This window comes from Gulosibacter sp., assembly GCF_052090685.1.
GTDB lineage: Bacteria > Actinomycetota > Actinomycetes > Actinomycetales > Microbacteriaceae > Gulosibacter.
In genome coordinates this window covers 1-56,519 of sequence record NZ_JBQDBE010000017.1, presented here as the reverse complement: position 1 = coordinate 56,519, position 56,519 = coordinate 1, and the positions used below count along the sequence as shown (strand labels likewise).

General features: G+C 62.7%; 55 protein-coding genes (1 of these 55 running past the window's edge). 30 read left to right on the top strand and 25 right to left on the bottom strand.

What is annotated here, in order from left to right:
• On the bottom strand, positions 1-191 hold the 5' portion of the coding sequence (locus ACTHXA_RS11565; RefSeq protein WP_441672507.1) for a globin domain-containing protein. Its footprint begins 1,030 nt before the window's first position; the window shows 191 of its 1,221 coding nt (coding positions 1-191); its start codon is at positions 189-191; its stop codon lies beyond the left edge, outside the window.
• A gap of 230 nt (positions 192-421) precedes the next feature.
• Here ACTHXA_RS11565 and ACTHXA_RS11560 point away from each other — a divergent pair, with 230 nt between their 5' ends.
• Complete coding sequence (locus ACTHXA_RS11560) at positions 422-1,192, top strand: SDR family NAD(P)-dependent oxidoreductase (RefSeq protein WP_441672505.1); 771 nt, start codon at positions 422-424, stop codon at positions 1,190-1,192.
• Here the strand turns inward: ACTHXA_RS11560 and ACTHXA_RS11555 are convergent.
• The 5 genes from ACTHXA_RS11555 to ACTHXA_RS11535 all read right to left on the bottom strand — a co-directional run bounded on the left by ACTHXA_RS11555 (position 1,189) and on the right by ACTHXA_RS11535 (position 5,678).
• Positions 1,189-1,788, bottom strand: coding sequence for a TetR/AcrR family transcriptional regulator (locus tag ACTHXA_RS11555; RefSeq protein ID WP_441672503.1), 600 nt, complete (start codon positions 1,786-1,788; stop codon positions 1,189-1,191). The two genes, ACTHXA_RS11560 and ACTHXA_RS11555, sit on opposite strands and share 4 nt — an antisense overlap.
• 2 nt (positions 1,789-1,790) lie before the next feature.
• Positions 1,791-2,972 (bottom strand): cystathionine gamma-synthase, encoded by a 1,182-nt coding sequence (locus tag ACTHXA_RS11550; RefSeq protein ID WP_441672528.1) that lies wholly within the window; start codon positions 2,970-2,972, stop codon positions 1,791-1,793.
• 16 nt (positions 2,973-2,988) lie between these two features.
• Positions 2,989-3,969, bottom strand: a complete 981-nt coding sequence (locus ACTHXA_RS11545) for a PLP-dependent cysteine synthase family protein (RefSeq protein ID WP_441672501.1) — start codon at positions 3,967-3,969, stop codon at positions 2,989-2,991.
• Between the two features lie 270 nt (positions 3,970-4,239).
• On the bottom strand, positions 4,240-5,091 hold the full coding sequence (locus ACTHXA_RS11540) for a DUF817 domain-containing protein (RefSeq protein WP_441672499.1): 852 nt from the start codon (positions 5,089-5,091) through the stop codon (positions 4,240-4,242).
• Positions 5,088-5,678: a nitroreductase family protein gene (locus ACTHXA_RS11535; protein ID WP_441672497.1), complete on the bottom strand. Its 591-nt coding sequence runs from the start codon at positions 5,676-5,678 to the stop codon at positions 5,088-5,090. Before ACTHXA_RS11535 ends, ACTHXA_RS11540 begins: the two co-directional genes overlap by 4 nt.
• Positions 5,679-5,763: 85 nt before the next feature.
• Between ACTHXA_RS11535 and ACTHXA_RS11530 the strand changes: the two genes are divergently transcribed.
• From ACTHXA_RS11530 to ACTHXA_RS11520, 3 genes are read left to right on the top strand one after another with little or no spacing between them, the layout of a single operon-like run.
• The gene (locus tag ACTHXA_RS11530; RefSeq protein ID WP_441672495.1) at positions 5,764-6,333 is read left to right on the top strand and encodes a DUF6891 domain-containing protein; all 570 of its coding nucleotides are present in this window, start codon (positions 5,764-5,766) and stop codon (positions 6,331-6,333) included.
• A gap of 26 nt (positions 6,334-6,359) precedes the next feature.
• Entirely contained in the window at positions 6,360-7,028 is a 669-nt protein-coding gene (locus ACTHXA_RS11525; protein ID WP_441672493.1) for an AIM24 family protein, read from the top strand.
• A gap of 47 nt (positions 7,029-7,075) precedes the next feature.
• Positions 7,076-7,822, top strand: coding sequence for an asparagine synthase (locus ACTHXA_RS11520; RefSeq protein WP_441672491.1), 747 nt, complete (start codon positions 7,076-7,078; stop codon positions 7,820-7,822).
• Positions 7,823-8,032: 210 nt separating this feature from the next.
• On the opposite strand, the gene ACTHXA_RS11515 is transcribed toward ACTHXA_RS11520, so the two are convergent.
• Complete coding sequence (locus tag ACTHXA_RS11515; RefSeq protein ID WP_441672489.1) at positions 8,033-8,722, bottom strand: hypothetical protein; 690 nt, start codon at positions 8,720-8,722, stop codon at positions 8,033-8,035.
• 296 nt (positions 8,723-9,018) lie between these two features.
• Between ACTHXA_RS11515 and ACTHXA_RS11510 the strand changes: the two genes are divergently transcribed.
• Positions 9,019-9,690, top strand: a complete 672-nt coding sequence (locus ACTHXA_RS11510; protein ID WP_441672487.1) for a hypothetical protein — start codon at positions 9,019-9,021, stop codon at positions 9,688-9,690.
• Here the strand turns inward: ACTHXA_RS11510 and ACTHXA_RS11505 are convergent.
• Together ACTHXA_RS11505 and rarD are read right to left on the bottom strand one after the other, a co-directional pair.
• Positions 9,680-9,871: a hypothetical protein gene (locus ACTHXA_RS11505; protein ID WP_441672485.1), complete on the bottom strand. Its 192-nt coding sequence runs from the start codon at positions 9,869-9,871 to the stop codon at positions 9,680-9,682. The two genes, ACTHXA_RS11510 and ACTHXA_RS11505, sit on opposite strands and share 11 nt — an antisense overlap.
• Positions 9,864-10,880 carry an EamA family transporter RarD gene (gene rarD / locus ACTHXA_RS11500; RefSeq protein WP_441672483.1) on the bottom strand — a complete coding sequence of 339 codons (1,017 nt, stop codon included), beginning with the start codon at positions 10,878-10,880 and terminating at the stop codon, positions 9,864-9,866. The genes ACTHXA_RS11505 and rarD overlap by 8 nt, the downstream gene beginning before the upstream one ends.
• Positions 10,881-10,973: 93 nt before the next feature.
• On the opposite strand from rarD, the gene ACTHXA_RS11495 reads away from it, so the two are divergent.
• The 3 genes from ACTHXA_RS11495 to ACTHXA_RS11485 all read left to right on the top strand — a co-directional run bounded on the left by ACTHXA_RS11495 (position 10,974) and on the right by ACTHXA_RS11485 (position 13,623).
• Entirely contained in the window at positions 10,974-11,858 is an 885-nt protein-coding gene (locus ACTHXA_RS11495; RefSeq protein ID WP_441672481.1) for a LysR family transcriptional regulator, read from the top strand.
• Between the two features lie 100 nt (positions 11,859-11,958).
• Positions 11,959-12,351, top strand: a complete 393-nt coding sequence (locus ACTHXA_RS11490; protein ID WP_441672479.1) for an META domain-containing protein — start codon at positions 11,959-11,961, stop codon at positions 12,349-12,351.
• A gap of 66 nt (positions 12,352-12,417) precedes the next feature.
• Entirely contained in the window at positions 12,418-13,623 is a 1,206-nt protein-coding gene (locus tag ACTHXA_RS11485) for an MFS transporter (protein WP_441672477.1), read from the top strand.
• Between the two features lie 90 nt (positions 13,624-13,713).
• Here the strand turns inward: ACTHXA_RS11485 and ACTHXA_RS11480 are convergent, their stop codons facing one another.
• The 3 genes from ACTHXA_RS11480 to ACTHXA_RS11470 form a co-directional block, all read right to left on the bottom strand.
• Complete coding sequence (locus ACTHXA_RS11480; RefSeq protein ID WP_441672475.1) at positions 13,714-14,682, bottom strand: sugar ABC transporter substrate-binding protein; 969 nt, start codon at positions 14,680-14,682, stop codon at positions 13,714-13,716.
• Positions 14,683-14,779: 97 nt separating this feature from the next.
• Entirely contained in the window at positions 14,780-15,775 is a 996-nt protein-coding gene (locus ACTHXA_RS11475) for an ABC transporter permease (protein ID WP_441672473.1), read from the bottom strand.
• The gene (locus ACTHXA_RS11470) at positions 15,768-17,285 is read right to left on the bottom strand and encodes a sugar ABC transporter ATP-binding protein (RefSeq protein WP_441672471.1); all 1,518 of its coding nucleotides are present in this window, start codon (positions 17,283-17,285) and stop codon (positions 15,768-15,770) included. The genes ACTHXA_RS11475 and ACTHXA_RS11470 overlap by 8 nt, the downstream gene beginning before the upstream one ends.
• A gap of 205 nt (positions 17,286-17,490) precedes the next feature.
• Here ACTHXA_RS11470 and ACTHXA_RS11465 point away from each other — a divergent pair, with 205 nt between their 5' ends.
• Both ACTHXA_RS11465 and ACTHXA_RS11460 read left to right on the top strand, forming a co-directional pair.
• On the top strand, positions 17,491-18,624 hold the full coding sequence (locus tag ACTHXA_RS11465) for an FAD-dependent oxidoreductase (protein ID WP_441672469.1): 1,134 nt from the start codon (positions 17,491-17,493) through the stop codon (positions 18,622-18,624).
• 23 nt (positions 18,625-18,647) lie between these two features.
• The gene (locus ACTHXA_RS11460) at positions 18,648-19,142 is read left to right on the top strand and encodes a MarR family winged helix-turn-helix transcriptional regulator (protein ID WP_441672467.1); all 495 of its coding nucleotides are present in this window, start codon (positions 18,648-18,650) and stop codon (positions 19,140-19,142) included.
• Positions 19,143-19,156: 14 nt separating this feature from the next.
• On the opposite strand, the gene ald is transcribed toward ACTHXA_RS11460, so the two are convergent.
• A complete protein-coding gene (gene ald / locus ACTHXA_RS11455; protein ID WP_441672465.1) occupies positions 19,157-20,269 on the bottom strand; it encodes an alanine dehydrogenase in 1,113 nt (370 codons plus the stop codon).
• Positions 20,270-20,415: 146 nt separating this feature from the next.
• Entirely contained in the window at positions 20,416-21,264 is an 849-nt protein-coding gene (locus ACTHXA_RS11450) for a helix-turn-helix transcriptional regulator (protein ID WP_441672463.1), read from the bottom strand.
• Between the two features lie 100 nt (positions 21,265-21,364).
• Here ACTHXA_RS11450 and hxlB point away from each other — a divergent pair, with 100 nt between their 5' ends.
• Together hxlB and hxlA are read left to right on the top strand one after the other, a co-directional pair.
• A complete protein-coding gene (gene hxlB / locus ACTHXA_RS11445; RefSeq protein ID WP_441672461.1) occupies positions 21,365-21,943 on the top strand; it encodes a 6-phospho-3-hexuloisomerase in 579 nt (192 codons plus the stop codon).
• A 70-nt stretch (positions 21,944-22,013) separates the two neighbouring features.
• Positions 22,014-22,637: a 3-hexulose-6-phosphate synthase gene (hxlA, locus tag ACTHXA_RS11440; protein WP_441672459.1), complete on the top strand. Its 624-nt coding sequence runs from the start codon at positions 22,014-22,016 to the stop codon at positions 22,635-22,637.
• Positions 22,638-22,730: 93 nt separating this feature from the next.
• Here the strand turns inward: hxlA and ACTHXA_RS11435 are convergent, their stop codons facing one another.
• A complete protein-coding gene (locus ACTHXA_RS11435) occupies positions 22,731-23,636 on the bottom strand; it encodes a LysR family transcriptional regulator (protein ID WP_441672457.1) in 906 nt (301 codons plus the stop codon).
• A gap of 153 nt (positions 23,637-23,789) precedes the next feature.
• On the opposite strand from ACTHXA_RS11435, the gene ACTHXA_RS11430 reads away from it, so the two are divergent.
• From ACTHXA_RS11430 to ACTHXA_RS11410, 5 genes are all read left to right on the top strand, one after another.
• Complete coding sequence (locus ACTHXA_RS11430; protein ID WP_441672455.1) at positions 23,790-25,028, top strand: M24 family metallopeptidase; 1,239 nt, start codon at positions 23,790-23,792, stop codon at positions 25,026-25,028.
• The gene (locus ACTHXA_RS11425) at positions 25,025-26,275 is read left to right on the top strand and encodes an aminotransferase-like domain-containing protein (RefSeq protein WP_441672453.1); all 1,251 of its coding nucleotides are present in this window, start codon (positions 25,025-25,027) and stop codon (positions 26,273-26,275) included. The genes ACTHXA_RS11430 and ACTHXA_RS11425 overlap by 4 nt, the downstream gene beginning before the upstream one ends.
• On the top strand, positions 26,272-27,519 hold the full coding sequence (locus ACTHXA_RS11420) for a M20 family metallopeptidase (protein ID WP_441672451.1): 1,248 nt from the start codon (positions 26,272-26,274) through the stop codon (positions 27,517-27,519). Before ACTHXA_RS11425 ends, ACTHXA_RS11420 begins: the two co-directional genes overlap by 4 nt.
• A gap of 61 nt (positions 27,520-27,580) precedes the next feature.
• A complete protein-coding gene (locus ACTHXA_RS11415) occupies positions 27,581-29,005 on the top strand; it encodes an MFS transporter (protein WP_441672449.1) in 1,425 nt (474 codons plus the stop codon).
• Positions 29,006-29,203: 198 nt separating this feature from the next.
• Positions 29,204-29,956, top strand: coding sequence for an SDR family NAD(P)-dependent oxidoreductase (locus tag ACTHXA_RS11410; protein WP_441672447.1), 753 nt, complete (start codon positions 29,204-29,206; stop codon positions 29,954-29,956).
• 111 nt (positions 29,957-30,067) lie between these two features.
• Here ACTHXA_RS11410 and ACTHXA_RS11405 read toward each other — a convergent pair whose 3' ends face one another.
• Together ACTHXA_RS11405 and ACTHXA_RS11400 are read right to left on the bottom strand one after the other, a co-directional pair.
• A complete protein-coding gene (locus ACTHXA_RS11405) occupies positions 30,068-30,667 on the bottom strand; it encodes a helix-turn-helix domain-containing protein (protein WP_441672445.1) in 600 nt (199 codons plus the stop codon).
• A gap of 6 nt (positions 30,668-30,673) precedes the next feature.
• Positions 30,674-31,831 carry a trans-sulfuration enzyme family protein gene (locus tag ACTHXA_RS11400; RefSeq protein WP_441672443.1) on the bottom strand — a complete coding sequence of 386 codons (1,158 nt, stop codon included), beginning with the start codon at positions 31,829-31,831 and terminating at the stop codon, positions 30,674-30,676.
• A gap of 207 nt (positions 31,832-32,038) precedes the next feature.
• Here ACTHXA_RS11400 and ACTHXA_RS11395 point away from each other — a divergent pair, with 207 nt between their 5' ends.
• From ACTHXA_RS11395 to ACTHXA_RS11375, 5 genes are all read left to right on the top strand, one after another.
• Entirely contained in the window at positions 32,039-32,935 is an 897-nt protein-coding gene (locus ACTHXA_RS11395; RefSeq protein ID WP_441672441.1) for an ABC transporter ATP-binding protein, read from the top strand.
• Positions 32,928-33,806, top strand: coding sequence for an ABC transporter permease (locus ACTHXA_RS11390; RefSeq protein WP_441672439.1), 879 nt, complete (start codon positions 32,928-32,930; stop codon positions 33,804-33,806). Before ACTHXA_RS11395 ends, ACTHXA_RS11390 begins: the two co-directional genes overlap by 8 nt.
• 102 nt (positions 33,807-33,908) lie before the next feature.
• Positions 33,909-35,105, top strand: coding sequence for an MFS transporter (locus ACTHXA_RS11385; protein WP_441672437.1), 1,197 nt, complete (start codon positions 33,909-33,911; stop codon positions 35,103-35,105).
• Between the two features lie 46 nt (positions 35,106-35,151).
• Entirely contained in the window at positions 35,152-36,087 is a 936-nt protein-coding gene (locus tag ACTHXA_RS11380) for an NADP-dependent oxidoreductase (protein ID WP_441672435.1), read from the top strand.
• 42 nt (positions 36,088-36,129) lie between these two features.
• Positions 36,130-37,083, top strand: coding sequence for a quinone oxidoreductase family protein (locus ACTHXA_RS11375; protein WP_441672433.1), 954 nt, complete (start codon positions 36,130-36,132; stop codon positions 37,081-37,083).
• Here ACTHXA_RS11375 and ACTHXA_RS11370 read toward each other — a convergent pair.
• The gene (locus tag ACTHXA_RS11370) at positions 37,080-38,129 is read right to left on the bottom strand and encodes an FUSC family protein (RefSeq protein ID WP_441672431.1); all 1,050 of its coding nucleotides are present in this window, start codon (positions 38,127-38,129) and stop codon (positions 37,080-37,082) included. The two genes, ACTHXA_RS11375 and ACTHXA_RS11370, sit on opposite strands and share 4 nt — an antisense overlap.
• Positions 38,130-38,183: 54 nt before the next feature.
• Between ACTHXA_RS11370 and ACTHXA_RS11365 the strand changes: the two genes are divergently transcribed.
• Entirely contained in the window at positions 38,184-38,972 is a 789-nt protein-coding gene (locus tag ACTHXA_RS11365) for an ABC transporter ATP-binding protein (RefSeq protein WP_441672429.1), read from the top strand.
• Positions 38,969-39,703: an ABC transporter permease gene (locus tag ACTHXA_RS11360; RefSeq protein ID WP_441672427.1), complete on the top strand. Its 735-nt coding sequence runs from the start codon at positions 38,969-38,971 to the stop codon at positions 39,701-39,703. The genes ACTHXA_RS11365 and ACTHXA_RS11360 overlap by 4 nt, the downstream gene beginning before the upstream one ends.
• Positions 39,704-39,725: 22 nt before the next feature.
• On the opposite strand, the gene ACTHXA_RS11355 is transcribed toward ACTHXA_RS11360, so the two are convergent.
• Complete coding sequence (locus ACTHXA_RS11355) at positions 39,726-42,635, bottom strand: DUF7937 domain-containing protein (protein WP_441672425.1); 2,910 nt, start codon at positions 42,633-42,635, stop codon at positions 39,726-39,728.
• A gap of 226 nt (positions 42,636-42,861) precedes the next feature.
• Between ACTHXA_RS11355 and ACTHXA_RS11350 the strand changes: the two genes are divergently transcribed.
• From ACTHXA_RS11350 to ACTHXA_RS11340, 3 genes are all read left to right on the top strand, one after another.
• Positions 42,862-43,158 (top strand): rhodanese-like domain-containing protein, encoded by a 297-nt coding sequence (locus ACTHXA_RS11350; protein ID WP_441672423.1) that lies wholly within the window; start codon positions 42,862-42,864, stop codon positions 43,156-43,158.
• Between the two features lie 88 nt (positions 43,159-43,246).
• Positions 43,247-45,055 (top strand): DNA helicase RecQ, encoded by a 1,809-nt coding sequence (gene recQ, locus ACTHXA_RS11345; RefSeq protein WP_441672421.1) that lies wholly within the window; start codon positions 43,247-43,249, stop codon positions 45,053-45,055.
• Between the two features lie 161 nt (positions 45,056-45,216).
• A complete protein-coding gene (locus tag ACTHXA_RS11340; RefSeq protein WP_441672419.1) occupies positions 45,217-46,719 on the top strand; it encodes an HNH endonuclease signature motif containing protein in 1,503 nt (500 codons plus the stop codon).
• Between the two features lie 54 nt (positions 46,720-46,773).
• On the opposite strand, the gene ACTHXA_RS11335 is transcribed toward ACTHXA_RS11340, so the two are convergent.
• From ACTHXA_RS11335 to ACTHXA_RS11310, 6 genes are all read right to left on the bottom strand, one after another.
• Entirely contained in the window at positions 46,774-47,235 is a 462-nt protein-coding gene (locus ACTHXA_RS11335) for a hypothetical protein (RefSeq protein ID WP_441672417.1), read from the bottom strand.
• 2 nt (positions 47,236-47,237) lie between these two features.
• Positions 47,238-48,167 (bottom strand): KPN_02809 family neutral zinc metallopeptidase, encoded by a 930-nt coding sequence (gene ypfJ, locus ACTHXA_RS11330; protein WP_441672416.1) that lies wholly within the window; start codon positions 48,165-48,167, stop codon positions 47,238-47,240.
• Positions 48,168-48,205: 38 nt separating this feature from the next.
• Positions 48,206-50,320, bottom strand: a complete 2,115-nt coding sequence (locus ACTHXA_RS11325) for an acyl-CoA dehydrogenase family protein (protein WP_441672414.1) — start codon at positions 50,318-50,320, stop codon at positions 48,206-48,208.
• Between the two features lie 196 nt (positions 50,321-50,516).
• Entirely contained in the window at positions 50,517-51,722 is a 1,206-nt protein-coding gene (locus ACTHXA_RS11320; protein WP_441672412.1) for an ABC transporter permease, read from the bottom strand.
• Positions 51,722-52,633, bottom strand: a complete 912-nt coding sequence (locus tag ACTHXA_RS11315; protein ID WP_441672410.1) for an ABC transporter ATP-binding protein — start codon at positions 52,631-52,633, stop codon at positions 51,722-51,724. The genes ACTHXA_RS11320 and ACTHXA_RS11315 overlap by 1 nt, the downstream gene beginning before the upstream one ends.
• Before the next feature lie 71 nt (positions 52,634-52,704).
• The gene (locus tag ACTHXA_RS11310) at positions 52,705-53,094 is read right to left on the bottom strand and encodes a response regulator (RefSeq protein WP_441672408.1); all 390 of its coding nucleotides are present in this window, start codon (positions 53,092-53,094) and stop codon (positions 52,705-52,707) included.
• Positions 53,095-53,228: 134 nt separating this feature from the next.
• Between ACTHXA_RS11310 and ACTHXA_RS11305 the strand changes: the two genes are divergently transcribed.
• From ACTHXA_RS11305 to ACTHXA_RS11295, 3 genes are read left to right on the top strand one after another with little or no spacing between them, the layout of a single operon-like run.
• Positions 53,229-53,813: an ECF transporter S component gene (locus ACTHXA_RS11305; RefSeq protein ID WP_441672407.1), complete on the top strand. Its 585-nt coding sequence runs from the start codon at positions 53,229-53,231 to the stop codon at positions 53,811-53,813.
• The gene (locus ACTHXA_RS11300) at positions 53,810-55,555 is read left to right on the top strand and encodes an ABC transporter ATP-binding protein (RefSeq protein ID WP_441672405.1); all 1,746 of its coding nucleotides are present in this window, start codon (positions 53,810-53,812) and stop codon (positions 55,553-55,555) included. Before ACTHXA_RS11305 ends, ACTHXA_RS11300 begins: the two co-directional genes overlap by 4 nt.
• Complete coding sequence (locus ACTHXA_RS11295) at positions 55,552-56,421, top strand: energy-coupling factor transporter transmembrane component T (RefSeq protein WP_441672403.1); 870 nt, start codon at positions 55,552-55,554, stop codon at positions 56,419-56,421. Before ACTHXA_RS11300 ends, ACTHXA_RS11295 begins: the two co-directional genes overlap by 4 nt.
• Positions 56,422-56,519: the final 98 nt, after the last annotated feature.

Below are 56,519 nucleotides of genomic sequence, written 5' to 3'. Positions count from 1 at the left end.
ACCACCGAGGCCGCGAGCGCCTTCTGCTGCTCCCCAATTGCCTGATTGGCGTGGTTGAACACATTGAGCAGCTCGGGGTGAGCCTCGAACATATCCGGATAGAAGACCTTGGTGATCGCTTCAGCATTTTCGGCGACAACGCCCGCGGTGGCAGCAACAATTGCTTCGTTTTCCGGGTGAAGTTTCAGCATGGAATTGGCACCTCTCTAGTGCTTCGGATGCGAGGAACACCTCGATCCTGCCGGGTCACCAAAATTGCTGCTCGCGGTTCGACCGTGTTTATTCCAAAGCCCTTCATTTAGCGCCAAATTCAGCCCGTGGCGATTGCGCACCGCAATCCTTACATTTTTCAAACAACTGTACGAAACTGAGCTTCAGTGCCACATTTCCGGCGCATATCCCTCACCTAGGAAGAACAGCAATGACATTTCCAGTGCTTCAAGACAAAGTAATCATCGTCACGGGCGGAGCCCAGGGCATGGGCGAAGCGACCGCACGACTCGCCGCCAATGCGGGCGCGAAGGTTGTCCTCGCGGATTTCAATGAAGCAGGCGGTCAGGCCGTCGTCGACAGCATTACCGCAGACGGCGGTCAAGCCACGTTTGTGAAGACCGACGTCTCAAACCCGGCCTCAGTCGAAAACATGGTCAAGCAAACCGTTGATGCATACGGTCGCCTCGACGGCGCCGTCAACAACGCTGCGCTCAAGCCCGACGTTGACCCGCTCTCCGACCTCGACGACGAATACTTCGACCGCCTCATCGGTGTTGACCTCAAGGGCGTCGCACTCTGCCTGAAGTACGAGCTTCGGCAGCTGATCGCGCAAGGCGACGGCGGTTCCATCGTGAATATTTCCTCGACCAACGGCTTCCGCCCGCAGTACAACCAGGGCGTTTACACGGCTGCAAAGCACGGCGTCGTCGGGCTCACGAAGAACGCTGCCCTCGAGAACGGGCCCCACAACATCCGCGTGAACTCGGTCGCGCCCGGAGCCATCGAAACCCCGATGCTCGTCGAGTCAATCCAGGACAACAACCTCAAGCCCGAGGACGTGGCGCCACGACTCTCTGTGCTGAACCGCTTCGGTAAGCCCGAGGAAGTCGCCGAAGGTAGCGTCTGGCTCCTCTCCGACAACTCGAGCTACGTCACCGGCACGGTGCTGCACGTTGACGGCGGCTACACGGGTCGCTAGTCCCCCACGAGCCAGTCTGGATGCAGTGCTAACAACCGCTGGCCAAAATCACGAGTGGATGCGGGAGGCGACTGCCGCATCCACCTCGTGATGAGCGCGATCGTGCCACCGGCGAGGAAGAGCGCCAAGTCCTCGCGATCGACAGAGGCGGGCACCGCATCCCCGAGCGCATCGAAGATGATGCGATAGTTTGCGGCGAGTGCCTCATGAACAGACTCGGGAACGCTCGAGCTCGTGCGCCATTCAAGCGAGCTGACGAAGAACGAGCGATGCTCCGCAATGTACTCGAGGAACTCCCGGGCCGCAGCCTCAGCAGCAGCGCGACGCGACTCACCTCGCACAAGTTTTTCGACATCGAGACTCGCGGCGGCACCAAAAATCTCCGTGAGCATATCGATCGAGAGCGCGTCGAGATCCGAATACTGGTCGTAGAAGGCGCTGCGGGAGACGCCAGCCTCGCGCGCGATAGCATTGACGCTCATCTCTTTGCCAGCTTGCGTCGCGAGGCGGCGCACCGCATCCCGAATTGCCGCGCGCGTTCGTGCGGGACGCGGGTCAACCGCCCGCTTCGACTCGCCAGATTCCTTCGTCGCCACCGCTACCCGAGCTGATCGAGTGCCTGCACGAGGTCCGCGACGAGGTCAGCCTCGTCTTCGATGCCGACGCTCAGTCGCACGAGGTCCGCGGGAACCTCGAGATCCGTGCCGCTCACCGAGGCGTGCGTCATCGCGGCGGGCAGTTCAATCAGCGATTCCACGCCGCCAAGCGACTCGGCGAGCTGGAAAACGCGCGTCGACTCGACAAGCTTGCGCGCCGCATCCGCCCCACCGCGCACCTGCAACGACACCATGCCGCCGAACCGGCGCTGTTGCTTCGCGGCGATCTCGTGACCGGGATGCGATGCGAGGCCCGGGTAGTGGATGGCCGACACGGCAGGGTGCTCGGCGATCGCCGCGACGATGGCCTCGGCATTGTCACTGTGCGCGCGCATTCGCGCCGACAGCGTCTTGATGCCGCGGCTGAAAAGCCACGAGTCAAAGGGCGAGAGCGCACCGCCGGATGCATTCTGCAGGAACCCAATCGGCTCACCCAGCGCCTCCTCGCGCACGATCACCGCGCCGCCGACCGCATCCGAGTGCCCACCGAGGTACTTCGTGAGCGAGTGCACCACGAAGTCCGCGCCGAGCGTGATCGGCTGCTGCAAGTACGGGGTCGCGAAGGTGTTGTCGACGACGAGCAGTGCGCCTGCCTCGTGCGCGATCTCGGCGACGGCGGCGATGTCGGTGATGCGCAGTAGCGGGTTCGAGGGCGACTCGACCCACAGCAGCTTCGGCTTCGTCTCGGCGACCGCGGCGCGCACGGCGTCGAGATCGGTGAAGTCCACCGGGCGATTCTGCACGCCCCACTGCGAATAGACCTGATCGATGAGGCGGTAGGTGCCGCCATACGCGTCATTACCGATCACGATCGTGTCGCCGGGGCGCGTGTGTGCCCGGATCAGCGCATCCTCTGCCGCGAGGCCGCTCGCGAACGCGTAGCCCACGGCACCCTGCTCGAGTGAGGCGAGCGTCTCCTGCAGGGCGGTCCGCGTCGGGTTGCCGCTGCGCGAGTATTCGTACTCGCTTCTAAGCTGGCCGACACCATCCTGCACGAACGTCGAAGTGAGGTGCAGCGGCGGAATCACCGCGCCCGTGCCCGGGTCGTTGGGGTTGCCGTCGTGAATCGCGCGGGTGCTGAATCCGGTCATGTCTCGTTCGTTCTCCTGGTTCGGGGTGAGGATGTGGGACTACTGCGATCTAACGACTCGCGGCTTCAGTTTCTTCCGGAAGCAAACCCTGCTCGCGCATCCAGTCGTCGCTGAAAATCTTGTTGAGATAACCACGACCGCTATCGGGCAGCACGACGACCACAACCGCGCTCGCGTCGAGGTCTTCGGCGATGCGCAGTGCCGCGGCCAGGGCCATCCCCGACGAGCCGCCGACAAGCAGGGCCTCTTCCGTGGCGAGCCTGCGGGTCATCGCAAATGATTCGGCGTCGCCGATCTTGAGGATGCGATCGGGCACGCTCGTGTCGAAAGTCTCGGGGAAGAAGTCCTCACCGACCCCCTCGACCTGATAACTGTGCGCATCCCCGCCACTGTAGATCGACCCCTCGGGTTCGACGCCGACCACTTCAACGCGGCCCTCGGATGCTTCTTTGAGGTAGCGGCCCGTGCCGGTGATCGTGCCGCCGGTGCCAACGCCCATGACGGCGTGGGTGACGGTACCTTCGGTGTCCCGCCAAATCTCGGGACCGGTACTGCGAAAGTGCGCAAGCGGACCGTTTTCATTCGCGAATTGGTTGGGCATGAATCCACCCGGGGTCTCGCTGACCAGCCGTTCAGCGACGCTGTTATACGACCGGGGATCCGAAGTCGCGACGTTCGTGGGGGTGATAACAACCTGCGCGCCATACGCCTCAAGGACCCGGATCTTGTCGATCGCGACCTTGTCGGGCAGCGTAAACACGGTCTTGTAGCCGCGGCGCTGCGCCTCGAGGGCGAGGCCGACGCCGGTGTTGCCCGAGGTCGGTTCGATAATCGTGCCGCCGGGCTGTAGCTTGCCTTCGGCTTCGGCAGCGTCAAGAATCGCGCCGGCGATGCGGTCTTTGACCGAACCGCCGGGGTTCAAGTATTCGACCTTCGCGAGGATGCGAGCGCCCGACTTGGGTGCGAGAGCCTGCAGTTCGATGAGCGGGGTATTCCCAATGACCTCAGTAATAGAGGAGTAAATGCGCACAGAGTTTCCTGGAGTGTTGTCGGGTCAATGAACTGGCCTCTGGCGACTACGCGAGAGGATGCGTTAGCGACAACAGCGGTGTCGGAGATTCCGCGACATGGCCCTCACGATAGCGCCGCCGTTGAGCATACGCATCCGTTACGTCACGAATCGAAATATTACGAAACCGTGCTTCGAACCGCCGCCACAGCCTCGCAAAGTGGTCACTGGATGGGGTTATACGTCGAAATAACCCCGTTTCGTGACCACTCTGTGTCTATCTATTCTGTCTCACTCATCAACCGCACGCGGCCGATAGACGAACGTCACCAACACGACGCTGATGAGCATGAGCAAGAACCAGGACACGAGCTTCATCCATGACACCGGTTCCCAGCCGTCGACTTGATCGGGATACGCCCACGCGCCTGCCCAGGTCGCAATGTTTTCCGCGAACCAAATGAACATCGCGACGAGCCCGAAGGCGACCAGAATCGGCATCTTGAAGGTGCGCCGGTAGACGCGGAAATGCATCCACGTGCGGAAGTACACGACAATCACCGCCGCGAGAATCACCCAGCGCGCATCCCACACGTAGTGGTGCGTGAAGAAGTTTGCGTAGGCCAGGAGCGCGAGCACCGCGGTGAGCCAAAGGCGCGGGTAGCGGTCGAATCGCAAGTCCATGAGCCGATAGACGCGCAACATATATGAGCCGACGGCGGCGTACATAAAGCCAGTGAAGAGTGGCACTCCCCCGATTCGCAGCACCCCGTCGGGGTCGTAAAGCCAAGAGCCGACGTCGGTCTTGAAGAGCTCCATGATTGTGCCGGTGATGTGGAAGAGCACGATCACCCACAGCTCGCGCCCGGTCTCGAGGCGCGTCACGAGCATGAGCACTTGGATGCCCACCGCCACGATCACGAGCATGTCGTTGCGCGCGAGCGCGGCGTCATCGGGCCACCAGAGGCGCGCCGCGACGATCGCGACCAGCATGAGCGCACCGAACAGACAGGCCCACGCCTGCTTGAGCCCGAAGACGAGGAACTCGATAAGCCCCGCACGAAAGCCGCGATCACTGCGGCCCTCCAGCAGGCGATTCGCGATGCGGTCGAGATAGCGCTCGACGCGCGTCAGGCCGTTCAACGCTGCTGCAGGTGGCGATCCAGATCGAGCGCGCGGCGACGCTTGGGGCGCCGATCACGCTCGGGCACGCCGCCGACATAGATCCAGCCCAAGAGTTGCTCGTGCTTCTCGAGCTTGTGCGCTTTGCGAATCGCCTTGCTGCGCGCTGGCTCACCGGTGCGCCACATGGTGCCCCAGCCCGCCTCATGCAGCAGCAACGACAGCATGTGCGCGACACCGGATGCGACCGCTTCCTGCTCCCAATACGGCACCTTCGAGCTCTTCCGCGGCGAGACGACGATGGCGAGCACAAGGGGCGCACGACTCGCCTTCGCGATACCGGCAGCTTTCTTCGTGCCGTTGGCTTTCGCGAGGCCGCGGCCAAGTTTCTCCCGGCCTTCTCCGCGGAACTCGATAATGCGCCACGGGCGCAGCGAGGAGTGATCCGAAACACTCACCATTGCGCTCAGCAAGTGCGCTAGTTCCTCGTAACTCGGGGCATCCTCTGTGAGTTTGGAATACGAACGGCGGGCACGCAGTGCGGCGAGGGCCGGTGCCGCCTCAGACTCAGTCGTCGGGTACTCAGAGCGTTCGCGCGCTTCGGTCATAGTGGTGGTCCTTGTTGTCGGGTCCGGTGCAGATCTGCTTGTCACAGTGTCGCGCAGATTCACCCCGCGCTGTTATCTTTCCCGCATGTCACTCGAGAAAACACTTCGTAATTCCGACCGGCCCTGGTTCCTCGACGACGTCTACCAGCGCATCCTTCATGGCGAAATAGAAGAGGCGTACGAGGCCGTCGAATTACTCGAAGAGCACCTTGAAGAAGAACCCGACGCCGAAGCGCTCGCCGAGCGGGTCTGGGCAGCCGCTCTCGAAACCGCATCCAAGTGGGCAAGCGACACGACCGACACCGACCGTTTCTATGCGGCGCTCACACAGCTCGAAGCCGTTGGCATCGACGCGGGGATCTACACCGATTTCGCCGACGTGGATGATCGTGAAGGGCAGCGCGGCGCACTCGTACTGTGGGTGAACACGTGGGAGAACTTCGACCCTGAAAAATCAGTCCCAGTGATGATTCCAGTTGCGAAACGCGGCCCGACCGGCAGCACCACAGAAGTTGCGACCGCAGTCGTGCGAGCATGCATTGACGCCGGGCTCGACGCCGCCATCGCGGAAGAGGACTTCGTCAAAGTCGACCTAAAGTGGCGTCACCACGTGGTTCCCTGGGACCAAGCCGGTGGCCCCTCGAACACGAACTAACTCGAGCACTCACTAAGGAAACCACAATGCAAAGTGACATTTTCGCCGCGGAACACCAACCCACCCAGTCACAGGACCGCTGGGCAAAGCAGAATCCAAAAATGCTACGCGTCGGCTTCGGCCCGGATGTGATCGCAGCGAACGGATCGATGGTCTCCTACGTCGGCCAATTCGACTTCCGGCATGAGGGTGCCGGCGGTATGGGCAAGTTCATGAAGAAGATGGTCTCGGGCGAGGGCTCGAACATCATGCGAGTGAGCGGCCAGGGCGAGGTCTACTTCGCGAAGCAAGCCCAGGAGATCTTCCTGGTGCAGCTGAATGGGGACGCGATTACCCTCAATACCCGCAGCTTGCTCGCCTTCGACGCGAATATGTCTTGGGATATCAAGGCGATCGGCAATGCTGGCATGATGGCGGGTGGTCTGTTCAACCTCGTAATCCAGGGACAGGGCACGATCGCGCTGTCGGTGGACGGCTATCCGCTCGTGCTCGATGCCTCGCAGCGCCCGGTCTACGTCGACCCGCAAGCCGCCGTGTGCTGGTCCGCCAACCTGACTCCGCAGATCAAGAACGACTTCAAAATAGGCTCGCTCATCGGTCGCGGCTCGGGCGAGAGCTTCCAGCTCGGCTTTCACGGCCCCGGATTCGTGGTCGTGCAGCCTTCAGAGGGAATCGTCGGCGCGATTCAGGCCTAAGTTCACACCCGCGCCCCGCGCAGAGTAGATTCATAGCGGAGAGGGAGGTGTCGATGTACGACTTGGATGCGCCAGAGCCGATGGGAGAGCCGGCTAAACCGTCGGCGCCGAAAAAGCAGACTTCGGAAGAAATTGCGACCGAAGGACTCTTTATCGCCTCCGCCGCGACCCGGCTGGCCGTGAAGAACCGCATCCTCGTTGACACCCTCGCGGGCAATATCGATTTCAAGATCGAGATCTATGTCGACGCCGCGCGCGAAATCCTGCTTACCCTCGCAAAGGAATCCGAAGAAGAAGTCGCACGTCTCGACGCGGAAATGCAGCGCGCCCGAAAGCGGCGCCACCGGCCCATGAGCATGCACGACTACCAAAAGGCCGACCTCGACAACCTCAAGCACCGCCGCTCGCAAGCAGAGTTGGTCGCCGGATTGCTCCGCAAGACCGCCGCTGATGAGGATGCGGTTCGCGAGCTTGTCGGCGTCGCTCACGAGGCAGCTTGGGGCGAGATCTCCCGCAATATCACCTTCAATTTGGAATCGGAATTCGCGACCGTTGGCGATATCGACGAAGACGAACAGGCCGAGCGCGAAGAGCGCATTTCGAGTGTGCTGAAGATTGACCTGCCGAAACTCGAGCGTGACACGAAAGTTGCGCGAAAGCGTGAGGCCGCCGCGGCTCGCCGAGCCGAGAGCCAGCAAGCCGGTGAGGATGCGCAGCACCCCTCATCGACCTCAAAGCGCGGGGTGCTTGGTCGCCTCCTCGGACGCTTTTCGAAGCGCGGCGGCTCAAGGTAGCGGCCCACGCAGTGCTGGCCGTGCTGGCGGCGCCGCAAACATGACAGCAGCGCGCGCTAACGTCCATGATTCGTTCGGTTGGTTCATTCATAATCATTGAAGGGTCGGAGTGAGTTCTCTCTTCCCTCCCCAAAACAACCTAGCGAGGCCCCCGCGGTGAATCACCGCGGGGGCCTCGTGTTTGGATGCGCTGGCTTGGCAGGCGCCGGGTTACTCAGTCCAGACGACCGGTGCACCCTCGAGTTCGTTGTACTCACCCGTGAATGGCGAGAACTGGATTCCGGTGATCGCCATGTCCGAGTTCGAGAAGCCCGGCACACAGGTCGTGAAGCTCACGCCGGGGCCGAAGTCAGATGGTGCGTTCTCCGTTGGGCAGGGGTCCCAAGAACCAATAATCGACACGAGGTCGCCGTCATCGCCGCTTTCGAGCAGCGAGTCGAGGTCGCCGTTCGCGCTATAGGACGAGATATTGGCCGAGGTCTCGTCCACGCCCGAAACCTCAACTTCGATGTAGTACGGGGTGATGCCTTCGCCCTGCGGGCCAAGGTCCAGCACGTCGAGGTCGGCGGGGTCACCCGCGACGATCGCAATCGGCGTGATCTGCACGAGGCCCTCTTCACCGGCGTACTCGACGGGCACAATGGCGCTTTCGCCGAAGGCGAGTTCGGTTCCGGGAGCGGTGACGTCGCCGGAGGGAGCGGCACCGGTGTCGCCGCTTTCGTCTTCGCTCTCGGCAGGCTCTTCTTCCGCCTGCGTCTCTTCCTCGGCGGGCTCGTCTACGGCCTCTTCTTCAGTGGCCTCGGGGCGCTCGTTCTCGGGCTCTTCTTCGGAGGCACATCCGGCGAGCGCGAATCCGACAGCACCGATGCTCAACAGGGCCAACAACTGCTTGGTCTTCATACGACAATTCCGTTCGTTCGGGTGGACCCGTGCTGTCGCCGCTTCCGCGAGGTTTCAGCATGGACACGTATTGAGATTTCTTCAATATTGGTTGATACCGCAGCGCGCACTCAAATCAAGGCCCCGGAGATCCTGCTCTGGGATGACAAAAACCCGCCTATACGACTATTGGTAACGCGCAAAATCACCCATAGTCATTTTTTCGAACCGAGTTTCTGTATCTTGAGCGTGCAGTCTTACGACAATCAGGCGGTAAATCCGTGCTTTTCCAGCACACACGGTGTTACGTTCACCACATGACAACCGAGAACACCCTGCGGTACACAAACGTTGGCGTAGAAGATCCCGAGCTGTTACCCGACCACCTTCAAGGCCGGCTCTGGACAGAACACTGGCTCATTCGCGATCTCTACCACCGCATCCTGACCGGTGAGACCCTAGACCCTCACGACGCTATCGAGATTCTCGAAGTGGCCATTGAAGATGGCGACTTTAAGAATGTCGCAGCTGATGACTTCAGCCCCGCCGACAGTCTCGAGGCCGTCGTCGAGCAGCTCTGGGCAGCCGCGCACGACACTGCCCAGCAGTGGGATGATGAGGTCACCGACACCGACCGCTTCTACCAAGCAGCGATGTCCGTCGGCGAGCACACCAGCATTGATTTCCTCTTGTTTAGCTCGCTCTTCGACGGCGAACCACGCCCGTGGCAACGTGGCTACGTCGCGCTCGCCGCAGACGCCTGGCGGGACTTCGATCACAGCAAGGTCGTGGACATCCCACTCAAGGTCGATTCGCGCCGTCCGGATGTGCTGATCACCGAGGTTGCGGCCGATATCGAAGATCAGTTCCGACTCGCTGGCCTGCGCGCAACGGTCGTGGACGAATCCACGGTCATGGTGTCGCTTCAGTGGCGCCACCACGTCGCTTCCTTCGAGGATGCGCTCGCCGAAGCGGCACTTATCCCCTGACTTGCTGCTGCGCCCAGCGCACGGTGGCCTCGTCGGCAGTTTCGATCACGTCGACGATTTCGCCACCGTCGCAGCGGCGTAGCAGGATGCGCGCCAGGGTGCCGCCGGTCGGGTCCACTTCCCAGGTCCCACCGTTCGCTTCCCAGCGCTGCACTTCGCGTGGTGTTTCGAGATCAGACATGCGGGCTACGGTACGCCGCTTGCCTGGCCGCGCGCTTACTCTTCCGCGCAAGCTTGCCCTTTCGGACGGTCCGAATTGCTTGGCTCCGCGTTGATCCAAACTCCGAACGGCGAGCGCGCTTCGGCAGCCCGTCGAGCATGAGCAGCAGAATGGCGAGCCCGATCGCGGTGTAGCTGAAGGCATCCCCCATGCCGAGTGGCTCACCGAGCAGCGCGACCGACACCACCACCAGCAGCACCGGTTCGAGATAACCGAGCAGGCCAAACAGGCTCATCGGCAGTGCGCGCTGCGCGAGCGTGTAGGCCGAGAAACCAAACGCGGTGAAGAAACCGAGCGCGAGGATGCCGCCCCAGTTGCCGGGATTCGAGGCGACCGCGTCCACCGCAGCAGGTTGCAGCACAAACGCCAGACTGATCGGCGCGAGGAGCGCAATTTCAAGCGAGAGCGCCGCGGGCGAGTCGAGCTCAAACCGGCGACGCAATACGAAGTAGGCCGGGTACCCGAGGGCCACCGCGAGGGTTTCCCAGGACACGCTCGCGCCGGCAGCCAGCGCAATGACCACACCGGCGACCGCGAGCGCGACGGCCGAGCTGCGCATCCAGCCGAGCTTTTCTCGGAACAGGATCACCCCGAGTGCGACCAGCACGAGCGGGAGCAAGAAGTAGCCGAAGGACACCGCGAGCGCGCTGCCGGTCATTGGCCCCCAGGCGAAGAGAAACACCTGCACGCCAAAGAGCAGTGAGTCGAGCACGAGAATGCCGATCAGCCCCGGGTGCTTGCGAAACCGCTGCATGAGCAGCCGCATTTGTGGCCACTGGCGCAGCGCAAACAGGATCACAACCAGGAACGGCAGCGCTGCCAGCACCCGCCACGCGAACGTGGCAAAGGGATCGAGGCCCGTAAGCATCCCCGGTACGCCAAAGAGCGCGGCGAAGGAAGCCGAGGCGAGGATGGATGCGATCACACCGCTCCGGGCGCTACCCGGCGCGATTGCAGTGCTGGTTGTCATATGCCCACCGTATGACGGCGGACCTATAAGCAAAAGCGGCATTTAATGGACATAATCGTTGCGCTTTACTTCATGATCTGGAACGCTCTGCATATGAGTGACATCAAGCGCTTGCAAATGCTTCTCGAACTCGGCCGGCTCGGCACCATCTCTGCTGTGGCGCGGTCAATGTCCTTCAGCACCTCGGCGGTATCGCAGCAACTCGCCCAGTTGGAACGTGAGTTCGGCGCATCCCTCATCGAACCGGATGGTCGGCGAGTGAGGCTTACTGCCCAGGGCGAGGTGCTGCTGCGCCATGCCGGTGAGGTGCTGCGCGAATGGGAGGGTGCGCACTCGGCGGTGAGCGCTTCCGCCGATGAGGTTTCGGGCAGCATTTCAATCGGTGCGTTCGAGACCGCCTGCCTCGCCCTTATCCCGCCGATGGTGCAGTCGCTTTCTCGGAAGCATCCCGCGGCACGCGTATCCGTGCAGCAGGCCGATTCCGAGACCGTGCGCACACTCGTCCTCTCGCGCGCTCTCGATATTGGCATTGTGGAACTCTTCCCGGGCCAGTCTTTCCGTCACGCTGATGAGATCGTTGAGACCTCGCTCTTTGACGACCGGATGCTGCTCGCAGTTCCCGAGGATCTCGATCGCGAGGTGCGCACTCCGGCCGACGTCGCCGACCTCGACTGGGTGGTGGAGATGATCACCGCACCCGCGCGCGGCTGGGCCGAGTCACTGTGCCGCCAGCACGGCTTCGAGCCCCGAATCATGTTCGAAAGCTTCGACGTCCTCGTGCACCACAATCTCATCCGCTCTGGAGTCGCGGTCGGTTTCTTGCCCGCGCTCACCCCCGCCCACATGATCTCGGGGGTGCGGCTCATCGACCTCGAGCCCACCGAATCGCGCACCGTCTATACGGTTTCGCGGCGCAGCCAGCAGAGTATGCCGTTGAATGCTGCGGTGGTGGAGGAGCTGGCGCGGGTTCAACACTAGAACTGCCGCAAAACTGCACGCAGTTCCACTATTACGCAATGGTTGTCGGACTACGCTGGAGGAAGCGGCTCAACGGAGGGCCCCCTTGGTGGAGGTTGCAATGGCCAATTCGCCTGGTATTTCAAAAACGTTCGGCGCACTCTTCGGTGCCCTCGCGGCCGTAGCCCTGCTCGCGGCCTGCAGCGGGGCGAGCGGACCGGTGACCGAAACGCCATCACCGATTGGACTGTGGGGTTCCGAAGCCACGGAAGAACCGAACCTCTCCTTCACGAGCGGTGAAGTGGCGGGCACTGACGGCTGCAATCGGCTCAGCGGCACGTGGGAGTACGACCCCAACGGGCGCATCAAATTTGGCCCAATCGCAGCCACGCAAATGTACTGCGAGAACGTCAACACGTGGCTCATACACCTCGACTCCGCAGTGATCGAGCACGACAACCTGCATATCTTCAACGCGCAGGGAATCGAGATCGGCACGCTCGAACGCAACTAGCGATAGTCTGCCGACTTAGGCTTCTGCGAGGTGTAGAGGCCGCTTCGAAGCGGAGGGGCAGGCGCAGTGAGTGTTGCACCGTTTCGCTGGGGAGCGCTGCTCAACATTGTCGTGCTCGCAGCGACGCTGCGCGCAGCCATCGTCGCGTTTGGGCCCGCAGCCGATCGCATCGGCGCAGATCTCGAGCTCTCGAGCGTCGAACTCGGACTCCTCGGAGCACTGCCACTGATTGCCTTTGGCTTGGTCGCCGCGGTCGCCCATCGGCCGATTCGCTGGTTCGGCTTCGATTTGCTCGCGCTGCTGTCGCTCGTGACGCTCGCGATCGGCATCCTGACCCGCCTCATTCCGGATTCCTGGGCCATGTGGGTGGGCACCGGCGCGATCGGGGTCGGTATCGGTGTGCTGAATGTGCTTGCGCCCGCATTTGTGAAGCGCGATTTTCCCACCAGGTTGCCGCTGGTTACGGGGATGTATACCGCTTCGATCGCGGCGGCAGCGGCAACCGGGATCGCGCTCGTGATGCCGCTCACGCTCGCCTTCGATGGAAACTGGCGGATCGGTTTGGCCGCATCGCTGCCGGTGGTGCTGCTGTCGATCGTGTTGCAGGCGCGGCGCTATTTCGTTGAGCGGGCGGCAGCTCGAGCCGGTGCGGCGTCGAATGCGCCGGCGCTGGTGGTGGATGCTGGCAGCCAAACTCAGGGCGTGAGCCTGTGGCGCTCCCCCATCACCTGGGCAGTCACCGCCTATATGGGCATCCAGTCGCTCGCGTTCTACGCCTTTATTAACTGGGCGCCACTGATTGAAATGTCCTTCGGCTACACCGAAGCCGAGGCGAGCACGCACCTGGCCCTGAACCAGATCTTGGGGATTCCCGGTTCCCTCATTGTCATGTTCGTGATGCAGCGCGTACGCGATAACCGCTTCGTCGCAGTCGGATTGGCGCTGCTGGGAACGGTCCCCTTTTTGGGGATGCTGTTCGCACCACAGCTCATTCCGCTGTGGACGCCGCTACTCGGGGCAATCACGACGAGCCTACTCGGGGTGGCACTCGCGCTCATTGGTGAGCGCTCGAGTTCGAATCAGGCCGCCGCCAAACTTTCCGGAATGGCGCAGTCGATTGGCTATCTCATTGCCGCCCTCGGCCCCGTGCTCATTGGCGGGCTCTTCGAGATCACCGGCAGCTGGATCCCGGTGCTGTGGTGCTTCGTGGGCTGCATGATCGCACTCGCGGCAGCGGGCTTCATTGCGGGACGCGATCGGACTGTCGGCTAAGCGCGGAAACGCAAAATCTTGGTCACATATGTGACCAGTCTGTACCTCAGACCGAACATATGTGACCAAGATTTTGGCGGATAGGCGGTGCTACTCACAGAAGGCGGGAGCCTCTTCGATGTTGTCTGGGGTGACCAGCAACACGGGTGACTGCGAGACCTTTTCACCTTCCGGGTCCTGCAAGAGGTTGACCGCGTTGACGATCGAGTTTGCACCGAGCTGCGCGGCCGAGTCCGACACAGTCGCCGCGAAGGTGCCGTTGGAGACCGCGTCGAGGCCCGCATCCGTCCCGTTCGTCGTGACGATCTGGGCGTCGGAACCGGCGGCATCCAGTGCGGTCTGCACGCCAAAGGCCATGTCTTCGTTCAGTACGAACACGTAGTCGAGGTCCGCGTTCGCCTGAATGATGTTCTCCGCGACCGACTGTGCCTCGCCGCGGTTGAACATGCCCGGCTGGTTTGCGATCACCGAAACATTGTCACCAAGCGCCTCTTCGAATCCGGCCGCGACAAAGTCGCTCGAGGCGCCCGGCGCACCGGCAACCACTGCGGCAGTGGCATCCGCGCCGCCGCTATCTTCATTGACCCAGTCGGCGGCAAGTTCACCAACGAGCGCGAGATCCACAACCGTGGCGCCGAGCACAGAGTCGAGATCGTCCGTCATAACCGCGGTCAAATAGATCGGCACACCCGCATCCGTGGCGGTGCGAATTGCACCCTCGAGCGAGTCGACGCTGACCGTGTTGAGCACGATCGCATCCACGTCGCGCGAGATCATGTCTTCAACATTCGAAATCTCAATGGTCGCATCCTGGCCGGAGGTGGCGGTGAGGATCTCAACGCCCGCTTCGGCGGCACCGGATTCTGCGCCGTTGAGTAGGCAGGTGCCCCACTCGTTGTCGGCGCTGCCGATGAACCCGATCGTGAGGTCGCCTTCACCGCCGCCGGCGGCGGCTTCGCCGCTTTCACCGGTGCCGCCACCCGAGCTGCAGCCGACGAGCAGCATGCCGGCGATGGCGAGGCTCGAGCCAAGGAAGAGTCCGCGTCGTGAATTTTTCATAGTTTCCTTTCCGAAAACACGTCATCGTGTTTTGCGACTTCGACCGATTGGGCGAAGAGATTTCGAGATGAGTTGTGGGATGACTACTGGAGCGTGGTTAGAGTTTTCGTCGTCGCCACTGCACGACGTTCATGATGGCGGCGATGAGCAGGACCGCGCCGACCGACATGTCTTGGTAGTAACTGGATACGCCGAGCAGGTTGAGTGCGTTGGCCACGATGCCGAGCAGGAGCACACCGAGCACGGTGCCGATGATGCTGCCCTTGCCACCGACCAGCGCGGTGCCACCGATGACCACGGCCGCGACCGCTTGCAGTTCGAGCGCGAGCCCGCCGACGCCGGGGCTTGCCGCGCCGAGCCGCGCGAGCATCATGACTCCCGCGAGCCCTGCGAGCAGGCCACCCGCCGAGTACAGCAGGATCTTGTTCCGCGCCACGGGGATGCCGGTCAACCGGGCAACTTCTTCATTGCCACCCATTGCGAAGGTATTGCGACCGAATGCGGTGTACCGCAGCACGAGGCCAACAATCACGCAGATGACGATCGCGGCAAGCAGGATATAGGGAATGCCGAAGACAGCGCCGTTACCGAATTCGTAGAGTTTGTTCTGCGCGGAGACGCTCAGGCCGTCGATCACGAGCAGAGCGAGCCCGTCGAGCAGTGTCGCAGTCGCGAGGGTCGCGACAAAGGGTGTCACTTTTGTATACGTGACCACCAACCCGTTCACGAAGCCGATTGCGGTCGCGCACACGAGTCCGATCATGATGGCGAGAAACGTATCCACCTCTAGTGTCAGCATTTGGGCGACTATGCCCATCGTCACCGCGAGGTTGCTGCCGAGGGAGAAGTCGATTCCGCCCGAGATCATGAGCATCGTGAGGCCCGCGGCGAGCACCGCGAGCACGCTCACTTGGCGCAGCACATTGACGAGGTTATTTGCGGTGAGGAATGAGTCGGTTCCGATGGAGGTGATGATCACCGCGACGATAATCACGGCAATCAACCCAAGGTGCGCCGTGTTCAGGGTGCTGACCTTCGGAATCGAGGACTTGGTGATGGCGCTCACGGGCGCGGTAGTGGTGTTCTCAGGCACGAGCGGATTCTCCGATGGTGAGTGCGACGAGTTCGTCGCGAGTGACAGATTCAGCGTCGCGTTCAGCAACGATGCGACCGCCGTTTACCACGACGATGCGGTCAGCGAGGCGAAGCACCTCGTGGACGTCGGACGAAGACAGCAGGACCGCCGCTCCGCCCCCCGCGAGTTGGTCGATTTCACGGTGGATGTCTTCCTTCGCCGCGATATCGACCCCGTTGGTGGGTTCTTCAAGAAAGATGGCGTCGGGCTTGTCCGCGAGCCATTTGGCAAGCAGCACTTTCTGCTGGTTTCCGCCAGAGAGCATGGACACGAGCGGGTCCTGCCCGATGGTCTTGACCCCAAACGCATCCCGCAGCGATTTCGCGCGCCGGTGCAGGTCGGGCCAGCTCACGAGTGTGCGACGCTCCTTGCGGTCGCGTGCCATCAGGATGTTCTCGTCGACACTCAAGCCGCCGACGAGCCCCTTGCTCAGGCGATCTCCCGTGACGCAGCGCAATCCACTTCGCAGTGACTTGCTCACACTGCCGAACGGCACGGTCTTGCCGTTCACGGTCAACTCCCCCGCATCCGGAATCGCCGCACCCGACAGCGCGCCGAACAAGACCGCTTGGCCGTCGCCCGCAGGACCGAGCACGGCGACGATTTCGCCCGCGCGAACCGCAACGCTAAGCCCTTGCAACCGCCGCCCCGCGCTCAAGCCCTCGATCGCGATGCGCTCGGCACCGGGTGTGCGATCCGCGCGGTCGGGCCGAGTCTGCACCACGTCGCTGCCGACCATGGCGCGCACGAGAGTTGGCACATCCAACTCGGAGCGCGGCACGGTGAGCCGCTTGCGGCCGTCACGCATGATCGTGACGCGATCGGCGAGCTCGAGAATTTCATCCAGGTGGTGCGAAATGTAGATGATGGCGCGGCCACGCGAGCGCAGAAGTTTGACGAGCTCGCGCACGCGCTCGGCGGCCGCACCGCCGAGCGTCGCGGTTGGCTCATCGAGAATCAGGATGTGTCCCTGGTGATTCTCGCGGGCAATTTCCACCATGGTCTGTTCCGCCGAAGTCAACAAGCCCGCCGGGGTGCGCGGATCAATGTCGAGGCCGATTTCCGCGAGCAGCTCACGCGATTGCTCGTTGACCTGCGCCCAATCAATCACCCCGCGACGCTTGGGCAGCCGTCCGATCAGGAGATTCTCTCCGACCGTGAGGCTGTTCACGAGGTTCCGCTTTTGCGGCACCGTCGCGATGCCGAGTTCGCGGGCTTTGCGTGGCGTGAGCGAATGCACTTCCTCACCGTCGATGAGAATCTCACCGTCGTTCGGGTTGATGCTGCCATTGATGGCGCTGACGAGAGTCGATTTACCGGCGCCGTTCATGCCCACGAGGGCGTGAATTTCGCCTGCCCGAAGGTCGAAGTCGACGTCGCGAAGCGCCGCGGCGCCGCCGAAGTGGTTCGAGATTGAGCGCAGCTCGATGACTGTCTTGGGTTCAAGTTCGCGGTCTTGGTTCACCATGCCTCCTGCGTCGCTGCAGATGAGTGGTAGTCAGCGGCTTCGCTGCCTACCCGGTTGTCGTGCGGCTGACAGCTGTGTCGACCGCGTGATGAAATTCAAACTAGCGCGATTTAAATATATATGCAAACATATGTTCCTAGGCGGTCCCCGAGGATGGGAATCGTGACATCAAGAACAAATCCCAACAAAGGTGTAGGTGATTCGAATGACTCGAGGCAAAGTACTCATCGTTGGCGGCGGCATCGGCGGACTCTCGACCGCAACCGCGCTCGCACAGGCCGACTACGACGTTCGCGTAATCGAACAGCAAGAAGACATGCACTCGTCGATCTTCGGCGTGGGCATCATCCAGCCCATCAACGCCCTTCGCGCACTCAAGATGCTCGGGGTGCTCGATAAGTGCCTCGATCAGGGATTCCCTGCCGAAGCCTGGGGTGCCACATACGATGTGGACGGCAACTTCAAGCACAGCATGGCGGGCTCCAAGATCGACGACGAGGACCTCCCGCCGATGAACGGGCTCACTCGCCCGAAGCTGCACAAGATCCTCACGGATGCGACGCTCGAAGCCGGTGCGCGCATCGACTACGCCACGAAGTTCACCGACCTCACGAACCACGAGGACCGCGTCACCGTGGAATTCGCCGACGGCTCGAGTGAAGACTACGACTTCGTCGTTGGCGCCGACGGCGTGCGTTCACAGGTCCGCCGCTACGTCCTCGATGAGCAGATTCAGCCGAAATACATCGGCCAGTCTGCTTACCGCCTCAACATTCCACGCGAGCCGGAGATCGACCGAATCATCCTGCAGGAAGGCCCGAAGGGAATGGCGGGGCTCGTGCCAATCGGCAAGGATCTCGCGTATCTCTTCTTCAATGCGGAGATGCCGCGTGAGGGTCGCCCCCAGGGTGCCGAACTCGTCTCTTCGCTCCGCGAATACCTTTCGGACTACAAGGGCATTACCGGTAAAGTTCGCGACAAGTACCTCAATGAGGATGCGGACATCGTGCTCCGTCCCGAAGAGTCACTCATGGCCTATGGCGAGTGGCACAAGGGTCGCGTGGTCCTCATCGGTGACGCGGTGCACGCCATCACGCCACACCTCGGCCAAGGCGCAGCGCAGGCCATCGAAGACGGCGTTGTGCTTGCTGACAGCCTCGTTCGCACGGACTCACTCGAAGAAGGCTTCATCGACTACACCGAGCGTCGGTTCGAGCGCTGCAAGCTCATCGTCGAGACCTCGCTCGCAATCGCCCAGTGGGAAACCGGTCACCTCGATGGCTTCGACAATGTCGCCGCCACGAACCACGTCCTCGAAGTCATGGCGCAACCGCTCTAGCGCGCGATTGCTAGGCTCGGTCCATGACCGATCTGCACGACACTGCGCGGGGTACCGCGCCTGACACTGTCGCGGCCGCTCCAGTAGAACTGGATGCGGCCGCGCGTGACTTCACGGTCACCCTGCGTGAGCTCGCGTGGACGATTCACTACCGCGTCCCCGATCGGGCGAGCGTCCCATCCACCGAACTCACGCTGCTCAAGCAGATTATTGACAAGCCGGGCTCGACTGTTGGCGAGCTTTCGGCGGCATTGAATATTCGCCAGTCGAATACGAGCACGGCGATCCGCTCGCTCGTGAGCCGCGGTTTCGCCGAGCGCGTGCCGGATGAGACCGATAAGCGAGTCGTGCACATTGAGGCGACCGAACTCGGCGTGATGGAGCACCTCGAGATTGCGCACGCCTGGGCGGCGGGGTTGGACAGCGCGGTCGCGTCACTTTCGCCGGCGCAGGTTCAGGACCTCATGCGAGCACGGGATGCGCTGCAAGCGCTCGAGCGCGCCATTCGCAAGGTTTAGACCCACCTGATTCGCTACGCGCCCACGCTCTCGCGGTGACCGTTCGCGAGTTCCGGGAAGGCCTCCGCAACGCCCAGATAGACGATCCGTCCGTCCCTGACATTAACGCCAGCCGCGAGCGATGCATCCGCGGCGATCGCCGCCGCCACACCCCGATCGGCCATTTGGCGAACATAGGGCAGCGTCACATTGGTCAGCGCGCGGGTTGCCGTCTGCGGGACCGCGCCGGGCATATTCGCGACGCAGTAGTGACGGATTCCTTCGACTTCGAAGATCGGCGATTCAAAGGTGGTGGGCCGCGATGTTTCGAATGCACCGCCCTGGTCGATTGCGACATCAATGAGCAGTGCCGTGGGTCGCAGGATTGAGAGCTGTTCGCGACGCACCACCTTGGGTGCGGCCCGACCCGGAACAAGCACGGCACCGATGATGACATCGGCTTGCGCGAGTTCCGATTCGAGGGTGTGCGGGTCAGACATCAGGACGCGAGCACGCCCCTCGAAGATGCCGTCGAGTTGCCGGATGCGTTTTGCCGACATGTCGAGGATGGTCACCTCGGCCTGCATCCCGAGTGCGAGGTGCGCGGCCTGCGTACCCACCGCTCCCCCGCCGATGATGAGCACACGCGCCGGAGCAACTCCGGGCGCGCCGCCGATCAAGAGTCCGGGACCGCCGTAGTGACGCATGAGTTGCGTGGCGGCGGCGTGTGCTGCGAGTCGGCCCGCGATCTCACTCATCGGAGTAAGCAGCGGCAACCCGGTTTCGTCTTGCACGGTCTCGTAAGCAATGGCGAGCGTGCCCGCTTCGACGAGCGCCTCGGTCAGCGCGCGGTCGGCGGCGAGGTGCAGATACGTGAACAGCGTGAGGTCGGCGCGCAGGAAGCGGTATTCCTCGGCAATGGGCTCTTTGACTTTGAGCATGAGTTCAGCCTGCGCCCACGCGGAGTCGCGGTCGGTGAGCTCCGCACCGGCAATCGCGTACTGTTCGTTCGGGTAGCCGGATTTCTCGCCTGCGCCGCGCTCCACGAACACCGTGTGTCCCCGGCGAACGAGGTCGGTCGCACCCGCCGGGGTGAGGCCAACGCGAGTTTCTTGCGGCTTGATTTCTTTGACAACTGAGATTCGCACGACAGTGTGTCCTTCGCTAAGTAGGTATGTAGCCGGTGAGTACGTCACGGCTTGCGCACCAATGTATTGCCGCGCAGTCCTAAAGAGAAGTGGATGCGAATTACCGATATTCGTAAGCGCAGCTTAAGTATCTGTTTGAGGCGCTTTTAGTTGCGAGCCAGGGCAGCGAGCTCTCCGCGCGAGCGTGCACCGACCTTTCGAAGCAGATTCGACACGTGGAATTTCACGGTGTTCGCAGAGATGCCCAGCTGCGTCGCGATGTCCTGATTTCTCGCGCCCTCGGCCACGAGCCGCAGCACCTCCCGCTCACGCCCGGATAACTCGGCGGAGTCACTGAGCGGCTCCGGCGTTGCTGGTGGGTCCAGCGGCAGCCGAATGTCGAGCGAGGACCCCCAGCCCAGCGTGGATTCCACATCCACATCCCCGTTTAGTGCGCTCACATGTTCCGTGACCGGACGCAGCGAATCGTCATGCACGGTCAGTTCTCCCGCACCGTCATCACGAATTCCAATCAGCAGGTTCAAACCGTCGCAATCCCATTGGATGCGCACCCGCTTCGCCTCGCCCGAATCAACGAAGGCGAGCACCACGCTGCGGACGATCGCCCGCGCCGCGTGCGCCACTTCGCTGGGGAGCGCACGGCCGGATGCGGGAGGTTCCACGAATTGAATATCAAGACCACCGAATCGCACCAGCGGCCGGAGATCGTTCTGCAGCCGCGCAAAGGCCCCCACCACCGGCTCCAGCATGCTGCTTTGCTGCTCATCCGTGGCCATTCGGAGTTGCACGAGCGAGGTAGTCGCGACCTCGATCGCCATCGCGCGTGCGGTGCGATCATCGACACGATCGGCGCGAAGAATCGCGAGCAGATTCTCCAAGGTCACTGCGTGCCGATCTACTTGCGCAGCCATCACGCGCGCATGCTCCTGAACGAGCCTGCGAGAAGCTGCGGAAGGCACATCCACATCGTCAGTCATGGCCACATCTTTAGTCATGATCACACCCTACCCGCCACTACCTTCCCACCGTTATGGGTAGGTAGAACCGTCCGTCCTGGCAGGTCCGTTCGCGGGCGAATGCCATCAGGATTGGCATATGGACGTTATGAACATCGGAGTTGACCACTCGCTGAATCGCATCGGCGGCGAGGTCCAGCAGGTAATCGACACACTCGAGCGCACCGACCCGCATCAGCTCGATGCGGTTGCGGATCTCATCGCGAGCGCACCGCGAATCTTCCTCATGGGCGCGGGCCGATCGGGGCTCGCGCTCAAGATGACGGCAATGCGCCTGATGCATTTGGGCCTCACCGTCCATGTGGTGGGGGATGTGACTTCGCCCGCGATCGGTCCGGGCGATCTGCTGCTCACCGCAAGCGGCTCCGGGACCACCGGAGGCATTGTTCGTGCTGCCCGCACCGCAGTCGACACCGGTGCGAGTGTCGCGGCGATTACGACCTCACCGTCCTCACCGCTCGCGGTCCTCTCGAAGGCCACGCTCATCGTGCCGGCGGCCGACAAACTCGACCGCAGCGGCTCCGCATCCGAGCAATACGCTGGCTCGCTCTTTGAACAAATCGTCGTACTACTCGGAGACGCGATCTTCGACACCCTGTGGCACCGCAGCGCCCAAAGCGCCGACGAGCTCTGGCCTCGCCACGCCAATATCGAGTAGCCACGCTGCGACCCGCCACAGCATCCCTAAAACCACCCCACAACAGCATCCTCAAAACAGAAGGAACACTATGAAACTCCAATTCGCTATGGACACCCTGACCACCGAAGCCGCGCTCGAGCTCGCTGCCGCTGCCGCACCGCACGTCGACATTCTTGAGCTGGGTACCCCGCTAATCAAGAACGCGGGCCTTTCTTCGGTCACCGCAATCAAGCAAGCGCACCCCGACAAGGTCGTCTTCGCGGATCTGAAAACTATGGATGCGGGCGAACTCGAAGCCGATATCGCGTTCACCGCAGGCGCCGACCTTGTCAGCGTGCTCGGCTCGGCAGGTGACAGCACCATCGCGGGTGCCGTCAAGGCCGCCAAGCAGCACAACAAGGGCGTCGTTGTTGACCTCATCGGGGTATCCGACAAGCCGAAGCGAGCAAAAGAGGTCGTCGCACTCGGCGCTCAGTTTGTCGAAATGCACGCGGGTCTCGACGAACAGGCCGAAGAGGGCTTCACCTTCTCCACGCTGCTTCGGGACGGGGAAGCTTCGGGCGTACCGTTCTCCGTGGCTGGCGGCATCAACGCGACGACGATTGAGTCGGTCCAGGAATCGGGCGCGCAAGTAGCCGTGGCTGGCGGCGCAATCTACGGTGCACCGGACGTCGGTGCGGCAGCCGCGCAGTTGCGCGCGGCAATCAAGTAGTCACACGCGCAAATAGGCGGACACGCGGCATCATTGGGCCTCGGGGATTATGCGTCCTCGGGGCTCAATGAGGTTTTCGGGATTCCGCAACGGTCACCCGAACGCAGTCACGTCCTTCATATGCGCCATAAATGCCGCAACGGCGGGTCGCCTATCGCCACCGCGACGCATCACCGCGAAGACATCGCGGTAGAGATCGCCGCTCGTATCCGCGGGCCATTCGAATCGGTAGTCCGCGAGATTACTCGCGCGTATTCGCTCGTCTTGCGCGACCATATCGGGCAAGAACACTGCGGCGAGCCCCTCCGCCGCAAGGTCGTAGTGCAATCGCAGATCCGGGGATTCGAATAACACCCGCGGCGAAAATCCAGCGCCGTGGCACATCCGCTCCGCCCACACCCGCGCGCCGCTCCCAATCGGCTCGAGCATCCACGGCAGCTCTGCCAGCTCGGTCACTGACGCCACCTCGCTCGGGACATACACCGAAATCGCGTCCCGCAAGAGAAACGTCGAGGTCATCTGGGTATCGGTGGCGCGAGGGATGCCGGGATATTCATCGGTGACCGCAATGTCCGCTCGCCGGCCCGCCACAGCTTCAAGCGCCTCGGTCGGCTCCACGTGTGCGAACTCGACCACCACGTCGGGATGCGTCTCACGCATCCTTCGCAGGAGTTCCGGCACGTAGCGAATCGCGAATGTTGAGAACGCGGCGAAGCGGACCACACCCTGGACTCGCGAACGCCGCAATTCCAGGTCGGCCTCCGCATCCTCAAGGATCTCTTCCACTTGGCCGACTCGTCTCGCGAGCAACTGCCCCGCCGGAGTGAGCTGCACGTTCCGGCCGATGCGTTCGAGCAGCGGCATGCCCACTTCGGACTCGAGTTTGGTGAGCTGCTGCGAAATCGCAGAGGAAGAGATCCCGAGTGCACGCGAGACCCCCACGAGGCTGCCGTGCCGCTCCAATTCCCGCAATAGGCTCAGCTTGCGAACATCGAGCATGTTCCTCCCCCACGTTTGACACCGTCGTCAGCATACTTAAGTACCACTTAAGCATATTGGGAAGTTGCACCGGCTTCCTCGAAAGAGTGTCAAGCAATACAGTTCCATCAGAGGCAACGGTGCCACGCCCATCCAGGTAGAAAGAATCACGATATGACCACGGTTAACGACAGCACCGCGTTCCCCATCCCATTCGGGGAAAGCGAGTACGCCGCCCGCCAAGAGCGCGTGCGCGAGGCTGCTCGCGCACAGGGTTTTGATGCGCTGCTCATTGCCGACCCGGCAAACCTCTACTACCTCACCGGGTACAACGCCTGGTCCTTCTATACCCCGCAAGTACTGCACCTACCCGTGGACGGTGAGCCGACCTTCATCCTCCGCGAAATGGATGCGAACGGCGCGCACCGCACCGCGACCGGGATCGCACTCGAGAATGTCCTCGGCTACCCCGAGAGGCTCGTGCACCAGCGCGATTGCCACCCGGGGCAGTGGATGGGTGAGCAGCTTCGCGAGCGCGGGTTCGGGCAGGCAGCGCGAGTCGGTTACGAGGGCGAAGCGCATTTCTTCGCCGTGCGAACCTTCCGCTCGCTGCAGGAGTCGCTGCCCGAGTGGGATCTGGTCGAATCACACGACCTCGTGAACTGGGTGCGGCTGGTGAAGTCTCCCGCCGAGATTGAATACATGCGGGCCGCGGGCCGCGTGTGCGATTTCGCGCTGCAGGCCGGGGTCGACGCGCTCGCCGCCGGTCGCCCCGCGAACGAGGTGGCCGCCGCAATTCAGTACGCCCAGGCCTTCGGCCCTGGAGCTGCCGGCGACAAGCCCGCCGTGGACGGCGACTACCCCGCAATCGTGCCGATGCTCCCCACCGGTGCGGGCGCCGACACACCCCACCTCACCTGGAGCAAGACGCCGCTGCCTGCCGGGGAGGGTATTTCTTTCGAACTCGCCGGCGTGCACCGCCGCTACCACGCACCGATCGCGCGCACCGCAGTAATTGGCACGCCCACACGAGAACTCGAGCAGCTCGCCGCCGCAACCGTGGCGGGGATCGAAGCGGCACTCGCTACCGTCCGCGCGGGCGCCACCGCCCACGATGTGTCTGCCGCGTTCACTGCGGTGATCAGCAAGGCCGGGTATAGCAAAGCCTCCCGTCTCGGCTACTCGATCGGCATCGGCTTCCCACCCGACTGGGGCGAGCGCACCGTGAGCCTGCGCCGCGATGACCAGACCGTGCTGCAAGAAAACATGACCTTCCACCTCATTGCGGGGATGTGGATGACCGGCTTCGGGTTCGAAGCCTCCGAATCGATCCGGGTCACCGCATCCGGCGTCGAACAACTCACCACCGCCCCACGAGACCTCATCGTCGTTCCGAATAGGAGTCACATATGAACGCCAACACGTTGATCAAGCCCGAGAACACGACCTGCCCACGGCTTTCTTCGCGCGTCGAGCAGCTCCACGGCTCGGTTATCGATTCGTCGACCTCGCTACTCGCCTCGCAGACGCACGATATTGTGCGCTTCGCGATGGGCGCACCGAACGCCGAGTTGATCCCCGAAGCGGACTTCGCGCGACTCTTCGCAGCTCCCACGGCTGGCCGCTTCGACTACGGCGCGACCGAGGGTGAGCCCGAGCTCATCCGCGAGGTGGCCGCGCACCTGCAGCGACGCGGACTTGCGACCGACCCCGAGCGCATCCTGATCACCACCGGTGGGATGCAGGGGCTCGACATTGCCTTCAAGCTCCTCATCGACGCGGGCGACACCGTGGTTGTCGAAGCGCCGACCTACACGAACGGAATCGGGACCGCGCAGAGCTATCAGGCGCGCATCCTCGAAGCTCCGATCGACGCGGCTGGCATGGTCGTCGAAGACCTGCCGCGGCTCGTCGCCGAACACGGCCAGACGCCCAAGGCGATCTACACTGTACCGAACTTCCAGAACCCATCCGGCACCACGATGTCGCTCGAGCGCCGCCTCGAGCTGCTGCGGCTCGCCGAAGAATGGGATGCCGTGATCGTTGACGACGACCCCTACGGTTCGCTGCGCTTCGAGGGCGAATCGGTGCCGAGCTTCGCCGAATTGAGCCCCGGCAACCCGCGGATTATCCAGGTGCGCACCTTCTCAAAGGTGCTCGCGCCGGGCCTTCGAATCGGTTGGATGGAACTCGACCCCTCGCTTCGCCAGCTCGCAATCAACGCGAAGCAGTCGATGGACACCTGCACCGGAGTGCCGATGCAGCACATCGTCGCCGACTACCTCGCCGAGGGCGCACTGGATGCGCACGTCGACCGACTGCGCGGCGTCTACCGCGAGCGCAAGTACGCGCTGCTGGACTCCCTGCGCGAGGTATTCGGCGAAGACGTTACCGCCACGAACCCCGAGGGCGGCTTCTTCCTGTGGCTCACGCTCCGCGGTCGCTATGCGGAGGTGGATGCGGAAGAACTCTTCCCGATCGCCTTGCGTCACGGCGTGGCCTATATTCCGGGGCCCGCATTTACGGCCTCGGGAACCTTCCGAAACGCGCTGCGCCTGTGCTTCGCCACCTCAACCCCGGCTAGAACCCACGAAGGTGTGACGCGTCTACACGCCGCGCTCGAGGAGGCCGTGCACTCTTCAACCGGAGTTGCCGCGTGAATGCACACACCCCTCCGGAGGCCATCGTGGACAACGCAGTTGACGACATCCCCATCACCGAGCGCGTGCTCAACCGGATTGATCCGGAAGCGATCGCGCAGCTCGCGAGCGACCTGATTCGCGCCGCGAGCGAGAATCCCGGTGGGAATGAGGAGGCGGTCGCCCAACGAATAGGCGTGTCGCTGCGGGTGCTGGGCGCCCGTGTCGAGGTGGACTATGTCGAAGCCGACCGGCCCAACCTCGTCGCGCGACTCGGCCCGAATGACGGCGAGGGCGGCATCCTCTTCCTCGGGCACAGCGACGTGGTGCCAGCCGGCGCAGGCTGGAGCGGCGACCCCTTCGAGCCGCGACGCTTCGGGGATGAACTCTTTGGGCGCGGTGCGGCCGATATGAAAGGCGGTCTTGCCGCCGTGATCGCCGCGATGCATGCCGTGCACGCGGAGGCGCCCGATATTCCGATGACCTTCGTGTGCACCGTCGACGAGGAGGTCGACGCGAAAGGTGCACTGCGCTACATCGACACGGTCGCTCCCGGAAACTACGCGGGCTGCGTCGTCGCCGAACCCACCGGGCTCACGGCGATTACCGCCTGCCGCGGCGCCACCAATCTGCGGGTGGACATCACCGGCGCGAGCGCACACGCAGGGAAACCCGAAGAGGGCGCGAACGCGATCTACGCCGCCGCCGACCTCGTGGCGGCAGTCGAAGCCGACCACGAAAAACTCCACGGCGCGAAACACCCCGTACTCGGTTCGGGCGACTGGAATGTCGGCATGATCGAAGGCGGTCACGGCACATCCATCGTCCCCGACCGCTGCAGCGTCTCGATTGACCGTCGCACGCTACCCGGAGAAGACCCCGAGGGGATCCTCGACAACTTGCTTAGCGAGGTGCGCGAACGCCATCGCAACCATGCCCGCCCGGGCACCGAACGCATCCAATTTGCAGGCACCGTCGAAATGACCATGCCGGGCTTTTTGACCGACCCCGAAAGTGACTTCGTACGCCTCGCTTGCGAGTCGGTACGCGAGGTTGGCGGCCCCGGAGATACCGGGGTGTGGTCTGCATCCTGCGAGGGAGGATTCCTCGCCAATCATCACAATGTGCCCACAATTGTGCTCGGACCTGGGGATATTACGGGACAAGCACATCAGCCGGATGAGAGAGTATCTGTCACAGAACTCCACATCGCGGCTCGGGCTTTTGCCTTGATTGCACTGCGGCTTGGTGCAATCACCGACTGAACACCAACCAGGAGTTCGATCGGAAACTCTCGCTCGATCGCCAATCTGTAAAGGAGCAGACATGACACACGAGCAATCTCAAGCACAGTCGCTTCCCCCGATTACTCGGGAGATCGACCTGACACCGATGCAAAAGAAAACCGCGCGGAAGTCCGTCGCGGGTTCGGCAATCGGTAACGCCATTGAGTGGTTCGACTACGGAATCTACGGCTACCTCGTGGTCTACATTTCGCAGTTGTTCTTCACCTTCAATGACGACGCCGGGGCGCTCCCGCGCATCATGGCGTTCGCGACCTTCGCGGTGTCATTCCTCGTGCGACCGCTCGGCGGGTTCATTCTCGGGCCGTTGGGCGACCGCATCGGTCGACAAAAAGTGCTCGTGTTCACGATCATCATGATCAGTGTGTCCACGGCGGCAATCGGACTCTTGCCCACCTTCGACAACGTCGGATTCCTCGCACCAATTCTGCTCGTGTTGCTCCGCATGGTGCAGGGGTTCTCCGCGGGTGGCGAATACGCGGGTGCGGCTGTGTTCATGTCCGAGCACGCCCCCGATAATCGACGCGGGTTCTACGGCTCCTTCCTCGAGTTCGGAACGCTCGCCGGGTTCAGCGGCGCCGCGATTCTCTGCACCACGCTGACGCTCATTGTCGGCGAAGACGGGATGATGGCCGGATGGTGGCGTGCGCCATTCCTCGTGACGCTACTGCTCGGTCTCGTCGCACTCTGGATGCGCAGCAGTCTCGAAGAGTCCGAGACCTTTACCGAGGACTCGGCTCACACCGACGCGAATGCCTCGGCGTGGAAGTCCTTTGCGACGCTCATCCGCACCTACCCCGGACAGCTGCTCAAGCTCATCGGTTTTGTGGTGCTCATCAATGTTGGCTTCTACCTCGTGCTGACCTACATGCCCACGTACCTGTCGGCGACGCTAGGACACGGGGTGGTCGAATCGAATATGACGCTCGTGATCATTCAGCTGGTGATGATGGCGATCATTGTGCCGTTGGGGGCGCTGAGCGACAAGATCGGACGAAAACCGCAGCTGATCGTCGCGAGCCTCGGAATCGCCATATTCTCGATTCCCGCGATCATGCTCGTGAACATCGACAGTGTCTGGGCGCAGCTTGCCGGAATGGGCATCCTCGGCATCTTCCTCACGATGATTCTCGCGACGATCTCCTCGACGATGCCAGCGCTCTTCCCGACCGCAGTGCGCTATTCCGGCTTCGCAATCGGCTACAACCTGTCGACCGCGATCTTCGGTGGTACCGCCGGTGCGATCAATGAGGGGCTGGTCGCCGCAACCGGGGACTTCTTGATGCCCGGTTACTACCTCGCCGCTGCCGGCGTTATCGGGTTCATTTCGATTCTCACCTTCCGTGAAACCGCCGGACGCTCGCTGCGCGGCAACGTCATTCCCGGCAGCGACGACCACCTGCGCCTTGCGCAGGGCGAAACCCTCATCGGCGCCAAAGCGAAGTAGCGGCGCTACCTCCTCCCGCAGAGTGGTCACTCCTTGTTGGTATCGGCGGAAATAGCAACAACCAGTGACCATTCTGCAAAACGGCCTTCAACAAAGTGGTCACTGCTTGGGGTTATCCGCAGTTTTAACCCTAAGGAGTGACCACTTTGCAAGGTGCGTGCAAGAAGACGAAACAACAACTGCTCCTGAAAGGACACCATGACTGCCACACGTGTCGCGCTCGTGACCGGATCAACCTCGGGAATCGGCATTGAGATTGCCCGCAGACTCATCGCGGATGGGATGACCGTGGTCATCAGCGGACGCTCCCAAGAGCGAGGAGCTGCGGTCGCGAGCGAGCTCGGTGACGGCGCCACATTCATCCAGGCTGATCTCACGCAGCCGGGCACACCGGCAAAGCTTGTCGAGGACACGGTCCGCCAACACGGGCAGCTCGACGTGCTCGTGAACAACGCCGCGATCGACCACACCGGTCCGCTGCTCGACACGCCGGTCGAAGAGATCCGCAATACCTTTGACACCAACTCGTTCGCGGCAATTGAGTGCCTGCAAGCGGCAGGTCGAGCAATGCGCGAGCGTGGCGAAGGCGGCGCGATCATTAATGTGACCTCGCGGCTTGCGCACATCGGCGTCCCGACAATGGGGATTTATAGCGCAAGCAAGGGTGCCATGCGATCGCTCACGACTGCTGCGGCCGTTGAACTCGCGCCACTGAACATCCGCGTGAACTCCGTGGCACCGGGCATGACCCGGACACCGCTATACGAGGAATGGGTCGCCGAACAGGAGGACCCGCAAGGCACCGAGGAGTTTGTGGCCGGAGCCATCCCGCTCGGACGCATTGCAACGCCCGAGGATGTGGCCGGCGCGGTCGCCTACCTTGCAAGCCCGGCAGCCGCGTATCTCACCGGAGTACAGATCCCAGTGGACGGTGGCTATATCGCAAAGTAGGCGACCGGCTTCGCACCCGCCCGGAACCCATCTCCGCCGCGGTCAGCAGAGCAACGGCGTGTAGACAACCAACCTCACAGCGGCCCGGCGCCACCCCAAGTAGGGGCCGCCCTAGCGACTGCCATTTTGCGGCGACACCGCACGTCGAGGCGCAGCGTTCTTGCCGAGCACGACTAAGTAGCGGCATTCAGCGTCACCCGGATTCATGAACTTGCAGTCCACGGGATTGCCGAGATGCAGGCAGTCGCCGACTTCTAGTTCGTGGGTCTGCTCTCCTTCGACGAAGCGCAACTGCCCGTCGAGCATCCAGATCTGTTGATCAATGAACTGATAGGCCTCCGCCGGATACGACACTTCCGCACGCGGCGGAAGCACAACATCCACGAGCTCGACCGCGGCACTCGAGGCTGGCGAAACCGCACGACGCTCGTAACCGGTGTCGGGATCGACCCAAGTAGCCTGCTGCGCAGTACGTCGCAGCCGCGAGGAATCCCCCTCGGCACGCGCAATCAATTCTGAGAGCGTCATCCCGAGCGCCCCCGACAGCTTCGCGAGCAAGACCGCGGTGGGCTGCGCATCCCCTCGCTCAACCTTGGAAATCATGGCGCGCGAAACACCGGAGGCCTCGCCAAGCGCAGCGACCGTGAGCCCTCGAGCCTTGCGAGCCGATTGCACCGTCGCCGCAAGTGCGGCACTGAGCTGGTCAGACACGACAGCTCAGCCGAGCACTCGGCGAATGGATGCGTCGAGATCGGCCCACAGGTCATCGACATTTTCGATGCCGACGGAGACACGGCAGAGGGTCATCGGTACACCGGCAGCCACTTCGGGTTCCCAACGGGTTCGCCGTTCGATCAGCGTTTCGACACCGCCCAAGCTCGTCGCGTGCGCGAGCAGGCGAAGTCCGTCGAGAATCTCGTCCGTCTGCTCGGCCGTTCCCGCGACCTCGAAGGACAGCATATTTCCGCATCCCTTCGGAAGCACCCTGGCAGACAACTCGTGCTGCGGGCTACTCGGTAGGCCCGGATAATTCACCCGTGTGACGTGCGGATGCTCGCTGAGCCGACGAGCGAGTTCACCCGCATTTGCTTCGGCTTTGTCGAGCCGCAAGGCGAGAGTACGAAGGCCCCGCAGTGCCAGAAAAGCCTCCAGGCCACCCGGAACCGCACCATGGTCGTGGCGGTGAGTCGCGAGCGCCTGCGCCCGCTCGGCCGAGCGACAAATCGCAATGCCCATGAGCACATCATTGTGGCCGCTAATGAGCTTGCTCGCGGAATGGATGACGATGTCGGCACCCAAATCAAGCGGTTTCTGGCGCAGCGGCGTCGCGAACGTCGAATCGACCACCGTCATGGCACCGTTCCGACGGGCACCCTCGATAATCGCCGGGACATCGGACACGAGCATCGTCGGATTAGCGATGGATTCCAGCCACACCATGTCGGCACCTGCCGCAGCCGCGATGACCGCGTTGGTGTCCGCGGCGTCGACGGTGCGAACCGTGAGCCGGCCGTTCGCTTCGGCACGCGCGAAGAGGTTCGTCACGCCGTAGTAGGCCACACTCGGCAACACGACAGTGCCACCTGCCGGAACGAAATCGAGGACCAAATTGACGGCGGCAAGTCCGGATGCGAAGGCGACGGCCGTACCTCCCTCGAGCGCACCAATCGCGGTTTCGATCGCACCCCAACCATCGTTTCCGTCGCGACCATAGGCACGCTCCGTGTCATGCATATAGGTCGTGCTGAGTACGAGGGGAGGATTCGTCGCGGCGCCATCAACCCGCGCGGGTCGCCCAGCCTGGACGGTCAGAGTGTCGTCGCTCCATTCGGATGCGAGTGCGAGCATCTCCGGATAGGCGGATGCTTGAGTCATTGATACTCCTCGGTCAATGAGAACGGGCGGGGTTCGTTCATGAGTTCGGGCTGGATTGTGGCCCGAACATGCACCTCAATACTGTCACTATAAGGATGTTCTTATCTACTATCTGAACCAGACAGCCGCCGCAAACCTAGTCAAAACTGCCGAAAGATGCCAAGCCCAGAGTGTTACGCTGACCGCCCGCCAGGGAAGGACAATGACGTGACCACCAGTGCGACAGGGCAGGCCAGCGCGAAAACACAAAGCAGCGTGACCGTGCAAAACCTCACGAAACGATTTCGCGACGTGACTGCGGTGGACGACATCTCCTTCGAAGTCCCGGCGGGAAGCGTGTTCGCGTTCCTCGGTACGAACGGTGCCGGGAAATCCACCACGATCAATTGCCTCACGACGGTCACCGAGTTCGACCGCGGCACGCTCAACGTCGCGGGGCAGGATGTCGTCACGCAAGGTGATGGGGTCCGCAAAGCGATCGGCGTGGTCTTCCAAGAGTCCATCCTTGACGACTTCCTCACAGTGCGCGAAAACCTCACGCTTCGCGGGCTGCCCTACTTCTCAAATCGCCAGGAAGTCCGCGAGCGCCTCGAGGCCCTTACCGAGATCGTCGAGTTGCACGACCTCCTCGATCGCCGCTACGGCAAGCTCTCGGGCGGCCAAAAGCGGCGCGTGGATATCGCCCGCGCGCTCCTGCACGACCCCAAGATCCTCTTTCTCGACGAGCCGACCGCGGGGCTCGATCCCGGCAATCGGCGACTCGTGTGGCAAACCGTGCAAGACCTTCGCGAACGCACCGGGCTCACGGTCTTCCTCACCACGCACTACATGGAAGAAACCGAGCAGGCCGAGCGCGTGTGCATCATCGACCACGGCAAACTCATTGCCCAGGGCACACCAGCGGCCCTGCGCGCCAAACACTCCTCGAGCATCCTCACGCTCACCACAGCCGAAGGCACCAAAGAGATATCGGTACCCGACGCTGCCGCAGCCCGGCGCATCCTGACCGAACAGGGCGACGCAGTGCTCGACTTCGAGTTCCGGCACGGGCGCATGGACGACGTCTTCCTGAACCTGACCGGACGGGAGAGCGCCGATGTCTAATGTGCTCGCGCTCACGCAACGCAATCTCTTGAGGTATATCCGCGACCCAATGAACGTGTTTTTCTCGATGCTCGGCGCGCTGATGGTGTTCCTGCTCTACGCGCTGTTCCTCGGGAACCTGCAAGTAGAATCCATCGCCGCCACCGCTCCCCAGGCGGAAGAGGCGCAGGTGCGGCAGTTCGTGGATGCGTGGATGTTCGGCGGCATCGTCGCGATTTCGGCGATGACCACACCGCTCGGTGCGCTGACCATCTTTGTCGAGGACGGCGTCACGAAGCGCTTCCAGGACTACCTCGTCTCCCCCGTCACGCGCGGCCAGCTCGCGCTCGGCTTTCTGTTTTCCGCCTTGGTGATCGGCACCGGCATGACCACAATCGTGCTCATCATCGCGCTCGTATACCTGTGGGTCGGCACCGGACTCCTCCTCAGTATCGGCGCAATTGCGTCGATCGTGGGCTGGATGCTGTTGTCAGTCGCGGGGTTCGCCGGCCTGTGGTCATTCATCGTGTCCTTCATCCACACCAACGGTGCCTTCGCCGCGGTCTCGACGATCGTCGGCACGCTCGCCGGGTTCGTAAGCGGCTCCTATGTTCCGGTGGGGCTATTCCCGGATGCGGTGCGCGAGGTGATCAGCACCTTGCCGTTCGCACATTCTTCGATGCTGCTCCGTGAGCAGTTCGTGGGCGACACCCTCGAGAAAATGCTCGGAGGACACGAAGAGGGCACCGCGGCGCTCGAGATCTTCTTCGGCGTGCGGCTGGTGGTCGGCGACTGGGAGGTCCCGGTGTGGTTCGCAGCCGGAGCCCTCGCGGTAATCGCGCTCGTGTTCACCTGGCGCGCATCCCGGCGCATTCGCAACCGAATTCAATAGCGCGGCCCCGGTGCGCAGAGCCCGGCCCGCAGCTTCGGTCTGACGAATTTCGTAGAGTGGTGCGGTGACCTCTCGCAATACTTCTGGAATCGCAGTGCGCAATTGAGCAAGAACGGACGTTTACGGCTGCCTCGACCGGCCGCCTTTATCGCGGCCACACTGGCGCTGATCGGCTGTTTCTTCGCGTCAGGCGTACCGGTTCCGCTCTACAACATTTTTCGCGTCGAGGATGGGATCACCGACGCCGATCTCGCACTCACCACGGTCATGTACCTCCTGGTCACGGCGCTGTCGCTGCTCGTACTGGGCCGGCTGTCGAACCACCTCGGCCGGCGCGCGGTGGTGATTGGCGCGCTCGTGTTCGCGGTTGCGGGTTGTGTCGTGCTCACCCAGGTTCATTCGCTGCCGGTGCTGATCCTCGGGCGCGTCCTGCAGGGCATCGCTTGCGGAATGGCATCCGCCGCGGCCGGTGCCATGGTTGTCGATCTCGCACCGCGCACCCGGCTGCGTTGGCTGCCGGCTGTAGTCACGAGCAGCGCTCCCCCGTTCGCGATCCCGGTCGGCGCGATCTCCTCGAGTCTGCTCGTTGAATTCGCGGCCGCGCCGCGCATCCTCAGCCTCTCGATCACCGCGGGAGTCTTACTCTTGCTGATTCCGCTCGTGGTGTTGGCACCGGAAACCGTGTACCGACGCCCGGGCGCCCTGCGTTCCCTCATTCCGCGCGTGGAAATCCCCGAGGGCTCCGGCCGGGCGATCATCACCGCGGGCGGCGCGATCCTGGCGTCTTGGTCCTGGGGCGGTTTCTACCAGTCCTTCGCGCCCGGGCTCACGAGCGACTACCTCGGCACCTCGAGCGCCCTCATGATCGCCATCGTGTTTTCCTCCTACACCCTGCTCGCGCCCATCGGCGGCAGCATCAGCACAAGATTCCCCACCACCCCGGCGCTTCGCACGACGCTCGTGCTGTTCGTGATCGTCACGGGTTTCATTGTGGTCACCCTGCACGCGGGCGCAATTGTGCCGTTCCTGATCGTCAGCGTGCTCGCGGGGTTCTTCAACGGTGCCGCGAATAGCAGCGGGATGCAAGGAGTGTTCGTCCACGTCAAACCGGAGCAGCGCGCGGGGACGCTCGCGACGCTCTACCTGATTTCCTATTCCTCGGCGGCATTGCCCGGACTCTTCGCGGGCGAGCTCTCGAGAAGCATGGCGCTGCCCGATCTCGCGACGGTGTACGTCGGGATCTCGATCGTGGGTACCGCGATTGCGTTCATCGGCAGCCGCAGACCGAAATCGGCTTAGCGCCGTCTCACATCGAACCCTTGGCCGAAGCGGGCAACATTGCTTCATGGACAGGCGTTGGGTAGCAACAGAGTTTGGCGGCAATATCGATTCGCTCGATTTCCAAGCGCACGAGGTACCGCCGCCCGGCTCGGGCGAGGTCACGGTCGAGGTTCGCGCCGCGAGCATCAACCGTTTCGATACCAAGATCCTCAGCATCCTGAGCGATCCGGCGAAACTGCCGTACCCGCTCGGCGTCGAGGTTTCCGGCGTCGTGACCGCCATTGGTGAGGATGCGCAGCCCGCCTCGGGTGCGCTGGCGGTCGGCGACGATGTGCTGTCCTTCCGGGTTCGCGGCGGATACGCGACCCGAGTGAATGTCAGAGCAAAGGACGTTTATCTCAAGCCCAAGAACCTCTCCTATGCGGAAGCCGCCGGGCTGCTGCTGGTCGGAACGACCGCCGCAGAAATCCTGCACCGGGTGAACCCGCAGGCTGGTGAGACCCTGCTGTTGCACGGCGCATCCGGAGCCCTCGGCGAAAGTGTGCTGCAGCAAGCGGCACGACTCGGGCTCACCGTCATCGGCACCACTTCCGCTCGTAACGCGAAAAATGTCAGCGATTTCGGCGGTATTCCGGTGACGTATGGCCCCGGACTCGCCGATCGCGTGCGCGCGGCGGCACCCGAGGGCATTGATATCGCCCTGGATGCGGCGGGCACCGATGAGGCGACCAATGTGTCCCTCGAGTTTGTGCCCGACCATCACCGCATCCTGACGGTGGTGCGCGGAGATCTCGCCAAGACCTACGATTTCCACTACATCGATGGCAGTGGCGAGGGGCGTGTGTATCGCGATTCCGTGAGCCCCGAGTTGATTGCGATGGCGGCGGCAGGAACGCTCACCGTGCCGATCGCACGCACCTACGCGCTTTCCGAGGCCAAGGTTGCACTCAAACATATTGAGTCGGGGCAGGCTGGCGGTAAAATCGTCCTGCTCGCCTGACTCGAACAAAGCATCCAGCCCGGACCACTACTATCGCGGACTATGACGAACGAAGCGGTAGATCAGCGTTGGGTTGCCACAAAATTCGACGGGCTCGACGCACTCGAGATGCAACCTGTTGAGGTGCCGCCGCCCGCACCCGGCGAAGTTACCATCAAGGTCAAAGCTGCCGGGGTCAACCCGATCGATCTCAAGATGCTCGGCCGCCTCGGCAACGACCCTTCAAAACTGCCGTGGCCGATCGGCTTTGAGATTGCCGGTATCGTCACCGCAATCGGACAGGATGCGCAGCCAGCGGCTGGCGAAGTCGAGGTCGGTGATGAGGTGGTCGCTTTTCGTATCCCAGGTGGATATTCGACGCGGGTGAACGTGCCCGCAAAGGATGTGCTGCCGAAGCCGCCGACGGTGTCTTTCGATGAAGCCGCCGGGCTGCTCCTTGTGGGCACCACCGCGGCCGAGATGCTGCATCGAGTGAACGCGCAGGCTGGCGACACGATTCTCTTGCACGGTGCATCCGGCGCACTCGGATCGCTCGTGCTGCAGCTGGCCGCACGCATTGGCGCGCGGGTTGTCGGCACAACCTCAGAGCGGAATGCCGAGAATGTCAGCCGCTACGGCGCGATTCCGGTGGTCTACGGTGAGGGCCTCGCGGATCGCGTTCGCGAAGCCGCCCCCGACGGCATCGATATCGCTCTGGATGCCGCGGGCACCGAAGAAGCGCTTGCCGCTTCCCTGGAGCTGGTCGCCGACCGGCAGCGCATCCTCACCGTGGTGCGGCGCGACAAGGCTGAGGAACTCGGGATTGTCTATATCGGCGGCGGGCTGCCCGCGAGCACCGAGTTCCGTGACAACGCTCGCGGCGAGCTACTCGACCTTGCGGGTGCCGGTGAGATTCGTGTGCCGGTGTCGCACCATTTCAAGCTCGCCGAGGCGAAGTTCGCGCTCGATCTCGTGGTGAACGGAAGCGCAGCCGGGAAGGTTGTGTTGCGGCCTTAGTTTTCTTCCGCAGCTTCCTCCGGGACAAGCCCCAGGCGAATCCGCCGGAGGTCTTCCATGAGCGCACCGATCAGGATCCAGTTGCCACCCTGCGGCGGCCGCAGTTCCAGCGGTGCGGTGAGCGCAGGAATCATCGAGGTCATTGGATCGGGGTTCACGTCAGCTTCATGCACCGCGAGTCGCACATCGTGCGCGGCTCGGTCGAGCTGATCCGCAATGTCATGCGTGGCGGGCTCGTCCGCGAGCGAGTCGCTGTAGTGGTCGAAGTACGCGCGGGTCATGCCGAGTACCTGCGTGCTAATTGGTGAGAGGACCTCATCGAGCAGTCGCTTCATTTCCTCGAGATCCGCGCGATGCTTGGAGCGTCTCGGGTTGAGCATGAGCGATTCGAAGCCCGCGTCGATGGCCTCGGCAGCCGCATCCCGCATCGGTCGAATCAACCGAGCCTCAATCATGAGCCCCTGCAACTCTCCGGGAGTATGTCGCTCGACCAGCGCATCCGCGAGCCGCACCATCGTTGCCGCCGTCTCGGCACCGAGCGCCGCGAGCTTTTCCCGAGCGGGACCCACGAGCACCGGCGGCACGATGAGCATGTTGACGGCGATGCCCACGACCGCGCCGATGACCGTTTCCACGATGCGAAGCAGCGAGTAATCCAGACTCCCCTGGCCGAGGGCGATCACGAGCATCGCGCTAATCACCATCTGGTTCGCGACCCCGGGTGAGGCACGCACTACCCAGGCCGCTGCGAGCGCCACGATGAGTGATACGAGCACCGCCCACGACTCGGTGCCAAGCAGCAGCGTCCCCAGGATCGCGATCACTACGCCCAGGACAACGCCGAGCGACCGCTCGATTCCTTTTTCGAGCGATTGGTTCACGCTTGGGGCGACAACCAGGAGCGTCGCGATCGCCGCAAAAATCGGCATATCGACCTGCAGCAGGAAGCTTGCGGCAAACCAGGCAAGCACGATCGCGACACCGGTTTTCGCAACCTGCAGGAGCGGTGCTCGACTCTTGATCCGCAGCGCCAAGGAGAGCTTCATAGTGTTCAAGGCTAGCCTTTGCCCAGCACAACTCATCGAAAGCGAGGCCGCTTCATGACTGACATTGCGATTGCCGTCCGAGACCTCAAGGTGCGACGCGGCAAGAAGTTGGTATTCGACGGCATCAATCTCGATATTCCGCGCGGCCAGATCACCGGGATGCTCGGGCCGTCCGGCTGCGGCAAGACCACCCTCATGCGGTCGATCGTTGGGGTGCAGAAACTTGCGGGTGGCACGGTTCGGGTGCTCGGTGAGGATGCGGGATCCCGCAGATTGCGGCGACGCGTGGCCTACGACACGCAGGCGAGTTCGGTGTATTCCGACCTCACAGTGCAGCAAAATCTCTCCTATTTCGCGCGGCTCATGGGCGCTTCCAAGGATGATGTGGACCGGGTGATTCGGCGCGTGGGCCTCGAAGACCAGACGCGTCAGACCGTGTCTTCGTTGAGCGGTGGGCAGTCGAATCGCGTGTCACTCGGGATTGCGCTCCTCGGTGACCCCGAAGTGATTGTGCTCGATGAGCCGACGGTCGGTCTCGACCCCATCCTGCGCATTGAGCTGTGGGAGCTCTTCCGCGAAATTGCCGCCGGGGGAACCACGCTCTTAGTGAGCAGCCACGTGATGGATGAAGCACTGCGCTGCGACCGGCTGCTCCTCATGCGCGAGGGCGAAATCATTGCCGATACGACGCCCACGGACCTGCTCGCTACCACCGGTGCGGCAGATCCGGAGGCCGCGTTTCTGGCGCTCCTGGACGGTGCTGCGGAACAGGCCTCTTCGAAACCGGAGGCGGAGCATCCGAAACCACATGGACGCCACGTCGCGCGAGGAGACGCATCATGAGCCCGGTGCGCACTCTCGCCACGACCGGACGCGTTCTGCGGCAACTCAGCCACGACCCTCGGTCGATCGTGCTCATGCTCGTCGCGCCGAGCCTGCTTGTCGGTCTCTTTGCCTGGCTCTTTGACGATCAACCACAGGTATTCGACAATCTCGGCGGGCCAATCCTCGCGCTTTTCCCGTTTGTCGTGATGTTCCTGATCACCTCCATCACCACCCTCCGCGAGCGCCGCTCCGGCACGCTCGAACGGCTGATGACCACGCCCATCGCGAAGGCAGATTTCATCCTCGGGTACGCGATCGCGTTTGGCGTCATGGCCACCCTGCAGGCGATCATCACGGTGGCGTACGCGGTGCTCGTGTGCGGTCTCGAGGTCAATAGCCCGGTGTGGATGCTCGGTGTGGTCGCGGTCGTGGATGCGCTGCTCGGCTCTGCCTTGGGCTTGCTCGCGAGTGCGTTCGCGCACACGGAGTTCCAGGCGGTGCAGTTCATGCCGGTGATCGTTTTCCCGCAGGTCCTGCTCGGTGGACTGTTCATGCCCCGCGAGGATATGCCGGAGGTGCTCTACGCAATTTCGCACTGGCTGCCGTTGAGCTATGCGATCGATGCCATCAACTCGGTTACCGTCGGCGATGAGGGGTGGGACGTGTGGGGCCCGGTCCTCCTCATCGCCGCGATCATGGTTGCCGCGCTCGTGCTCGCTTCGCTGACGCTGCGGCGGCGGAGTGCGTAGGTGTTGAGCTAGTGACGACCAGCTACACCTGGTGTCCACGATTCTTGAGGTACGCAAGTACTGTGGGGTCTTCGGTCTTCCCGAGCCAGTCCAGCAGCTCGTTCGAGGCCGAGGGTGCCGACGCGAGGTACGGCCACAGTTCCTTGTGTTCCTTCATCCAGTCAAGTTCGGCCGAAGGAGTGTCCGGGTCCAGCGCCTTACGCGCCGCGGCCGCGAGATCAACAGGCTCGTCTGCCGCGGGTGCGCTCGAGGTGGATGCTTCGGTTGTTGCTGGTGCGTCCGATGCGGTGGTCGAGGTTGGTTCCTCGGAATCAGCAGCTGGCGAAGACGACTCGGAGGGAGCGCTGAACGCGATCTGCTGCTGCGCCGCATTCTGCTTTTCGGACTGACTGCCAAATGGGCTACGCCGTTCTTGCGGTGCCTGCGAGCCACCAGTCTGACCAAAGGATGCTTGGCCGAAACCTGAGCCACCAGTCGAAGTCTGGGATGCTGACTGCTTACCTTGGGGCTGCTGGCCCGGAGCATGGGAGTCCGAACCGGCTGCTGGCGTGCGCTGGCCGTGGCTGGATGAACCGGTCTGCTCGGACTGGCCGTCACCCTGGCTGGCAGGCTGGCCGAAGCCGGGGATGGGACCGGAGGGCTGGTTGTAATTCGGCTGAGTGTAGTTCGGCTGGCCAGAACCAGACTGATTTGCCTGCGGCTGGGTTGCACCGTACTGGCCTGGTCCCTGCTGGCCCTGACCCCGCTGAGTCTGATTCTGCTGAACCGCGCCCTGAGCACCGGCCGGCTGACCGTATCCACCAACCGGACCCGTCTGCTGACCGAAGCCGCCCTGCTGACCTTGGTTCTGGTGAGCCTGTTGCGGCGGGCCCTGCTGCTGACCCTGGTACTGCTGGCTTTGGCCCTGCATCCCCTGGCTCTGCATCCCCTGGCCCTGGTAGCCAGCACCCTGCTGGCCACCACCGAACTGCTGGCCCTGCTGAGCTGGCCATTGCTGTCCTGGACCCTGCGGACCCTGGTTGGGCTGACCGTATCCCTGCTGGCCCTGCTGCTGGCCGCCCTGCTGCTGGCCAGCGTTCGCGGCACCAAACTTGATGGCGGTACCTGCGCGCTGGAAGTGTTCGCGCACCTCGCGTGGCAAGTAGAGCCCAATCGCGATGATCAGCGGCAGGATGAAGAGCGTCGCGAACGGGTAGATCGCTTCGAAACCGGATGCGACGTCAGTGCGGTCGAGACGCTGTTCGACGAGTCCGAGAATCGTGAGGAGCAGTCCGAGTACCGCGGCGCCACCGGTCATGGCGAGCAGTTGTGTTTGTGAGGCCTTGATCTGCGGTCCGCGCAGCGAGAGGTAACCGAGCACCGCTGCGGCACCAATCGCGAGTGCGAGTACGAGCGTCAGGATCGTGAGCACGAGTCGGCCGCCTTCGAGTTCGATCGCGCCGAACTCGCCAAGGTCGATAGGAATGAGCGCGTACACCGAAGCAAGTACGACCGCGAATGCGCTGGCTGCCACAACAAGCAACCCGAGCCCCGCGGCATTGAACCAGCGGGCCGTTGGATGAATTGGCTTGCGGTTCGCGAGGGCGTGCGGGTCAATCGCGAGCGCGGCGAGCGGTGCGGCGAAGACAAAGACGAACGGCATTGCCAACAGCACGGTGCTTTCGATACCGGTGATGGAGAATCCGAGACCGAACGTTCCATCGATCAGGAGTGCGATTGCGGCTGCACCGCCGACTGCCAGCGTGAGCAGTCGTCCCGGTTCAGAACCGAGGATGAAGAGTGTAACCGGGAAGATCACGACCGCGAGCGCAAGCAGCATTACCGCGAGCAAGTAGACGATCGGGGTGAAGGTACCGGCTTCGCCCATCAGGATGAAGGTGCTGACGATCCACATCAGCAGACCGATCGCGACCAGACCGCCGAAAGCGTAGAGCAGGCTCTTGCCGACGAGTCCCATGGTGCGACCGAGTGGCGACTGCAGTCCGCCGATTGCGCGAAGTTCATAGTCGCGCGGTTGGATTGCGAGCACTGCGCCCACGAGCGCTATTGCCACGCCCGCGCCAAGACCGAAGAAGTCAATGTCGCGGAAGTCACCGTTAGCCGCGCTGAACCCCGAAATGATGTCGATGACGAAGTAGAACACCACCGTAATGAGCAGCGGAGCCTGTGCACCGGCCCGGATGTAATACGTGATCTGTGGCGAAAGCGGAATCAGTCCGAACCGTGCCAGCACCTGGAAGATACTGCCGAGCGCGCCGACGAGCACGGTGATCAGCGGCGCGACGTTCACCGCGGTGAGCGCCACTTCCCCGGAACGATTGGTGTCCACGCCCCACACCATCACCAACGACAGCAGCAAGAGGACGGGTGCGCCGATATCGCGGACCCAGTCAAGCTTTGATCCCTGCACCGCGGTTGGTGCGGGACGCGACGGCGCCTGTTGCTGGCCCTGGCCGAACTGGCCTTGCTGCTGGCCGAATTGGCCCTGCTGCTGGCCAAACTGACCTTGCTGACCCTGCTGGCCGAAGTTGCCACCCTGCTGCTGACCCTGACCGGGCTGCCCGAATTGGCCGGAGTTGCCGGGTTGCCCCTGCTGCTGACCGAACTGGCCCGACTGACCGAACGGCGCATCCGACTGACCCTGACCGGGGTGGCTCTGTCCGAACGGAACCTGCTGCTGGCCGCCTTGCTGCTGACCCTGCCCAAACTGGCCGGAGATAGCTGGTCCAGAACCGAATTGACCGGTCGAGTTCTGACCCTGCTGGTTCTGTCCCGGTGCATCCCGGCCAATACCGTCCTGGCCAAAACCGTGCTGCCCGAATCCCGGCTGGCTGCTCGGTGGCTGGCCCTGCCCGAATCCCGGCTGGCCCGGCTGGCTGCCTGAACCGTCGGGTGCGCCACCCTGCGGTTGGTTCCAATTGCTGTTGGTCACTTGCAGACTCCTTCGCGCGCAGAGCCATGCTCCGCGGTTCGGTCGTGTGTCGTCAAGACGACTCAAATTGGCCGGACTATCTCGAGTGGAGTGTCCTGGCCACGGTCATCGCCCGTAGGCAGAGCCTACCGGGACGGCCTAATATTTCGGGAAACTCTCGAACAAGATCCTCACCAAGGCCGATTAAATCGTCCGACAGTCTGAGGCTGCACCTACGATGCCTTGTATGAACGAAATCACTCCTGAGCAGCTTCACGCCCTCGGCACCGATGTCAGCCTGATTGATGTCCGCGAGCCCAACGAGGTCGCCGAGGTCCGCATCCCGTTTGCCAAGGTCATCCCGCTGTCAGAGCTCGAAGACCGCACTGATGAGGTGCCCGAAGGTGCCTACATCATGTGCCATGCCGGCGGCCGTTCCTCGCGCGTCGTCAAATACTTTGAGCACCAGGGCAAAGAATTGATCAACGTGGAGGGCGGAATCTCCGGCTGGGAAGCGGCAGGCCTTCCCGTCGAACGGGGCTAAGTTCTCCACAGCGTTCGGCCACGCATTGTTTTGCACAGGATGCGCGGCTCGGGTCCGCAGTGTCGGTGGCACGTCCTAGGGTGGATGCATGACTGATGCGGCTTTGGCGACCCTCGAACGGGTCTGGGGGTATTCGGACTTTCGCGGGCCCCAGCGGCAGATTGTCGACACCGTGATTTCCGGGGAGGATGCCCTCGTCCTCATGCCCACCGGAGGTGGCAAATCGCTTTGTTATCAGTTGCCGTCGCTGGTTCGAGATGGCACCGGCGTCGTCATCTCACCGCTGATCGCGCTCATGCAAGATCAGGTTGCCGCGCTCGAACAACTTGGCGTTCGGGCCGCGTTTTTGAACTCGACGCTTGAGCCTGAGGCGAAGCTGGACGTCGAATCACGGTACCTCAATGGCGAGTTGGACATGCTCTACCTCGCGCCCGAGCGGCTGCAGCACTCGCTGCCGCTACTCAAACGTGGCAATATCGCGCTCTTCGCAATCGATGAGGCCCACTGCGTGTCGCAGTGGGGCCACGATTTCCGGCCCGACTATCTCACCCTCGATGTCATCCATCAGGAATGGCCTGAGACTCCGCGAATCGCGCTGACCGCGACGGCGACCGTCCAGACTCGGGAAGAAATCGCATCCCGCCTGCAGCTCGAGGATGCATCCCATTTCGTCTCGAGCTTCGACCGGCCGAATATTCAATACCGAATCGTGCCCAAGAATCGGGCACGCGAGTCGCTCCTGCGCTTCATTCGTGCGGAGCACGATGGCGACGCGGGCATTGTGTACTGCCTCTCTCGTAAGTCGGTAGAGCAGACCGCCGAGTTTCTGCGAGCCGAGGGGATGGATGCGCTCCCCTATCACGCGGGGCTCACGCCGGAGCAGCGCCGGTTCAATCAGCGTCGATTCCTGCGCGATGAGGGTGTTGTGATGTGCGCCACAATCGCGTTTGGCATGGGGATCGATAAGCCGGATGTGCGTTTTGTCGCGCACCTTGACCTGCCGAAATCGGTGGAGGGCTACTACCAAGAAACGGGTCGTGCAGGGCGCGACGGCGAGCCTGCCACGGCCTGGCTCGCATACGGTCTGCAGGATGTGGTGCAACAGCGGCGCATGATTGATCAGGGTGAGGGGGATGCGTTCCGGCGGCGGCAGCAGTCGCTGCATCTGGATGCGATGCTCGCCCTGTGTGAGACCGCCGGCTGTCGCAGGCAAATGCTGCTCGGCTATTTCGGTGAGCAATCGCAGCCCTGTGGGAACTGCGATAACTGTTTGAATCCACCTCGCACTTGGGATGGGACCGTGCAGGCGCAGAAACTGCTTTCGACAATTGTTCGCCTCGACCGGGCGACCGGGCGCGCATACGGTGCCGGGGCACTCGTCGACGTGCTGCTTGGGAAACGCACGGAGCGTTCCACGGCACAGGGGCACGACCGGGTTTCCACTTTCAGCATCGGCACCGAACTCGACGACGCCGGCTGGCGCGGAGTCGTGCGCCAACTGCTCGCGATGAATATTGTTGCCGCAACGGGCGAGTACGGCGTCATGCAGGTTACGCCGCGCGGCGCGGAGGTGCTGGCCGGACGTGAGCAGGTGCTCCTCCGACAGGATGTTGCCACGCAAGTTGAGCGCAGTTCTCGCCGGGCCTCGAACGCTGCGGCTGTGGAGGAGTTGCAGCCGGGACAGCGCGAACGCTTCGATGCGCTGCGGGAATGGCGACGCGACACTGCCCAGGAGCAATCCGTGCCCGCATACATCGTGTTCAACGACGCGACGCTGCGCGCCCTTGCGGTGGAGCGTCCGAGCACGCTCGGCGAACTTGCCAACATTTCTGGCGTCGGTCGCGCCAAGCTCGAGCAATACGGCGACGAGGTCCTCGAAGTTCTCGCCGACGTGTAGGGGTGCGCGGCTGGCTGGAGGGCTGGCGACTGCGGGCTGGCGACTGGAGGCTGGCGACTGGCGACTGGCGACTGGCGACTGGCGAAAAAAGATATGTCGGTGGCTCGTTTTATGGTGTTCCTGAAAGAACAAAGCGCCTTGCCGAGGAGGTGATCTCCCACATGTCCACCACCGACTCCAGTGTTCCAGAGCCTTCACTTGGTCCGCGGATTGCCGATGTGCGAGATCGCTTCGCGCAGAGTCACAGAGCAATCGGGCTTGCCGAGTCCATTAAGTTGCGTGCGCTCGCCGAGGCCTACGAGATTGCCGAGGTACAGGCGCAGGCGAGCATGTCGTCGGCGCAGAGTGGGCCTCGCACACTCAAGACTTTGGACAAGTTCTTTGCCTGGCACCTACGGTCGCTCATGGGAGAACTCAGCTTCGTCTCCCGCGAAGTCGACATCACCCTTCGCAACTACGCCTACGACGCACACGCACTGGTGACACGCTTCCCCGACTGGGTTGAGGCGATTGCGCAAGCCAAGATTGAGGTGCGGCACGCACGGGCAATGTTGCGGGGTGCACGCGCGCTTGATGACGAACAGGCCCAGCTACTTGGCGAAACCTGCCTCCACTATGCCGCGAGCCACTCGGTGTCGAAGACGGCCCAGTTTGTCGAGCGTAAGGTCGCGAAACTTGCTGCGAATGAATTCGAGGAAAGCAATGCGAGAGAACGCGCTGAACGCAGCGTCTACGTCAAGCCGGCGCAATGCGGCATGGCTCACCTCATTGCTTATTTGCCAATCGAACAGGCTGTCGCGATTGACCAGTTGCTGACGCTCGAAGCTCGAACGCTGCGCGATGACAACCTTCGTGAGGCCGAAGCATTCAAGCGCAGTCGCCGCGCTGCCGAACTCGCCCAGAAAACGGCTCTGAGTGGCGACGAGCCCGTGGAGCCCGTGGAGCAGGCGTTTCCTGAAGGTTTCGAGCCCGATGACCGGACCACGGCACAAATTCGCGCCGATGTCTTTGCAGAAACGCTGCTGTGTGCAACGCCCGAAAGTATTTTGGCAAGTGAGACCGAAGGCGCTGCTCGAATCAAGGCGACGGTCAACGTGACTGTGCCAGCCCTGTCGCTGCTCAATCGAACTGCCGAGGAGAGCGATCCAGCGCTCCTCAATGGCACGATGCCGATGAGCTTTGCGGAAGCAAAACAGTTCGCGGCCACCGCACCAACCTTGCAGCGCATCCTCACGCACCCGATCACCGGGCACACCGTGTCTGTCGACACCTACATGCCGGACAAGAGCCTCCGGCGCTTCCTGCAGGTCCGCGATGTGACTTGTCGCTTCCCTGGCTGCGCCCGCCCGGCGCAAGGTTCGGACCTTGACCACACAGTGCCGTACGCCGACGGCGGCGAGACCTGCGATGGAAATCTCGCTCACCTCTGCAGACCGCACCACGTGCAGAAACACGAGCGTGGTTGGTCGGTGCGACAGGTGGGGCGTGGCGTCCTCGAGTTCACGACTCCGCTCGGCTACCAGGCGCAAACCGAGCCCGAACCGATCGGGCCGAGGTTCAGGCCAGTTGGGGAGCCCATCGAAACTGACTCCGAGAAAAATTCTGGGAGTGTGTCCAAAACCGGGCCATCGGAGGACCCAGACCTCGAACCGCCACCGTTCTAAGCCTCGCTGTCTCCCAGCAGCCGCTGCGCTCAGTGGCTGCAGTGTGTGCAGTTGCTACGCAAGAAACACGATTGCGTTCAAGAGCAAGAACAACCCCAATAAGAACAGGAGCACCCCAACCGCAATAAAAGACTTTTCGCGACCGTTTTTCAGTCGCCGCCGCACGTCCGGACCGACGTCGTCAGTGCTGTTGGTGGGAGCGCCGGACGTTCCGCCCGCTGCCTCACCAGCGGACCCACCTGTCGCCTCACCGGCTGATCCGCCAGCAGCGCCGAAGCGGTCCGCGTCGCCAGCGATCCCATCGGCCCACCGGGGCGCATCCTCAAAACCGGGTTCAACACCCGGTTCGGAAGGGTACTCAACCCACTCGGAATAGCTCGGTGCGTCGCTCTCCGTTGCGCGTCGCGCCTTAATGAGCGCGTACACGCCATATCCGGCGAGCAACAGCCCAACGAGCACCATGATCCCGGCAATGCCGAGCACCACAAAGTTCATGATGAGCATCATCGAGAACATCGCTACAGCTCCGAGTCCGGGACAGTAAAGGTATTGCAAGCACCCGCGCCACCCTCATAGCCACGCATGAGCCACTCGGTCCGCTGCTCACTCGTGCCATGGGTGAAGCTCTCAGGCTGCACTTCCATACCCGCCTGCTCCTGCAAGTGATCGTCACCAATAGACTGCGCCGCAGAGATCGTCGTCTCAAGCTCAGCCTGAGTCGGTTCCTTCATCAATTGGTTCCTCGCAGCATCCGTGGACTGCGAAGCATTCTGCATCCACGCCCCGGCAAAACAATCCGCCTGCAACTCGGTGCGCACCGCACCACCGGTGGGACCCTCATCGCGAGTATTCCCACTCGAAAGAATGCCCCCAATATGTTGGATGTGGTGACCCCACTCATGCGCGACGACGTACATTTCAGCGAGTGGCCCGCCCTCAGCGCCGTACTGATCTACGAGGATCTGAAAGAAGTCAGTGTCAATGTAAATGCTCTGATCGGCCGGGCAGTAAAACGGCCCCACCGCATTCGAGGCGGTACCGCAGGCCGAGTCGGTCTGGCCCTCGTAGAGGTAAATCGTGGGGTTGACGTAGTCATTTATCCCGATCTCCGACGCACTCTCCGCCCAATACTGCTCAAGGGACACCGCGGCACCCTCGATGCGGCAGTCGATCGAGGCATTCGCCTCCTCACCCGTGCACTCGAAATCCTCCTCCGCATAGTTCCCCGAACCGCCTGAGGACCCGCCAACGAGTCCGGTGAGGTCAACGCCCATGAACTGCGAGATAAGAAACGCGACAATGACCAATACGATGCCGCCGCCACCGATGGCACCGCCCTTGCCGAGGCCACCGGGGCCGCCTCGACCGCCGCCCGAACTCGACCCTGAGCCCGAACGACGGCGGCGAACGTTACTCGAATCAAATCGAGAGTTGTCGTTGAACGTCATAACCCAAATCTAGCCCAGCGAAGGACCAGAATCTTCAGCTATTTCTGCTGAGCAGCACGTTCCTGTTCACGCTTCTGCTTCCGCTTCGCGCGGTACACGGTGCGCTCATCTTCCGGCGCATTCCCCGAGGTGCGAAGCGCACTGTAGTACGCCGCAGCCTCGTCCTGGCGCGCTTTCTCCGCGCCGGATGCAATCTTGGCCCGCAGGTGCGCATCTTTGTATCCGAACGCATCCACAAGCGACTGCGCGTGTGGGCGAAGTCGCGAAATAAGTCGCGTCATATAGGAGCTGACCAATCGAGCACGCTTCGTCGTCAACCGGCCAGACATCAGGTACCAAGACAGATCGCGCTCGATCAGACTCAACCCGAAGAGATCGCGCAGCCAGGTCAGGATGCGGTGGGTCTCGCTCTCGGGGTCAAAGTCCTCGAGTTTGCGGGTGAAGGCCTCCCACTGGATCAGCTCACCGTAGGCGTGCGAGGTCTCGATGAGCTTGTGCTGCAGCGAATTGAACGCGGCATCGCCCTTACCGGCCTTCTGCGCACGATTCAGCGACATCCCAATTTCGGAGATCTGCTCTTCGATTCGTGCGGAGAGCAACGCGTGCTGATTCTCCGGTTCACGCAGCCAACCGACCGAGCGAGCGCTCGAGCCAAAGTCGCGCGCAATGCTGCCCAGCCGGGCAAGACCGATGTCGTGGAAGGCGCGCGAGGCTGCCTGGCTCACGAGCATCCGCGCGGACTCGCGGGCGTCGGCCTCCTTGAATTTGCTGGCGTAGTCCTCGAGCAGTCGCTTCCCGACCAGTTGCAGCAGCACCGTGTTATCGCCCTCAAAGGTGGTATACACGTCGAGGTCGTGACGCAGGAACGTCAACCGGTTCTCAGCGAGATAGCCCGCGCCACCGCACGCCTCACGCGCGATCTGCAGGGTGTCCATGCCCGCCCAGGTGGTCGTAGGCTTGAGCGCAGCCGCGAGCGTTTCGAGGTCCGCACGGCGTTCGGGAGTATCGCCCTCGCCCGAAAACACGGTGTCGAATTCGCGGAGGAACTCGTCATGCGAAAACGTGGCGGCATATGCCGTCGCGAGTCGCGGGATGAGTCGGCGCTGGTGACGCCCGTAATCCAACAGCACGGTCTCTTGACCGCTGCCCGAGTTGTCGAACTGGCGGCGCTGATTGGCGTAGGTCACAGCAATCGCAAGCGCAGCCTGCTGCGCGACGACCGCCGACCCGTCCAGCGAAACGCGACCCTGCACGAGCGTGCCGAGCATCACGAAGAAGCGGCGACCCGGAGACTCAATTGGCGAGGAATACGTGCCATCCGCCGCCACATCCCCGTAGCGGTTGAGCAGGTTCGTGCGCGGAATGCGCACGTCGCTAAAGTGCAGCCGACCGTTATCGATGCCATTCAGACCGCCCTTGACCCCGTCATCCTCACCGCCAATGCCGGGAAGATAGTTGCCGGCTTCGTCGCGGATCTCCACGTAGAAGGCGTGCACACCGTGGTTCATGCCCTTCGTGATGAGCTGGGCGAATAGCACCGCGGCCGTGCCATCCTTCGCCGCGTTGCCGAGATAGTCCTTCCAAGCGGCGCGGAAGGGCGTGTTAATCACAAACTCTTCGGTGGCCTCGTCGTAGGTCGCCGTGGTAGCGATCGACGCGACGTCCGAACCGTGCCCGGTTTCGGTCATCGCGAACGCGCCCAGTGTCTCCACATTCATCGCTGCGGGAAGCCAGCGGTCCTGGTGTTCTTCGGTACCGAGGTGCATGATCGCGGCTCCGAACAGCCCAAACTGCACACCTGACTTGATCTGCAGGCTGGGGTCCGCGAGGAAAATCTCTTCAAACGCGGCAATATTGCCACCGGGGTTCTCGCCACCACCGAGGCGCTTCGGGAAGGAGAGCTTTGGTGTTCCGCGTTCGGTAAGCAGCTTCACTTGCTCGAGAACGCGGTCGCGGTGCTCGTCCATCGCGAGTGTGTCGTCTCGCCAAAACAGCGGATCAGCAGCGATATCGCGCGCACGCTGACGCTCGGCGGGCCAGGATCCCATGACCGCGCGATGCACCTCGGCAATATCGATGCCGGTCGAGTCGAAAGAGTTGAGGTCTGAGTCGTCAAGCTGTTCTTCGGCGACGTCGGTGATCTGGTCAGTCACGGGAGCGCTCCAATCAATACAGTCCCGCGGCCAGCTTCGGCACGGGGAAGTCCGTATCTCAGGCTACGACTGCGCATTGTGGCGAGCATCCATGTCTCGCATGACGCACAATGAGCGACTTCCCCGCCAACCGAGAATTAGGCCAACCCTACAAACTACGCACCGCAAACCTGGATATCTCAGACAACGGATGCCGCTACGACGCCTTGAGTGCATCCTTCAGCTTCACCTTTGCACCCGTGCGGAGGATTGAGTTCTCGTAGATTCGGGCGGCGATCCACAGGGCAACCACAACGGTAACAACGAGGATCACCAGCGCAACAAAGGGCTCCCACCATTCCGCACCGCTGTTGAAGAGCCGCACCGGCATCGCAACCGGAGCCGAGAACGGGATGTAGCTGAGCCAGGTCATCACCGCATCGTTCTGGTTCGCGAAAATCACGAGGAAGTAGGGCACCATCACGAGCATGCTTAGGGGCGAGGTGGCGCTGGCCACGTCTTCCGGGCGCGAGACGGTGGATGCGAGGGCCGCGTAGAGCGCCGCAAACAGCACAAACCCGACCAGGAAGAGCACCGCGAACCAGATCATCGCGGGACCGAGCAGACTGAGCATGTCCGACTGCCCCGTAATCGCAAAGCACACGAGTGCCACGATCACGATTGCCGCGACCTGCGCGAACGCCATGATCGTGCCACCAATGATCTTGCCGCCCAGCACCGTAACCGGCTTCACGGAAGACAGCAGCAATTCAACGATGCGCGAGGCCTTCTCTTCAATCACGGTCTGCGCGATGCGCTGGCTGAACATCATGATCGACATGAAATACAGCAGCGCAAAGGCTGTGGACATGAGGAAGGTGAGCCAGAACTCCACCGCGCCCTCGGCTTCGAGGAAGCCTTGCGCGGGCGTAATCGTGAGGAAGTCAACCAGGGCGGTCGGCACACTCTCGTTCCCGACGAGCATGTAGGGCTGCTCCGCGAGCCCGGCGGTGTCCAGTGCCGATCCGTCGTTCGAATAGAGCTCGAGCGAAGTCGCCTCAGCACCGGTCACGAGCGCAGCTTCGGCATCGCCCGATCGCACTGCCTCGAGGGCCTCGTCGGCGGACGCGGCCGGTTCGAAGAGGATATTGGACTCCGCAGCAGCCTCATCCAGAGCCGCCACATCGACGGTGGATGCGACCACCGTGTCTTCCTCATCGCCCTCAAACATTGAGGACATGACGTTCCCGATGAACCCCTGGCCGAGGATCACCAGTGCGATCACGGCGAGTGTGATGATGAAGCTCCAAATGAAGGCCTTGGACCGGACGGTGGTGAGGATCTCGCGCTGGGCAATGAGGCGGATGCCTTCGACGCGGCTGACCGCGCGAGCGAGCGTTGTGGGTTTCGGCTGTTCGGTCATTAGCGCACCTCTTTAAAGATCGTCGAAAGGCGAACGAGTTCGTGGTTGAACTTTCGGACCGGTCCGCGCGCAACCGCTTCGCGCAGGATTTCCTGGCCGCGCGCATCGAAGCCCTGCGCATCCACCTGCCCAGCCCGGCCATTTCCGATACGGAAGATGAGATCGTCCCCGTCCCGTTCCACCTCGGTGACGTCGGGCTGGGAGGTGAGCCACGCATCCTCACCCGCTGAAATACGGAAGAGCCCGCGCGAGTGCTCCTGCTGCAGCGCGATTCGCGAACCGGTGGCGCGAATCTGACCGTTCGAAATAATCACGAGCTCATCACTGAGCCGCTCGACCACATCAAGCTGGTGGGATGAGAACAGCACCGGCACCCCGCGAGCCGCATGCTCCTGCAGGACGCCGAGGACCACATCCACCGCGATGGGGTCGAGGCCGGAGAACGGCTCGTCGAGAATAAGAAACTCCGGTTCGTGCACGAGCGAGACGCAAATCTGTGCGCGCTGCTGGTTACCGAGTGAGAGTGCCTCGACGTTCTCATTCGCGCGCTCCGCGAGCCCGACGCGCTCGATCAGTTCGTCGGCACGGTTCGCGGCGGTCTTCGGCTCGACACCGTGCAGTCGCGCGAAATAGATGACCTGTTCGCGCACCTTCATCTTCGGGTAGAGCCCGCGCTCTTCGGGCATATAGCCGAAGCGTGTGCGATCTGCATCGCTGATCGGGTGTCCGTTGAAGAGCACTTCGCCCTTCGTCGGGCGAATCAACCCGAGGATGGATCGCATCGTGGTGGTCTTGCCAGCGCCGTTCGCGCCCACGAAGCCGGTGAGGTGACCGCTGGTGACGGTGAACGACACGTCGTCGAGCACCTGCCGCTCGCCGTACCAATGACTGATGTTCTTAACGTCGAGCAAAGCTTCCCCTCAGCGTTCACGGTGAGCAACGATGTGCGGCCTGAAACTAGCACACAGCCTCGAACGGGGAATCAGTCTGCCGCAGCGACAGAACGAAGCGCCATCACGATCGATTCCGGTGTGGAATATTTCGCGACCACCGCATCCGCCCCCGCGTCGAGCGCCTGCTCGCTGACATGACCGTCTTTGCTACCGACGAGAATCAGGATGCGCGGCTGACGAACGTCGGCCAGCGCACGGATGCGCCTGGTCGCCTCGAGTCCGCTGGTGCTATCGGTACCGTCCATGCGGGCGGCCAGGCACAACACGTGCGGCTCGAAGCGGCGAACCAGTTCCACGGCCGCTTCGGTCGAATCGCCCTCGGCCACAACGTTGAATTCAGGCTGTGCCTGCAGAATCAACGAGAAACCGGCACGAATGAGCTGATGAGGATCGATAATGACCACATCCGTGTCAGCCAAGAGCCCTCCCCTAGTCGCTCGATCAAAAACTTTGATCGTTGCGACATTAACGAGGCCGGGTTACCAACTGCTGGAGCCTCGATACACCGCCTGTTCACATTGCTGCACACCACTAGACTGGTTTTGGTTCAATTATGAGAAATATCAGTACGCGACTCTTGATCGCTTGCGCTGCCATCGGTGTCGCGGGCGGCGTTTTGTTCACCGCCCACGCTTGGGTCGGTGGTTTGACGGTCAATACGATCCCATTTCTCTACGGTGTGACGATGGGCATTTACTTTTTGCCCGGTGCGCTCGCGCAGGCGCTCTTCCACCGGGGTGGGGTGGCACTGCTGACCGCGGCACTCTCCGGACTGGTCGCAAGTCCTTTCCAACCGATCGGCTTCATGGCGTTCGTGATCGGCCTTGTCATCGGTGTTGCGCAGGAACTCCCATTCCTCGTCACCCGCTACCGCATCTGGAAACCGTGGCTCTTCATCGTGGCCGGACTTCTGCACGGACTCATCACGATGGGCGCAGCCTTCGGCATCCTCGGCGGACACGATTACACCCTCGCCGGCCAGATTCTGGTGGTCGCCGCATTCTTCATTTCTCCCCCGGTGTTCACTGTGCTTGCCCTCTGGCTTGCACGGGCCCTCGACCGCGCGGGAGTTGCGCGCGGGCTGCGCAGTGATGAACAGGACCGCCGCCGATCCTCAAAGCCCGATCTCACCACGTGAGCGGCGAAACCCTGATCCGCGTCGATGCGCTCGGAATCACGCACCGCGATGCCGTCCGCCCCACGCCCAACAACGTGTCCTTCGAGGTGCGTCGTGGCGAGGCGCTGCTGATTCTCGGGCCCTCCGGCTGCGGTAAGTCGACGCTTTCACTCGCGCTGAACGGGCTCATCCCCAAAGATATGTGGGCGGATGTGTCGGGCCGCGTCGAGCTTTCGGGCCACGACCTCGAGTCACTCGAGCTGGCTGAAACGAGCCAGTATGCGGCAATGGTGTTTCAGGATCCGGATGCGCAGATTGTCGCCGCCACGATCTATGACGAGGTGGCCTTCGGACCCGAGAACCTGTGCGTTCCCGCGGCCGAGATGGACCGCCGCGTGGAACGCGCGCTGCGTCACGTTGGGCTTTGGGAGCGCCGCGATGACGCGCCCGAATTGCTTTCCGGAGGCGGCAGGCAGCGGCTCGCCATTGCCGCTGCGCTCGCACAGGGTGCCCCGCTGATCGTTCTCGATGAACCCACCGCGAATCTTGATCCCCGTGGTGCGCGGGAAGTGTACGAGGTACTCGCCGAGCTGCTCGCCACAGGTGAGATCGGCGTGGTACTCATCGAGCACAACCTCGACGAGGCGCTTCGGATCGCCACGAAGGTGCTTGTGCTGGATGCGACCGGTCACCCGGTATTGACCGGCACCCCGCAAGCAGCGTTCATTGAGCATCGCGAGAAGCTAACTGAGCTCGGCGTGTGGCTGCCGGTTGCGACCACGGTCGGTGCTCACTTGCAGCGAGCTGGCTGGGCGATTCCGGAGTTGCCGCTGACCATCGCGCAGCTGCGTGGTCAGCTTGCGGCTGCCCCGCAACCAGAGGTGCCGGTGGAGCCTATGCCGGAGGCCGTGCAAGAACCCGTACCCCGACGCGACGCCATTCTCACCGCGCGAAACCTGAACATCCACCGCGGGCACCGCGAGATCCTACGCCGAATCTCCCTCGACATTCCCGCTGGCGCATTCATCGCGGTGGTGGGCCCGAACGGCGCCGGAAAGACCACGCTGCTGCAGACCCTCGCGGGTGTCGAGCGGCCGCCGAAAGCAACCGTTTCGATTGACGGTCGCGATGTCTCGAAGCTGCGAGTGCGTGATCTTCGCGACCGAATCGGCTATGTCTTCCAAAATCCCGAGCACCAGTTCCTGGCCAATACCGTGCGGGACGAGCTGTCCCTTGAGCTGCGTGCACAACGGTTCAGTGAGGATGCGATCGCTTCGCGAACTGCGGACGCACTCTCGCGATTTGGCCTCGAGGAGGTGGCGGAACTGCATCCATTCTTGCTCTCGGGAGGGCAGAAACGCCGACTTTCGGTGGCGACAGCACTCGTTTCGGGGGCACCCGTACTCGTCCTCGACGAGCCCACGTTTGGGCAGGACCAGGCGCGCGCTGCCGAACTCATCGAGATGCTCTCGAGCCTCAATGCCGCCGGCACCACGGTGCTGATGGCCACGCACGATCTGCAGCTCGCGGCCGAAGTTACCGACAAACTCATGGTGCTCGCCGAAGGTCGCGTCCGCGCATACGGTGACACGGCCGAAGTGCTCGCAAGTGAGGTACTCAATGAGGTCGGGATCGGGTTGCCGCCAATTGCTTCCGCGTTCCGCAGGCTGGATGCGCAGCCACGGTTGAATCGCATCACTCGCGTCCGCGATCTCCCGCAGTTCCCGACCGGGGATGCACTGCCGCAGAGCGAGGTGCGATGAGCTCCGCTGCAGATCCCAGCGCATCCTCGCCCGAGCCCGCGCCCGAACCCCGTGCTCGACTCGATCGACCGTCCATCGCCGAAGCCGATGCCATGGGGCTGCCGCTGCTCCACCGCATCCACCCACTCGCAAAGCTTTTCGCTGCGCTGGTGCCGATGATCGCCGTATTTTTCGTCGACGGCGTGGAGATTCCGGGCGGACTCGCGGCCCTGTCAATTTTGTGCCTGCTGTTTGGGTCGAAGATGCGGTGGCGCTCGCGCATCCTGCTCGTGCTGGGATTCCCGCTGCTTGCATTGGTGCTGTCGATCACGCTCGGGATCTGGGTCGAGCCCGCGCTGGTGTCGGACTCGCCCGCGTTGTTCACGATCGGTAATTGGACGTTCTATCAGGGTGCCTGGGTGCAGGGGCTCGCGACCGGGATGCGGATCATTGCGATCGTGGCGCTGGCGATGCTGAGCGGATCCACCACTGCGGGCGCTGACTTTGTGCGCGCGCTCGTGCAGCAGCTGCGCGTGCCCTATCGCTTCGGCTATGCGGGGCTTGCCGCGTTTCGCTTTGTGCCGCGGTTCCAGCTCGAGCTGAGCATCATTCGCCAGGCGCATCGCGCGCGGGGCATTGCCTTCGGTCGCGGACCTCTCGGCTGGGTGCACCGGCAGCTGTCTTCGCTCGTGCCGCTGCTTGCTGCTGCGCTGCGTCACGCCGACCGCGTGGCACTGTCGATGGATGCGCGCGGCTTCGGCTTTCGCGAAACTCGGACGGAGCGGCATCTGATGGTGATCCGCGCGCGTGACTGGATGTTCCTCTGTGTGTTCCTGCTGCTCGCTGCTGGTGTTTTCGTCGCCGGGGTGGTCGCCGGGTTGGCGTAAACGCGGGGCACGTGCGCCGCTTTGGCGATTTACACTCGCAAACATTGCAGGTAGCGCTCATCATCGCAGCTAGCGTTCGTAATCATTGCAGGTAGCGC

Coding starts and splice junctions, on each gene's coding strand:
- ACTHXA_RS11560 (WP_441672505.1), top strand. CDS start 422: ATGACATTTCCAGTGCTTCAAGACAAAGTAATCATCGTCACGGGCGGA.
- ACTHXA_RS11535 (WP_441672497.1), bottom strand. CDS start 5,678: ATGACCGAAGCGCGCGAACGCTCTGAGTACCCGACGACTGAGTCTGAG.
- ACTHXA_RS11530 (WP_441672495.1), top strand. CDS start 5,764: ATGTCACTCGAGAAAACACTTCGTAATTCCGACCGGCCCTGGTTCCTC.
- ACTHXA_RS11525 (WP_441672493.1), top strand. CDS start 6,360: ATGCAAAGTGACATTTTCGCCGCGGAACACCAACCCACCCAGTCACAG.
- ACTHXA_RS11515 (WP_441672489.1), bottom strand. CDS start 8,722: ATGAAGACCAAGCAGTTGTTGGCCCTGTTGAGCATCGGTGCTGTCGGA.
- ACTHXA_RS11510 (WP_441672487.1), top strand. CDS start 9,019: ATGACAACCGAGAACACCCTGCGGTACACAAACGTTGGCGTAGAAGAT.
- ACTHXA_RS11505 (WP_441672485.1), bottom strand. CDS start 9,871: ATGTCTGATCTCGAAACACCACGCGAAGTGCAGCGCTGGGAAGCGAAC.
- rarD (WP_441672483.1), bottom strand. CDS start 10,880: ATGACAACCAGCACTGCAATCGCGCCGGGTAGCGCCCGGAGCGGTGTG.
- ACTHXA_RS11495 (WP_441672481.1), top strand. CDS start 10,974: ATGAGTGACATCAAGCGCTTGCAAATGCTTCTCGAACTCGGCCGGCTC.
- ACTHXA_RS11490 (WP_441672479.1), top strand. CDS start 11,959: ATGGCCAATTCGCCTGGTATTTCAAAAACGTTCGGCGCACTCTTCGGT.
- ACTHXA_RS11480 (WP_441672475.1), bottom strand. CDS start 14,682: ATGAAAAATTCACGACGCGGACTCTTCCTTGGCTCGAGCCTCGCCATC.
- ACTHXA_RS11470 (WP_441672471.1), bottom strand. CDS start 17,285: ATGGTGAACCAAGACCGCGAACTTGAACCCAAGACAGTCATCGAGCTG.
- ACTHXA_RS11465 (WP_441672469.1), top strand. CDS start 17,491: ATGACTCGAGGCAAAGTACTCATCGTTGGCGGCGGCATCGGCGGACTC.
- ACTHXA_RS11460 (WP_441672467.1), top strand. CDS start 18,648: ATGACCGATCTGCACGACACTGCGCGGGGTACCGCGCCTGACACTGTC.
- ACTHXA_RS11450 (WP_441672463.1), bottom strand. CDS start 21,264: ATGACTAAAGATGTGGCCATGACTGACGATGTGGATGTGCCTTCCGCA.
- hxlB (WP_441672461.1), top strand. CDS start 21,365: ATGGACGTTATGAACATCGGAGTTGACCACTCGCTGAATCGCATCGGC.
- hxlA (WP_441672459.1), top strand. CDS start 22,014: ATGAAACTCCAATTCGCTATGGACACCCTGACCACCGAAGCCGCGCTC.
- ACTHXA_RS11435 (WP_441672457.1), bottom strand. CDS start 23,636: ATGCTCGATGTTCGCAAGCTGAGCCTATTGCGGGAATTGGAGCGGCAC.
- ACTHXA_RS11430 (WP_441672455.1), top strand. CDS start 23,790: ATGACCACGGTTAACGACAGCACCGCGTTCCCCATCCCATTCGGGGAA.
- ACTHXA_RS11425 (WP_441672453.1), top strand. CDS start 25,025: ATGAACGCCAACACGTTGATCAAGCCCGAGAACACGACCTGCCCACGG.
- ACTHXA_RS11415 (WP_441672449.1), top strand. CDS start 27,581: ATGACACACGAGCAATCTCAAGCACAGTCGCTTCCCCCGATTACTCGG.
- ACTHXA_RS11410 (WP_441672447.1), top strand. CDS start 29,204: ATGACTGCCACACGTGTCGCGCTCGTGACCGGATCAACCTCGGGAATC.
- ACTHXA_RS11400 (WP_441672443.1), bottom strand. CDS start 31,831: ATGACTCAAGCATCCGCCTATCCGGAGATGCTCGCACTCGCATCCGAA.
- ACTHXA_RS11390 (WP_441672439.1), top strand. CDS start 32,928: ATGTCTAATGTGCTCGCGCTCACGCAACGCAATCTCTTGAGGTATATC.
- ACTHXA_RS11380 (WP_441672435.1), top strand. CDS start 35,152: ATGGACAGGCGTTGGGTAGCAACAGAGTTTGGCGGCAATATCGATTCG.
- ACTHXA_RS11375 (WP_441672433.1), top strand. CDS start 36,130: ATGACGAACGAAGCGGTAGATCAGCGTTGGGTTGCCACAAAATTCGAC.
- ACTHXA_RS11370 (WP_441672431.1), bottom strand. CDS start 38,129: ATGAAGCTCTCCTTGGCGCTGCGGATCAAGAGTCGAGCACCGCTCCTG.
- ACTHXA_RS11365 (WP_441672429.1), top strand. CDS start 38,184: ATGACTGACATTGCGATTGCCGTCCGAGACCTCAAGGTGCGACGCGGC.
- ACTHXA_RS11360 (WP_441672427.1), top strand. CDS start 38,969: ATGAGCCCGGTGCGCACTCTCGCCACGACCGGACGCGTTCTGCGGCAA.
- ACTHXA_RS11350 (WP_441672423.1), top strand. CDS start 42,862: ATGAACGAAATCACTCCTGAGCAGCTTCACGCCCTCGGCACCGATGTC.
- recQ (WP_441672421.1), top strand. CDS start 43,247: ATGACTGATGCGGCTTTGGCGACCCTCGAACGGGTCTGGGGGTATTCG.
- ACTHXA_RS11340 (WP_441672419.1), top strand. CDS start 45,217: ATGTCCACCACCGACTCCAGTGTTCCAGAGCCTTCACTTGGTCCGCGG.
- ACTHXA_RS11335 (WP_441672417.1), bottom strand. CDS start 47,235: ATGTTCTCGATGATGCTCATCATGAACTTTGTGGTGCTCGGCATTGCC.
- ypfJ (WP_441672416.1), bottom strand. CDS start 48,167: ATGACGTTCAACGACAACTCTCGATTTGATTCGAGTAACGTTCGCCGC.
- ACTHXA_RS11320 (WP_441672412.1), bottom strand. CDS start 51,722: ATGACCGAACAGCCGAAACCCACAACGCTCGCTCGCGCGGTCAGCCGC.
- ACTHXA_RS11305 (WP_441672407.1), top strand. CDS start 53,229: ATGAGAAATATCAGTACGCGACTCTTGATCGCTTGCGCTGCCATCGGT.
- ACTHXA_RS11295 (WP_441672403.1), top strand. CDS start 55,552: ATGAGCTCCGCTGCAGATCCCAGCGCATCCTCGCCCGAGCCCGCGCCC.